Source organism: Pseudogracilibacillus sp. SO10305, assembly GCF_037072005.1.
Classification (GTDB): domain Bacteria; phylum Bacillota; class Bacilli; order Bacillales; family Amphibacillaceae; genus Pseudogracilibacillus; species Pseudogracilibacillus intestinigallinarum.
On record NZ_JAXHDE010000017.1, the window covers coordinates 1 to 57,671 of the forward strand.

The 57,671-nt window shown below is 36.4% G+C and carries 56 protein-coding genes and 2 riboswitches (1 of these 58 running past the window's edge); of the genes, 48 read left to right on the plus strand and 8 right to left on the minus strand.

Annotated elements, in window-relative coordinates; translation table 11 throughout:
- Positions 1 to 93: 93 nt before the first annotated feature.
- Positions 94 to 975, minus strand: coding sequence for an AraC family transcriptional regulator (locus SPD45_RS12215; RefSeq protein ID WP_336268052.1), 882 nt, complete (start codon positions 973 to 975; stop codon positions 94 to 96).
- A 103-nt stretch (positions 976 to 1,078) separates the two neighbouring features.
- On the opposite strand from SPD45_RS12215, the gene SPD45_RS12220 reads away from it, so the two are divergent.
- A complete protein-coding gene (locus tag SPD45_RS12220) occupies positions 1,079 to 1,981 on the plus strand; it encodes a DMT family transporter (RefSeq protein ID WP_336268053.1) in 903 nt (300 codons plus the stop codon).
- Positions 1,982 to 2,375: 394 nt separating this feature from the next.
- Here SPD45_RS12220 and isdG read toward each other — a convergent pair whose 3' ends face one another.
- A complete protein-coding gene (gene isdG / locus SPD45_RS12225; protein WP_336268054.1) occupies positions 2,376 to 2,696 on the minus strand; it encodes a heme oxygenase in 321 nt (106 codons plus the stop codon).
- A gap of 206 nt (positions 2,697 to 2,902) precedes the next feature.
- Between isdG and SPD45_RS12230 the strand changes: the two genes are divergently transcribed.
- Positions 2,903 to 3,295: a globin domain-containing protein gene (locus tag SPD45_RS12230; RefSeq protein ID WP_336268055.1), complete on the plus strand. Its 393-nt coding sequence runs from the start codon at positions 2,903 to 2,905 to the stop codon at positions 3,293 to 3,295.
- Positions 3,296 to 3,352: 57 nt separating this feature from the next.
- On the opposite strand, the gene SPD45_RS12235 is transcribed toward SPD45_RS12230, so the two are convergent.
- Both SPD45_RS12235 and dapF read right to left on the minus strand, forming a co-directional pair.
- Positions 3,353 to 4,582 carry a dicarboxylate/amino acid:cation symporter gene (locus SPD45_RS12235; protein ID WP_336268056.1) on the minus strand — a complete coding sequence of 410 codons (1,230 nt, stop codon included), beginning with the start codon at positions 4,580 to 4,582 and terminating at the stop codon, positions 3,353 to 3,355.
- A 13-nt stretch (positions 4,583 to 4,595) separates the two neighbouring features.
- Positions 4,596 to 5,402 (minus strand): diaminopimelate epimerase, encoded by an 807-nt coding sequence (dapF, locus tag SPD45_RS12240; protein WP_336268057.1) that lies wholly within the window; start codon positions 5,400 to 5,402, stop codon positions 4,596 to 4,598.
- A gap of 149 nt (positions 5,403 to 5,551) precedes the next feature.
- Between dapF and SPD45_RS12245 the strand changes: the two genes are divergently transcribed.
- The 6 genes from SPD45_RS12245 (at position 5,552) to SPD45_RS12270 (ending at position 11,038) form a co-directional block, all read left to right on the plus strand.
- Positions 5,552 to 6,478, plus strand: coding sequence for a bile acid:sodium symporter family protein (locus tag SPD45_RS12245; RefSeq protein WP_336268058.1), 927 nt, complete (start codon positions 5,552 to 5,554; stop codon positions 6,476 to 6,478).
- 108 nt (positions 6,479 to 6,586) lie between these two features.
- Complete coding sequence (locus SPD45_RS12250) at positions 6,587 to 7,141, plus strand: DUF4256 domain-containing protein (RefSeq protein WP_336268059.1); 555 nt, start codon at positions 6,587 to 6,589, stop codon at positions 7,139 to 7,141.
- Positions 7,142 to 7,263: 122 nt separating this feature from the next.
- Positions 7,264 to 7,731, plus strand: a complete 468-nt coding sequence (yiaA, locus tag SPD45_RS12255) for an inner membrane protein YiaA (protein WP_336268060.1) — start codon at positions 7,264 to 7,266, stop codon at positions 7,729 to 7,731.
- Between the two features lie 35 nt (positions 7,732 to 7,766).
- Positions 7,767 to 7,982 (plus strand): hypothetical protein, encoded by a 216-nt coding sequence (locus tag SPD45_RS12260; RefSeq protein WP_336268061.1) that lies wholly within the window; start codon positions 7,767 to 7,769, stop codon positions 7,980 to 7,982.
- Between the two features lie 453 nt (positions 7,983 to 8,435).
- Positions 8,436 to 9,410 carry an LLM class flavin-dependent oxidoreductase gene (locus SPD45_RS12265; protein WP_336268062.1) on the plus strand — a complete coding sequence of 325 codons (975 nt, stop codon included), beginning with the start codon at positions 8,436 to 8,438 and terminating at the stop codon, positions 9,408 to 9,410.
- Positions 9,411 to 9,457: 47 nt separating this feature from the next.
- Positions 9,458 to 9,558: riboswitch (purine riboswitch) on the plus strand.
- A 148-nt stretch (positions 9,559 to 9,706) separates the two neighbouring features.
- On the plus strand, positions 9,707 to 11,038 hold the full coding sequence (locus SPD45_RS12270) for an NCS2 family permease (protein WP_336268063.1): 1,332 nt from the start codon (positions 9,707 to 9,709) through the stop codon (positions 11,036 to 11,038).
- Positions 11,039 to 11,211: 173 nt separating this feature from the next.
- On the opposite strand, the gene SPD45_RS12275 is transcribed toward SPD45_RS12270, so the two are convergent.
- Positions 11,212 to 12,366 (minus strand): MFS transporter, encoded by a 1,155-nt coding sequence (locus SPD45_RS12275; protein ID WP_336268064.1) that lies wholly within the window; start codon positions 12,364 to 12,366, stop codon positions 11,212 to 11,214.
- Between the two features lie 91 nt (positions 12,367 to 12,457).
- Here SPD45_RS12275 and SPD45_RS12280 point away from each other — a divergent pair, with 91 nt between their 5' ends.
- From SPD45_RS12280 to SPD45_RS12345, 14 genes are all read left to right on the plus strand, one after another.
- Positions 12,458 to 13,168 (plus strand): MOSC domain-containing protein, encoded by a 711-nt coding sequence (locus SPD45_RS12280; protein WP_336268065.1) that lies wholly within the window; start codon positions 12,458 to 12,460, stop codon positions 13,166 to 13,168.
- A gap of 25 nt (positions 13,169 to 13,193) precedes the next feature.
- The gene (locus SPD45_RS12285) at positions 13,194 to 13,808 is read left to right on the plus strand and encodes a DUF2179 domain-containing protein (RefSeq protein WP_336268066.1); all 615 of its coding nucleotides are present in this window, start codon (positions 13,194 to 13,196) and stop codon (positions 13,806 to 13,808) included.
- Between the two features lie 124 nt (positions 13,809 to 13,932).
- A riboswitch (purine riboswitch) is annotated at positions 13,933 to 14,033 on the plus strand.
- A gap of 135 nt (positions 14,034 to 14,168) precedes the next feature.
- Positions 14,169 to 14,660, plus strand: a complete 492-nt coding sequence (gene purE, locus SPD45_RS12290; RefSeq protein ID WP_336268067.1) for a 5-(carboxyamino)imidazole ribonucleotide mutase — start codon at positions 14,169 to 14,171, stop codon at positions 14,658 to 14,660.
- Positions 14,647 to 15,777 (plus strand): 5-(carboxyamino)imidazole ribonucleotide synthase, encoded by a 1,131-nt coding sequence (gene purK, locus SPD45_RS12295; protein WP_336268068.1) that lies wholly within the window; start codon positions 14,647 to 14,649, stop codon positions 15,775 to 15,777. Before purE ends, purK begins: the two co-directional genes overlap by 14 nt.
- Positions 15,774 to 17,069, plus strand: coding sequence for an adenylosuccinate lyase (purB, locus tag SPD45_RS12300; protein WP_336268069.1), 1,296 nt, complete (start codon positions 15,774 to 15,776; stop codon positions 17,067 to 17,069). Before purK ends, purB begins: the two co-directional genes overlap by 4 nt.
- A gap of 48 nt (positions 17,070 to 17,117) precedes the next feature.
- Positions 17,118 to 19,319, plus strand: coding sequence for a phosphoribosylformylglycinamidine synthase subunit PurL (gene purL, locus SPD45_RS12305; RefSeq protein WP_336268070.1), 2,202 nt, complete (start codon positions 17,118 to 17,120; stop codon positions 19,317 to 19,319).
- A gap of 9 nt (positions 19,320 to 19,328) precedes the next feature.
- Entirely contained in the window at positions 19,329 to 20,723 is a 1,395-nt protein-coding gene (purF, locus tag SPD45_RS12310) for an amidophosphoribosyltransferase (RefSeq protein ID WP_442962030.1), read from the plus strand.
- Between the two features lie 32 nt (positions 20,724 to 20,755).
- On the plus strand, positions 20,756 to 21,772 hold the full coding sequence (gene purM, locus SPD45_RS12315) for a phosphoribosylformylglycinamidine cyclo-ligase (RefSeq protein WP_336268072.1): 1,017 nt from the start codon (positions 20,756 to 20,758) through the stop codon (positions 21,770 to 21,772).
- Positions 21,769 to 22,347 (plus strand): phosphoribosylglycinamide formyltransferase, encoded by a 579-nt coding sequence (gene purN / locus SPD45_RS12320; protein ID WP_336268073.1) that lies wholly within the window; start codon positions 21,769 to 21,771, stop codon positions 22,345 to 22,347. The genes purM and purN overlap by 4 nt, the downstream gene beginning before the upstream one ends.
- A gap of 30 nt (positions 22,348 to 22,377) precedes the next feature.
- Complete coding sequence (purH, locus tag SPD45_RS12325) at positions 22,378 to 23,910, plus strand: bifunctional phosphoribosylaminoimidazolecarboxamide formyltransferase/IMP cyclohydrolase (RefSeq protein WP_336268074.1); 1,533 nt, start codon at positions 22,378 to 22,380, stop codon at positions 23,908 to 23,910.
- A gap of 30 nt (positions 23,911 to 23,940) precedes the next feature.
- Positions 23,941 to 25,191, plus strand: coding sequence for a phosphoribosylamine--glycine ligase (gene purD, locus SPD45_RS12330; RefSeq protein WP_336268075.1), 1,251 nt, complete (start codon positions 23,941 to 23,943; stop codon positions 25,189 to 25,191).
- Positions 25,192 to 25,401: 210 nt separating this feature from the next.
- Positions 25,402 to 27,144, plus strand: coding sequence for an adenine deaminase C-terminal domain-containing protein (locus SPD45_RS12335; protein WP_336268076.1), 1,743 nt, complete (start codon positions 25,402 to 25,404; stop codon positions 27,142 to 27,144).
- Positions 27,145 to 27,168: 24 nt separating this feature from the next.
- On the plus strand, positions 27,169 to 28,185 hold the full coding sequence (locus SPD45_RS12340) for a DUF3048 domain-containing protein (protein ID WP_336268077.1): 1,017 nt from the start codon (positions 27,169 to 27,171) through the stop codon (positions 28,183 to 28,185).
- 11 nt (positions 28,186 to 28,196) lie between these two features.
- Positions 28,197 to 28,484, plus strand: a complete 288-nt coding sequence (locus SPD45_RS12345) for a YerC/YecD family TrpR-related protein (RefSeq protein ID WP_336268078.1) — start codon at positions 28,197 to 28,199, stop codon at positions 28,482 to 28,484.
- A gap of 218 nt (positions 28,485 to 28,702) precedes the next feature.
- Here SPD45_RS12345 and SPD45_RS12350 read toward each other — a convergent pair whose 3' ends face one another.
- From SPD45_RS12350 to SPD45_RS12360, 3 genes are read right to left on the minus strand one after another with little or no spacing between them, the layout of a single operon-like run.
- Positions 28,703 to 29,143 (minus strand): hypothetical protein, encoded by a 441-nt coding sequence (locus tag SPD45_RS12350; RefSeq protein WP_336268079.1) that lies wholly within the window; start codon positions 29,141 to 29,143, stop codon positions 28,703 to 28,705.
- A gap of 21 nt (positions 29,144 to 29,164) precedes the next feature.
- A complete protein-coding gene (locus SPD45_RS12355; protein WP_336268080.1) occupies positions 29,165 to 29,500 on the minus strand; it encodes a hypothetical protein in 336 nt (111 codons plus the stop codon).
- 21 nt (positions 29,501 to 29,521) lie between these two features.
- Positions 29,522 to 29,680: a hypothetical protein gene (locus SPD45_RS12360; protein ID WP_336268081.1), complete on the minus strand. Its 159-nt coding sequence runs from the start codon at positions 29,678 to 29,680 to the stop codon at positions 29,522 to 29,524.
- A 264-nt stretch (positions 29,681 to 29,944) separates the two neighbouring features.
- On the opposite strand from SPD45_RS12360, the gene SPD45_RS12365 reads away from it, so the two are divergent.
- The 26 genes from SPD45_RS12365 to SPD45_RS12490 form a co-directional block, all read left to right on the plus strand.
- On the plus strand, positions 29,945 to 30,634 hold the full coding sequence (locus SPD45_RS12365) for a heptaprenylglyceryl phosphate synthase (RefSeq protein ID WP_336268082.1): 690 nt from the start codon (positions 29,945 to 29,947) through the stop codon (positions 30,632 to 30,634).
- A gap of 9 nt (positions 30,635 to 30,643) precedes the next feature.
- Positions 30,644 to 32,854 carry a DNA helicase PcrA gene (gene pcrA, locus SPD45_RS12370; RefSeq protein WP_336268118.1) on the plus strand — a complete coding sequence of 737 codons (2,211 nt, stop codon included), beginning with the start codon at positions 30,644 to 30,646 and terminating at the stop codon, positions 32,852 to 32,854.
- A 13-nt stretch (positions 32,855 to 32,867) separates the two neighbouring features.
- Positions 32,868 to 34,877 carry an NAD-dependent DNA ligase LigA gene (gene ligA / locus SPD45_RS12375; protein ID WP_336268083.1) on the plus strand — a complete coding sequence of 670 codons (2,010 nt, stop codon included), beginning with the start codon at positions 32,868 to 32,870 and terminating at the stop codon, positions 34,875 to 34,877.
- Positions 34,878 to 34,880: 3 nt separating this feature from the next.
- Positions 34,881 to 36,008 (plus strand): CamS family sex pheromone protein, encoded by a 1,128-nt coding sequence (locus SPD45_RS12380; RefSeq protein WP_336268084.1) that lies wholly within the window; start codon positions 34,881 to 34,883, stop codon positions 36,006 to 36,008.
- 156 nt (positions 36,009 to 36,164) lie between these two features.
- Entirely contained in the window at positions 36,165 to 37,718 is a 1,554-nt protein-coding gene (gene pruA, locus SPD45_RS12385) for an L-glutamate gamma-semialdehyde dehydrogenase (protein WP_336268085.1), read from the plus strand.
- 721 nt (positions 37,719 to 38,439) lie between these two features.
- A complete protein-coding gene (gene putP, locus SPD45_RS12390) occupies positions 38,440 to 39,930 on the plus strand; it encodes a sodium/proline symporter PutP (RefSeq protein ID WP_336268086.1) in 1,491 nt (496 codons plus the stop codon).
- Between the two features lie 212 nt (positions 39,931 to 40,142).
- The gene (gene gatC / locus SPD45_RS12395) at positions 40,143 to 40,433 is read left to right on the plus strand and encodes an Asp-tRNA(Asn)/Glu-tRNA(Gln) amidotransferase subunit GatC (RefSeq protein WP_336268087.1); all 291 of its coding nucleotides are present in this window, start codon (positions 40,143 to 40,145) and stop codon (positions 40,431 to 40,433) included.
- Positions 40,434 to 40,446: 13 nt separating this feature from the next.
- A complete protein-coding gene (gene gatA / locus SPD45_RS12400) occupies positions 40,447 to 41,919 on the plus strand; it encodes an Asp-tRNA(Asn)/Glu-tRNA(Gln) amidotransferase subunit GatA (protein WP_336268088.1) in 1,473 nt (490 codons plus the stop codon).
- Positions 41,916 to 43,343: an Asp-tRNA(Asn)/Glu-tRNA(Gln) amidotransferase subunit GatB gene (gene gatB, locus SPD45_RS12405; protein WP_336268089.1), complete on the plus strand. Its 1,428-nt coding sequence runs from the start codon at positions 41,916 to 41,918 to the stop codon at positions 43,341 to 43,343. The genes gatA and gatB overlap by 4 nt, the downstream gene beginning before the upstream one ends.
- Before the next feature lie 125 nt (positions 43,344 to 43,468).
- A complete protein-coding gene (locus tag SPD45_RS12410) occupies positions 43,469 to 44,407 on the plus strand; it encodes a diacylglycerol kinase (RefSeq protein ID WP_336268090.1) in 939 nt (312 codons plus the stop codon).
- Between the two features lie 91 nt (positions 44,408 to 44,498).
- Positions 44,499 to 45,959, plus strand: a complete 1,461-nt coding sequence (locus SPD45_RS12415; protein ID WP_336268091.1) for a histidine kinase N-terminal domain-containing protein — start codon at positions 44,499 to 44,501, stop codon at positions 45,957 to 45,959.
- On the plus strand, positions 45,928 to 46,509 hold the full coding sequence (locus tag SPD45_RS12420) for an ANTAR domain-containing response regulator (protein ID WP_336268092.1): 582 nt from the start codon (positions 45,928 to 45,930) through the stop codon (positions 46,507 to 46,509). Before SPD45_RS12415 ends, SPD45_RS12420 begins: the two co-directional genes overlap by 32 nt.
- A 250-nt stretch (positions 46,510 to 46,759) precedes the next feature.
- A complete protein-coding gene (locus SPD45_RS12425) occupies positions 46,760 to 47,239 on the plus strand; it encodes a universal stress protein (protein ID WP_336268093.1) in 480 nt (159 codons plus the stop codon).
- A gap of 64 nt (positions 47,240 to 47,303) precedes the next feature.
- Entirely contained in the window at positions 47,304 to 48,545 is a 1,242-nt protein-coding gene (eutH, locus tag SPD45_RS12430; RefSeq protein ID WP_336268094.1) for an ethanolamine utilization protein EutH, read from the plus strand.
- 52 nt (positions 48,546 to 48,597) lie between these two features.
- Positions 48,598 to 48,798: a hypothetical protein gene (locus SPD45_RS12435; RefSeq protein ID WP_336268095.1), complete on the plus strand. Its 201-nt coding sequence runs from the start codon at positions 48,598 to 48,600 to the stop codon at positions 48,796 to 48,798.
- Between the two features lie 35 nt (positions 48,799 to 48,833).
- Positions 48,834 to 49,187, plus strand: a complete 354-nt coding sequence (locus tag SPD45_RS12440) for a BMC domain-containing protein (RefSeq protein ID WP_336268096.1) — start codon at positions 48,834 to 48,836, stop codon at positions 49,185 to 49,187.
- 10 nt (positions 49,188 to 49,197) lie between these two features.
- A complete protein-coding gene (locus SPD45_RS12445) occupies positions 49,198 to 49,698 on the plus strand; it encodes a EutP/PduV family microcompartment system protein (protein ID WP_336268097.1) in 501 nt (166 codons plus the stop codon).
- Positions 49,699 to 49,837: 139 nt separating this feature from the next.
- Entirely contained in the window at positions 49,838 to 51,280 is a 1,443-nt protein-coding gene (locus SPD45_RS12450) for an ethanolamine ammonia-lyase reactivating factor EutA (protein WP_336268098.1), read from the plus strand.
- A gap of 17 nt (positions 51,281 to 51,297) precedes the next feature.
- Complete coding sequence (locus SPD45_RS12455; RefSeq protein WP_336268099.1) at positions 51,298 to 52,659, plus strand: ethanolamine ammonia-lyase subunit EutB; 1,362 nt, start codon at positions 51,298 to 51,300, stop codon at positions 52,657 to 52,659.
- Between the two features lie 16 nt (positions 52,660 to 52,675).
- Complete coding sequence (gene eutC / locus SPD45_RS12460) at positions 52,676 to 53,716, plus strand: ethanolamine ammonia-lyase subunit EutC (protein ID WP_336268100.1); 1,041 nt, start codon at positions 52,676 to 52,678, stop codon at positions 53,714 to 53,716.
- A gap of 5 nt (positions 53,717 to 53,721) precedes the next feature.
- On the plus strand, positions 53,722 to 54,378 hold the full coding sequence (gene eutL, locus SPD45_RS12465; protein ID WP_442962031.1) for an ethanolamine utilization microcompartment protein EutL: 657 nt from the start codon (positions 53,722 to 53,724) through the stop codon (positions 54,376 to 54,378).
- 15 nt (positions 54,379 to 54,393) lie between these two features.
- A complete protein-coding gene (locus SPD45_RS12470) occupies positions 54,394 to 55,902 on the plus strand; it encodes an aldehyde dehydrogenase family protein (RefSeq protein WP_336268101.1) in 1,509 nt (502 codons plus the stop codon).
- Positions 55,903 to 55,924: 22 nt separating this feature from the next.
- Positions 55,925 to 56,212, plus strand: coding sequence for a BMC domain-containing protein (locus SPD45_RS12475; RefSeq protein ID WP_336268102.1), 288 nt, complete (start codon positions 55,925 to 55,927; stop codon positions 56,210 to 56,212).
- An 18-nt stretch (positions 56,213 to 56,230) separates the two neighbouring features.
- Positions 56,231 to 57,100 carry a phosphate propanoyltransferase gene (gene pduL / locus SPD45_RS12480; protein ID WP_336268103.1) on the plus strand — a complete coding sequence of 290 codons (870 nt, stop codon included), beginning with the start codon at positions 56,231 to 56,233 and terminating at the stop codon, positions 57,098 to 57,100.
- A gap of 17 nt (positions 57,101 to 57,117) precedes the next feature.
- Positions 57,118 to 57,402, plus strand: coding sequence for a EutN/CcmL family microcompartment protein (locus tag SPD45_RS12485; protein ID WP_336268104.1), 285 nt, complete (start codon positions 57,118 to 57,120; stop codon positions 57,400 to 57,402).
- Positions 57,395 to 57,671, plus strand: the 5' portion of a protein-coding gene (locus SPD45_RS12490; protein WP_336268105.1) for a BMC domain-containing protein. 68 nt of this gene lie beyond the right edge of the window; only the first 277 of its 345 coding nucleotides appear in the window; its start codon is at positions 57,395 to 57,397; its stop codon lies off the right edge, out of view. The genes SPD45_RS12485 and SPD45_RS12490 overlap by 8 nt, the downstream gene beginning before the upstream one ends.

The following is a 57,671-nucleotide window of genomic DNA, read 5'->3' on the forward strand; positions in this document are numbered from 1 at the left end:
TATCAATCATTTATTGTACACAGCTATATATCCTCTATATTGCACAATCATTTTCAAATACTTGAGATAATTTGCTATACACTTTATCTCACTTTATAAATTTTCCGCTTTTTTCTCTCTATATTTTCGAGGTGTCATATGGAATCCTTCTTTAAATTTCTCGATAAAATAACTCACACTAGTAAATCCGCTATCAAGTGCAACTTCTGTTATCGTACTACTAGTTCCAATTAATAAATCTATGCTACGCTCCAGTCGATAGTCAAGAATGTATTTGAATGGGGTTCGGCCTACATGTCGTTTAAAAATCCGAATCGTTTCAGCTCGGCTTAAGTGAGTTAGTTCAGCTAATGTTTCTAATTTTATCTGTTCTTGAAAATGGGTATGAATGTATTCTAAAATAATTTTCACACGGTGATCGTAAATCGGATGGCTATGATTAGAGTGAAGTGTTACCTCTGGAAGAAGTTCGTGTAAACAAAATAAATATTGCATCGTCATAATGAGCTCATAACCATTTTCATGTTTATTATATGTATCATAGCTTGAGTCTATCGCTTGAATGATACGGAGATGTCTCTCGTTAGAACGATTTAGTATTACAAATGGCGTGTTCGTTTCTTGGATGAAGGGAAGGATATATTTATGATGGATATGTTTATCAAATAATGAAATCCCTATATTCCAGCAAATATATGTAGCGTTTTCTGTTTTTGCATGCATTTCATGGACAATTCCAGAATTGATAAAGAAGCCAGAGCCTTCCGGAATGATTATTTTTTCCCCGAGAATCCGGAGTTCTATTGTGCCACGTTTTACAATCGTAAATTGTAATTCCTCATGCCAATGTAATGGAATATATCCTAAAATTGTCTTTGATATATTCATATATTCTATTATTTGTAACCATGCTGGTTCCCGATAAGGAATAATTTCTTCGTTTAAGGAGTTTAAAGTAATATCTCTCGTTTGCAATTATATCACCTCAATATTTATATATTTTTGCATCATTTTTCGATATAATTATGGCTTTTTTTAGATTATAGTATTCATATCTTAATATTATAGGTGATATAGAATGAAGAATACAAACAAACGTATGACAGGAATTGTTTTTGTGCTTTTAGGGGCAAGTTTCTGGGGAATAGGTGGTACCGCTTCGGATTATTTATTTGCGAACGCAGGTATTAATGTGAATTGGTTTGTGTCCGCCAGACTTGTCATTAGTGGCTTGTTATTACTAGGAATTCAAATGGTCCTTGCAGGCAAACGTGCAGTTTTTACCATTTGGAAAGATTCAACTAGTAGGTTGCCGCTTATTATCTTTAGTTTGTTCGGAATGTTGCTCGTACAATATTCATTTATGGCTTCGATTGATGCCGGGAACGCTGCAATCGCTACATTACTACAATATTTAGCTCCCATTTATATTTTATTATGGTTAATTTTTAAAGGGTATCAAAAATTACAGCTCTCGGATGTAACAGTAATTTTCATTACAATGATAGGTACTTTACTTTTATTAACAAACGGTTCATTTAAGGGATTTTCGGTATCAAGTGTTGCACTTATTTGGGGGATTATATCTGGAATATCGTTAGCATTTTACACATTATATGCTCCTAAATTACTGGATCATTATTCTTCCGTTACTGTTGTTGGGTGGGCGATGCTAATTTCAGGTTTATGTATGAATATGATACATCCAGTTTGGAAAGTTGAGGTTCAAGATTGGTCGCTTATAACGATGTTAGTCTTAGTTTTTACGATTCTTTTTGGTACGACAATTGCTTTTTGGATGTTTATTAAGAGTTTGGAATACTTAGAAGCGAAGGAGACAACCTTATTAGGAACAGTTGAACCGTTAACTGCTGTAGTAAGTAGTGTAATTTGGCTGAATTTACCATTTGGTTTGTTGCAAGTCGTTGGGATGATACTAATTTTATTAATGGTCGTTTATTTGTCATTAGCGAGGAAATAATGATTGTTTCGTTAAAATGAAGATATATTATGAAAAAGGAATATGCCGAATCTAATAAGCAATAAAGTTCTATTTTCCTGGGAAGCTAGTAATTCTGATGTATTGTCGGCCTTATATTGTATTAATTTTTTGAGAAATATTGCATCTAACTTAAAAAGAGGGGACTGGGATAATAAAACATGTAAGGTTCGAACACGAATACTGACTTGACGAGCTAAAATTTGTATTCGTGTTTTACTGTTTCTTATTCCCAACCCCTATTATAATTCGTTAAATATGTAGTTGACATTCCATCGGTATGGCATTAATAAACTGTCCAATCCTAATCCTTACGATACCAAGTGAAAAGATGAATAATCTATCAAAAGGAACCCTATAAAGCGATCCACATATTTTACCCGACTTGCACTGGTTTACGTGTAATTTTCACTTCGTAATAGGAAATTTTATTTTCTAAAATATAGTCAGGCTTGCCACCTTTATGTTGGTGTGCTTCTTTAAAAGCATCGCTAGCTGTCCAATTTTTAAATGCTTCATCTGATTCCCAGCGAGTGCTAATTGTTACTTCGTCATAATCGTCTAATTTTTCCGTATTAAGTACTTCTAAGCCTAAAAATCCTTCCATCGACTCGATTTTTCCTTCTTTATCGAAACGATTAATTAATTTATATCCTTCTCCTTTTTTAATTTTTGCTGTATTTGTAACAATGATCATGTTTTACTCCCCCTATATCATTATAATTGAAAATGATTATCAATTAACTACATCATGATGCGAATGAGAATCATTGTCAACTGTAATTGTAATAATTTTGCCACAATTATCGAAAGAACTTAAACATGCATTTTAAATACTTCATTTAATTTTTAAAAACAGGTATAATAGAAATAGTGAAATGGATACGTAAGGAGGAATAGATAATGTCGAACCCACAGTTACGTTTAATATATGATGAAATTGGCGCAGAAAAAATTAAGGAAATAGTCAATGCATTTTATCCAAAAGTATATGCAGATCCAGATCTGATTCCAATATTTGATGAAGTAGAAATGCCCGAAATAATGCGAAAACAGCAATTGTTTTTAACACAATTTACAGGGGGGCCAGCACTATTTAGTATGGAATTTGGTGCTCCACGTATGCGTTTCCGTCATTTGCCACATGAAATTACACCGACGAGGGCAAGGGCGTGGCTTCGTTGTATGAAAGAGGCGTTTATAGAAGTTGGTATTTGGGATGAACCTGTAGGACAAGAATTTTATCAGCGATTAATGCAAGTTGCCGCTGTCATGGTAAATACGGAAGAAGCTTAAATAAAAACGATTTTCCGAGGTAGGATGATTCAACCTTAGAAAATCGTTTTAATTTATTTATTCGTCCACTGGCATATCCATCCAGTCTTTTCCATCGATTGTCCTAGTGACGAGCATGCTTGCGACTGTATCTCCTGTAGCATTTACCATCGTTGCAGGTGGATCGACGACAACACCGATTGCCGAAATAATTGGCATTGCTTGGATTGGTAGACCATATAATGTAATAATCATTAATTCACCTAAAAAACCGCCACCAGGAATTCCGCTCATGACAATTCCAGATAATAAACAAATTCCGATAGCAATTAAAAATGTACTAATCCCTGAAAAGTCCATATTAAAAACACTAAAAACGAATGCAATCTTTAACATTGCGGATAAACAAGAACCGTCCATATGAATAGTTGCGCCTAAAGGAATAACGGTTTCACGCACATCTTTAGGGACACCGATTTTTTTCGCTGCTTGTAAGTTAACGGGAATTGCTGCAACACTACTTCCAGTTCCGAGTGATGTCACGGCAGGACTAAGAATGTTTTTCCAAAAGGCTGCTACACCTCTTTTTCCACCGGCTAAAAATGCATATAACGTAAATCCGATGAAGAAATAAAGTATGGCAACAGGATAATAAATTATAATAGCTTTTGCATAATCTCCTAATAAAGTCGTTCCAAATTCACCGACTAATGCGGCAAAATAGGCACCTAATCCAATTGGAGCATAATACATAATAATTTGTACGAGTTTCATAAATACTTCTGAACCACTTGTTAAAAATGTTGCAAAAGGTTTCCCTTGTTGTCCAGCAAGACCAGTTGCCAAACCAACTAATACAGCAAAAATAATTAATACTAACATATTGGATCTGGAAAATAAATCTACAAAGTCTGGTACAGTAAATGTTTGTACGAGTTGGTCAGCTAACGATATTTCTTCGATTTCCTCAGGTGTTTCGGTTGGGAAATTCGAACTCGAAATAGGCGAGAAGATAACAGTGAAAAATAACATGAAAATGGATGCAATAATACCAGTAATAAAGAAAATCGTTATCATACTTCCCATAATTTTTCCGAGTCTTCGCATGCTGTCCATTCCGGCAATAGAAGAAGAAATGGAGAAAAAGACTAGTGGTACAACGACCATAAATAATAAGTTAATGAATATGTCTCCTAAAGGCTTAATGACATTTGCTTTTTCGCCAAAAACTAGTCCGATGATAGAGCCGATAATAATAGAAATAAGTAAAATGATTGGAAAACGATATGCTTTTAATTTGCTTATCATTTCATATCCCTCCTCATATAGTGGTTGTTCCTTGAAATGCAGTGAAAACTTTTCCAGTTAATGTAATGTTAGAGATCATCGTATCTTTCACTTGGAAATGTATATGTACGATTCCACCTTTCATTTCTACTGTTGTCGGTCCTTTTTTATGTTGGAAAAGTTGAGCGATAATTGCACTAGCCGTTGCGCCCGTGCCACAAGCAAGTGTTTCTTCTTCCACGCCGCGTTCATATGTACGGATGTACATATGATTGTCCGTTAGTTTTACGACATTGACATTTGTTCCATTTGGAAAATAGTTTGTCATGTAGCGGATTTTTTCACCGAATAAGTGGAAATCTTCCTCTGTTGCATCATACATTGCATCATCGAATAGTACAACATGTGGTACACCAACAGTGATACTATACAACGTTCGATTCATTAAGTTGTAGGGAGAAACAGTTTGTAAGGAAACGTTCGGAAATGCAATACTAATTTCGTCATTCGATTCAATCGTACCTTCATATATTTCACCCATTGTTTCAAAGATAGCTTTTTCTTTACAGGCGCCAATATGATAAGCGAATTTCATCGTACATCTTGCGCCATTGCCACACATTTCAACTTCGGATCCATCACGATTAAAGTATCGCATCGAAAAATGTGCTTGATCACTTTTTTCTAATAAAATTAATCCATTTGCACCGATATGTAATTTGCGTGTACAAAGTGTACGCACGATAGCAGGAAGTTTATCTTCTTGTAGAAAAGGCTGACGATGATCAATCATAATAAAGTCATTTCCAGCGCCATGCATTTTTGTAAATGGAATGTTCATCTTTTGGTAGCTCCTTTCATTATTAATTGTACAGCGTTTAAAAAAATCAGACAATACGATAATAGTCCGACTTTCATAGTTTTTACTTTATTAATTTCTGAAAATTCGTTACTATTATTCATGTTTCATATTTTAAAGGGGGAAAGAAAATGAAAGTTTTAGAAAGAATAAGTACAGTAGCAGGAAATACGTTTGCTATTTGGATTATTATATTTGCGACACTTGCATTTTTTATGCCAAATGGATTTAGTTGGATCGCACCACATATTTCCTTATTACTCGGAATCATTATGTTCGGAATGGGTTTAACATTAACGACAGATGATTTTAAACGTGTAGTGAAAGCGCCGAAAAGTGTTCTAATTGGAGTGGTAGCACAATATACGATTATGCCTGCAATCGCTTTTGGTCTGGCAACCGTGTTTAAATTACCACCTGAGATCGCAGTCGGTGTTATTTTAGTCGGTTGTTGTCCAGGTGGAACTGCTTCGAATGTTATGACATATTTAGCAAAGGGAAATACGGCATTATCTATTACGATTACTGCTATATCCACACTTTTAGCGCCAATTTTAACACCGTCTTTAACATTATTACTTGCAAGTAAATGGTTACCGGTTTCTATGAGTGCTATGTTTATGTCCATTGTTCAAGTGATCTTAATTCCGATTGCTTTAGGATTTATTCTTCGATTACTGTTCGCTAAACAAGTGGATAAAGTGACATCTGTTTTACCACTCGTATCTGTTATAGGTATTGTAGCAGTAGCGGCTGCGGTTGTTTCCGTAAATACAGAAAATATTGCAACGACAGGGTTACTCATTTTTACCATTGTTATTTTACATAATGTATTAGGGCTACTTATCGGATTTACGATTGCGAAAGTATTAAAATTAACGTATGAAGATCAAAAGGCAATTTCAATTGAAGTTGGAATGCAAAACTCTGGTCTCGGTTCTACTTTAGCCATTGCACATTTTGAGCCGATTGCTGCAGTGCCGAGTGCTATTTTTAGTGTATGGCATAATATATCAGGACCACTTCTAGCAACTTGGTGGGGCAAAGGAAAAAAGTAATTTCGTCATATGTTTTTATAAAAATTTATGACAAGACATATGGAAACATATATAATAAAGAAAACTTGGTTTATTTATATGAGCCCAATCGTAAGGAGTGGATGTAACATGATTGATGAAACAAAACAGTCATTAACGATAGAGGAAAGAACAAATTTAGTGCAAGTGTTAGAGGAACGTTTTGAGAATCATTCATATAGACATGAAACGGTCACGTGGGAGGATGTCGAACAAAAACTGACAGATGACATATTGCTTTCTTTATATTGGATGGAGGAAACTGGTGGGGAACCAGATGTTATTTTATTCGAAGAAGGGCTCGGCTATGTCGATTGTGTGAAAGAAACACCAGAAGGACGACGTAGTGTTTGTTATGATGATGAAGCATTACAAAAAAGAAAGAAGTATAAACCTGATAATAGTGCACAAAATATGGCATCTCAAATGGGAATTGGGCTTGTGACAGAAACGGAATATGAACAATTACAACGTGTAGAAAAGGTAGATTTAAAAACATCTAGCTGGATACAAACAGATGAAAAAACGCGTTCTTTAGGTGGAGCGATTTTTGGGGATCGACGTTATGATCGTGTCTTTATTTATCATAATGGTGCAGATAGTTATTATAAGGTCCGTGGATTTAGAGGGGTCATTTATTTATAGTTATTTATACTCTTTTTGACGATTTGTTTTTCAGACTTTTCTCTCATTTTTTGGAAAAGAGAAGAAAGTGTTAATTCTTTCTGTATAATGTATGTAATCTATATTGAAAGGAATGAATGCAAATGGAAGAGAAAAAGTTAGAAGATAAAGGATTCAGCCTTAGTAGTAGTCCGAAAAGGGATCGAAGGCCTGGTGAGCCGACATCAGCATATAAAGGGGCAACATGGGCTGCATTATTATTAGGGACGATTTCATATTTAGTCGGTTTGTATAATGCGACAATGGAATTGAATGAAAAAGGATATTATTTAATTATACTTATTTTTGGATTATATGCAGCAGTTTCATTGCAAAAAGCAGTCCGTGATAAAGAGGAAGGCATTCCCGTTACGGCAATTTACTTTGGTTTAAGTTGGTTCGCACTTATTGCGGCAGTATCTTTAATGGCTATCGGTTTATACAATGCAGGGAGTATAATTTTAAGTGAAAAAGGATTTTACGCAATGGCATTTGCTTTAAGTTTATTTTCAGCAGTAACTCTTCAAAAGAATATTCGCGACGCACAGGAATCAGAAGATCAACATAAATAAAAAAACGTTGAAGTTTTGAAAAGGTGGCGAGCATGTTGGACATTGTTTCATGGATGGAACAAAAAGCAGTCATTCTATTTATCGTTGCGACAGTCATTTTTACTAGTATGCTACAAATCTTTTTCTTATGGAAAATACGCGCAACATTACCAAAGTTGTTCATCATGATCATGTCAATGATTTGTACGATTATATTAATCGCTTCGATTTACGCATTTATTTATATTTTATTATTTGGTTATAATTCTTAATATGGAGGCTGAGACAAGACTCAGTGAAATGAAAAAGGTAATTTCAGTAAATTAATTTTTATTGGAATAACCTTTTCACTTTATTTGTTCGACTGCGTCACTCCATAAATTTACTTCGCTTTCCGCGGGTCGACCTCAACCAACAGAAAAAGAAGTTCACTTTCTTTGTCGTTTTCGGACACGGCTTATCCCGCAGGAGTCTTCGTAGATTTATTCCTCTTTTGTTATTTTACCCTTACAAAAAGAGCACACTCCGGTAAAATTAAAATAACAACGCACTAACCTATGATATGTTCCTATCATTCCAACGAACTTAACATGAAAATTAATTATATTTGTCTTTTGGAGATAAGCATGACCATTTTTTATAATTATAAACCAGTTCTATTCCAGCCTTTTTTTAAATGGAAAAAATGAACGGCAGTGTATAATAAAAGACGGAGGTGTATGTAGATGAAATTAAGTATACTAGATCAAATACCGATTTCGACAGGACAAACGGAAAAAGAAGCATTAGAGGCATCCATACAATTAGCAAAACTTGGAGATGAATTAGGATATGAACGGTTTTGGGTGGCGGAACATCATGATTTATTTGGTCTTGCTTGTCCGAATCCGGCTATTATGTTAGGAGTGATCGGAGCTCAAACAGAAAAAATTCGCCTCGGTGCTGGAGCTGTTTTATTACCTTATTATAAGCCGTTTCATGTTGCAGAAACATATCAATTATTAGAAACATTGTATCCAGGGCGCATCGATATAGGTTTAGGTCGAGCACCTGGTGGACCTGCGGAAGTGTCGATGGCTTTATCAGATAATTATTTAGCAGGCGTACGAAAATTTAGTGAACATATTGATGAGTTGCATATGTTTTTACATGATACATTTCCGACAGATCATCCGTATCATAAAGTGACTCCAACACCTGTTCCAAAAAATGCACCAAAAACATGGTTGTTAGGAACGAGTGAAAAAAGTGCACAATTAGCCGCGGAAAAACAGATGAATTATGTGTTTGGTCATTTTATGACAGATTCGGATGGACCGTCTATTGTGCAGCAATATAATGAAAATAGAGGGGAGAAGGGATATGTCATTGTAGCAGTTCATGTCATTTGTGCAGCGTCTACAGAAGCAGCAGAATTATTAGCAAAAAGTGTTTTATTATGGAAGGAACGCCAACATCATCCACATGCACCACAAACTATTCCGTCGATCAAAGAGGTGGAGCAGTATCCTTTTACAAAAACACAGTGGGAAAAAGCTCATACTTCTATCGTGATTGGAAATCCAAGGGAAGTAGCCGAGAAATTAAACGAAATTCAAACAGTATATAATGCAGATGAATTAATGATTGTAACGATTACACATGATCCAGTTGCAAAACAACAGTCTTACCAGTTGCTCGCACAAGAGATAATTCGCTAAAAGTATTGACGTATCCATGTGCAAGCAGTATGATTAAATACGTATTCAAACTGAATATAAGAACGTTTCGTATAATCTAAGGAATTGGCTTTAGAGTCTCTACCAGACTACCGTAAATAGTCTAACTACGATACAAGTAATCACCATACCACCCCAGGCATATTGAAATGTTTGGGCAGTTTTTGTTGTTACTTGTACGGATTTGTCATGGTAGCACTCTAGAGAATAGGGTGCTTTTTCCTATTTGTTTTTTTCGATTTATTGTACGGAATGATACAATTTAAGGAGGAAAGAAAGTGAAAAAATACTTTCGCTTTGAGGAACTAGAAACAAATTATCGTACAGAGTTTATGGCGGGGATGACGACGTTTTTAGCGATGGCATATATTTTATTCGTAAATCCATCTACCTTATCGTTAGAAGGAATTGACTTGCCTGCAGGTATTGAAGGAATGGATAAAGGGGCAGTATTTACTGCTACAGCAATTGCCGCTGCGGTTGGATCTCTCATTATGGGTGTACTTGCTCGTTATCCAATTGGACTTGCACCAGGGATGGGATTGAATGCATTTTTTGCGTATACCGTTGTGTTAGGGTATGGTATCCCATGGCAAACAGCTTTATCAGGTGTATTAGCATCAGGAATTATTTTTATTATTTTAACTTTATCAGGATTACGAGAAAAAATTATCAATTTAATTCCAGCCAACTTAAAATTAGCGGTAGGAGCGGGAATTGGCTTTTTTATCGCTTTTATTGGATTTCAAAATGCAGGAATTATCGTTGGAAACGATGCGACATTAGTTGCAATCGGAGATTTAACAAATCCAAACGTTTTATTAGCGGTGTTTGGGATTGTTATTTCAGTTATTTTACTTAGTTTAAAAGTTCGTGGTGGTATTTTTTATGGAATGATCATTACGGCGGTTGCCGGTATTATTGTGGGATTAATTGCACCGCCAACAGGTGTATCAGATATCGTTAGTACGCCACCAAGTGTTGCATCGACATTTGGACAAGCATTTTTTAATTTCGGTGATATTTTTACTTTACAAATGTTAGTCGTTATTTTAACTTTTTTATTCGTCGACTTTTTTGATACAGCAGGTACGTTAGTTGCGGTTGCAACACAAGCTGGATTAATGCGTAACAATAAATTACCACGTGCTGGCAAAGCATTGTTTGCCGATTCATCTGCGACCGTAGCAGGAGCAATTATTGGTACATCAACAACAACAGCATATGTAGAGTCCACTGCTGGTGTTGGGGCAGGTGGACGTACAGGATTTACGGCAGTCGTTACAGCTGGATTTTTCTTACTTGCTTTGTTCTTCTCCCCTTTATTATCGATTATAACGGTAGAGGTTACAGCGCCGGCGTTAATTATCGTTGGGGTAATGATGTCGAAGTCTTTACAACATATTGAGTGGGATAAGTTTGAAGTAGCGGTTCCGGCTTTCTTTACGATTGCGGCGATGCCTTTAACATATAGTATCGCGACAGGTATTGCGATTGGATTTGTATTTTATCCGATTACGTATATTATGAAAGGCCGTGCTAAAGAAATTCATCCGGTTATGTACGGTTTATCCGTCATTTTTATTTTATATTTTATCTTTTTAACATAAATGAAAAGAGTTTAGGACATCAGTTAGAAAACATTTTTAAAAATATGGATCGTTCATGTTCGTTTTCACTTCAAAATAGAGTGCGACGTATCGAAAGAAGATGCATATGTTCTGCTAACTAGTATGATTTGTCCTAAACTCTTTTTTTAATACATATATGTATATTGGCTCCATTAAATTTCTGCTCGCTTAATAGCGATGTAATAGATCGACATAACGACAAAACCGATAAGAGTGAAAAATGCCATTCCAATATATAATGTATGGACACTAAAGGCATCCATGATCATTCCACCGAATAACGAACCGATAATACCAGAAACACCGAAGAAGACAGAGTAAAAGATTAAATGTCCTGTTGATTGTAGTACATTTGGGACGACACGAGTGACATAGTCTAAAGCAGCCGTATAAAATACACCAAAAGATAATCCGTGCAAAATTTGTAACGGAATGACAGCTGTAACCGAATGGATACTCCCGTAAATGAACCAACGAATGATATAAATGAAACTAGCGATTAATATAAAAATAAATGTATGGTAGTTTCTAAACCAATAATGTGCAGTTGCAAAAATTATCGCTTCACTTACTAAGCCAACAAACCATGCAAGACCGACAAGGGATTCTGTTCCACCAAGTGCTTGAATATATATACCGATATAACTATCGTTTGCTCGATGGGCAATGGTGACGAACATCATGAATCCTAAAAAGAAAATAAAAGGTCGATTAGTAAATAACTTTTTCACATCGATCAATTGAATGGGATCTTCTTCAACGACTACATCCTTTAATGTAAATGCGATCACTAATAAAAAAGATCCTAAAATAACATACGGCCAAACGATATAACCAATTCCGACCTTCGTCAATAATTCCCCAATGAGTAGAGATGATAATCCGAAACCAATGGATCCCCACATTCGAATGGAGCCGAAAGAAATATGTAATTCATCTGCCCGTCTTTGTGCTAAGCTGTCACCAAATGCCCCTACTGGTGAAGAAAAGAAATAAAATAAAGCACCAAAAATTAAAATGGTTACTAAATGCCCCATACTGAAAAAGAGCATACTCATGATTAACATTCCGATGATGGAAATGATAAGTATTTTTTTTACAGTTTTATATTTATCACTGACATATCCCCAAAATGGTTGAGAAATAATGGTAGCAAATGGACCAATTGCAAGCACCCAACCGATTTCCGTACCGGTTAACCCTTTATGTTTTAAATAAAGTGGCAAAAAACTTAAAATGATGGTGTTTGTTGCATGAAAATTAAAAATAAATAATTTTAATGAAAATAAAGATTGTTGATTTTTCAAATACTTTCCCACCAATACGATGTAATTTTGTAGTAAAATAAAAGTATATAAGCCGGTAACTACTATAACATAAAGTGAAAGGAAGACAATGATGATTGCACCATTTGTAGCTGAACTTAGGACAGGAAAGGTAAAACGTCTTGGGAGCGAAGGCGCCGAAAATCCGATGGAACGTACATGGGAGACGGGAATGTTTAAAGAAATAAGAGAAGGGAAAGTATGGTTATCGAAAACAGGTTTAGAAGCAGATGAAGTAGCTGATACGAAAAATCATGGTGGAGAAGAAAAGGCGATATTCGCGTACCCGATGCATCACTATGATTATTGGCGTGAGAAAATTCCACATGCGGACATTTCTGTAGGTGGTATGGGAGAAAACTTAGTAATTGCGGATGTAGATGAATTTACTGTTTGCATTGGAGATATATTTCAATTTGGAGAGGCGATTGTTCAAGTTTCACAACCACGTCAACCGTGTTGGAAACCAGCACGCCGTTATGAAGTATTAGATTTGGCATTACAAATTCAACATAGTGGTAAAACTGGTTGGTATTTCCGTGTTCTAGAAGAAGGATATGTTCAAACGGGAGAAACATTACAATTAATGGAACGTCCTCATGAAGGTTGGTCGATTGCAACGTGTAATGAAGTAATGCATGAGAAAAAATATGACTTAATAGCGACGAGAAAATTAATGCTAATAGAAGCATTAGCACCGAACTGGAAGCGTACATTGCAAAAGCGTTTACGTGGGGCAGAATCCTCCATCCGTAAAAGGGTGTATGGTGAAAATATAGAGTAGGTTAGGTAGATTGTGAGGGATTGATTTGTTAAATAATGCATATGCCGTTGTCGCGATTATTCTCGTTATTAATATAATTTATGTAACATTTTTAACGATACGAATGATTTTAACATTAAAAGGGAGAAAGTATTTAGCTGCAATCGTCAGTGTGTTTGAAGTAGTCGTTTATATTATGGGTTTAAGTATCGTATTAGATAATTTAGATGGTATTCAAAACATTATTGCGTATGCACTAGGTTTTGCGCTTGGAATCATTACGGGATCATTCATTGAAGAAAAATTGGCACTAGGCTATATTACGGTCAATGTTGTTTCTGGAGATCCTTCTTTAAACTTCTCAGAGCGTTTACGAAAGGAAGGATACGGTGTTACGAGTTGGCGTTCATCTGGAAGAGATGGTGATCGTTTGTCGATGCAAATACTCACACCGAGGAAGTATGAGCTGAATTTATATAAAATCATTTCGGATATCGATCCGAAAGCATTTATTATGTCCTATGAACCGACACAAATTCATGGTGGATTTTGGGTAAAACAAATTCGTAAAGGGAAATTAACGAATGTTCCACCAGAAAACCCGATTATTCAGTCAGAAATCGATAAGGAATTTACAAAACAGGAAGAGAACGAGCAGTAATTTATTGGTTTTATGTTTTAGTTCCATCAAAACACGAACATTAAACTAAAAACGTAACAAAATGTTCGATATTTTGTTGACGAATAAATTAAGAGTTTGTTATAATTAATTTGTTGTTCACAGATGAAACGAAAAAAATATTCCCCATATAATTTTAAGAATATGGCTTGAAAGTTTCTACGTTGCACCGTAAATGCTACGACTATGGGGGAGGATGATGTTATAATGAGAAAAATTAACATAAGCAATTTATACAAAGATAAGTCTATCCATCTTCTCCTATATGTATAGGGAGAGGAATAGACTTTTTTTACTTTTTTACGGGTAAATATCATTATATATTGGTAGGAGTGAATGAGATTGGCACAAGTTGGTATTATTATGGGAAGCATTTCAGATTGGGAAACGATGGAACATGCATGTACAGTTTTAGATGAGATGGGTATTGCTTATGAAAAGGAAGTTGTTTCTGCACACCGTACACCAGATGATATGTTTGAGTATGCAAAATCAGCACGAAAGCGTGGATTAAAAGTAATTATCGCTGGAGCTGGTGGAGCAGCACATTTACCTGGAATGGTAGCATCACAAACAACATTACCGGTAATTGGAGTACCCGTACAAACGAGAGCATTAAATGGAATGGACTCTTTATTATCTATCGTGCAAATGCCTGGTGGTGTCCCGACAGCGACAATGGCCATCGGTAAAGCTGGTGCGACAAATGCAGGATTATTCGCGGCACAAATTTTAGGAATTAATGATGAGAATATGAAAATTAAATTAGATAATTATCGTAAAAGAATGCAAGCAAATGTTGCAGAAATGAGGGAAGATCTTGCAAACAAATAAAAAAATATTGCCTTCACAAACGATTGGGATTATTGGTGGTGGCCAATTAGGACGTATGATGGCAATCGCGGCTAAGTATATGGGATATGATATTGTCGTATTAGATCCAACACCAAATTGTCCGACAGCACATGTAGCAGATGAACAAATTATCGCTGCATATGACGATATGGAAGCAATTAAACAACTGACGGAAAAAAGCGATGTCGTTACATATGAATTTGAAAATGTCGATTTAGAAGCTGCAACTTATATTGAGAAAGCGGGAAAGCTACCACAAGGTGCTTATGCATTAGAGGTAACACAACATCGTGAACGAGAGAAAACGATGATGCAAGCTGCGGGACTTCCAATTCCGGCATTTTCGATTGTTAAAGATAGTGTGGAATGTGAAGCGGCATTACAAGACTTTCCACTTCCAGCCGTCATTAAAACTTGTACGGGTGGTTATGATGGAAAAGGCCAATTCAAAATTGAAACGGCAAAGGATATAGATGCGGCGGTACAGTTTGCTCAAGAAGGTGGTCCATTTATTATGGAGCAATGGATTACATTTGATAAAGAAATATCAACCGTATTTACGAGGGCACAAAATGGAGAAATACATTTTTTTCCTTTAGCAGAAAATGATCATAAAGACCATATATTATATGAAACGGTCGCTCCTGCTCGTGTAAGTGCGGAAGTGAAAAGTAAGGCAATTAAAGCAGCTAAAACATTGGCCGAAAAAATGAATGTTGTCGGTACATTTGCTATTGAAATGTTTGTAAAAGGGGAAGACATTTATATTAATGAAATGGCACCTCGTCCACATAATTCAGGGCATTATACGATTGAAGCTTGTAATGCTTCCCAGTTTTCTCAACATATTCGTGCAATTTGTAATGTGCCACTTCAGGAAGTGAAGCAATTACAAACAGCATTAATGATTAACGTATTGGGAGAAGATATGGAACGAGCGTTACATGCAGTAGGAAATATACCAGAAGCAAATGTTCATTTATACGGAAAAAAAGAAGCGAAAGAGAAGCGTAAAATGGGGCATGTCACATTTGTCGCTGATACGATGTTTGAAGTGATGAACCAGAAGAAGAAATATGAGGAGGAACTTGCGTGATAGATCGATATACACGTCCTGAACTAGGGGCGATTTGGACAGAAGAAAATAAATATAAAGCTTGGTTAGAGGTGGAAGTTTTAGCTTGTGAAGCATGGGCTGAATTAGGTCATATTCCAAAAGAAGATGTACAAGCAATCCGTGAAAAAGCGAGTTTCGATATAGAGCGAATCTATGAAATAGAACAAGAAACACGTCATGATGTTGTTGCCTTTACACGCACAGTTTCTGAATCATTAGGTGAAGAAAGAAAATGGGTACATTACGGACTAACATCAACAGATGTGGTGGACACAGCATTATCTTATTTATTAAAACAAGCGAATGACGTCATTCGAAAAGATATTGAAAATTTTATTGACGTATTGAAAGAAAAAGCAACTGAACATAAACATACGGTTATGATGGGACGTACACATGGTGTTCACGCGGAACCGACGACATTTGGATTGAAATTAGGTTTATGGTATGAAGAAATGAAACGTAATTTACAACGTTTCAATGATGCAGCGTACGGTGTGGAGTTCGGAAAATTATCAGGTGCAGTTGGAACTTATGCAAACATCGATCCGTTTGTAGAAAAGTATGTGTGTGAACATTTAGGATTAACTCCTGCACCACTTTCGACACAAACATTACAACGTGACCGACACGCGGCATATGTGTCCGCATTAGCGTTAATTGCCACATCGATTGAAAGGTTTGCAACGGAAATTCGTGGGTTACAAAAGACAGAAACTCGTGAAGTAGAGGAGTTTTTCCGTAAAGGACAAACAGGATCTTCTGCGATGCCACATAAACGTAACCCGATAGCATCGGAGAATATGAGTGGGATGGCACGTGTCTTACGTGGACATATGGTTACAGCATATGAAAATGTTTCATTATGGCATGAAAGAGATATTTCACACTCTTCTGCTGAACGGATTATTTTACCAGATGCTACTATTGCATTGAATTATATGTTAAATCGTTTCAGCAATGTCGTGAAAAACTTAACTGTTTTCCCGGAAAATATGCGCCGAAATATCGATAAAACATTTGGTGTCATTTTTTCACAACGAGTACTACTAGCTTTAATTGAAAAAGGATTAAGCCGTGAAGATGCATACGGTATTGTCCAACCATTAGCGATGGAAGCATGGGAGACGGAAGTTCATTTTAGAGATTTATTACAAGCGAATGATATCGTCAAAGAGAAATTAACAGAAGCGGAATTAGAGGATTGCTTCGATCATACGTATCATTTGAAAAATGTGGATATTATTTTTGAACGATTAGGTTTAAATTAAGATAAATGTCATTTCATAAAACTCATAAATTAAAAGGAGTCGGTAAACATGGTGATGGATCCAGAACAAATTGAACGTGAAAAAGAATATGAAAGAATGGGACTTTCTACAGAAGAGTACAATAAAGCTAAAGAAATTTTAGGACGTTATCCGAATTACACAGAAACAGGTATTTTCTCTGTGATGTGGTCAGAACATTGTAGTTATAAAACATCTAGACCTTTATTAAAGAAATTCCCGACAGAAGGCCCTCATGTATTAGTAGGACCTGGAGAAGGTGCTGGAGTTGTTGATATTGGAGACAATCAAGCAGTCGTATTCAAGATGGAAAGCCATAATAGTCCATCGAGAATTAATCCTTTCGAAGGTGCTGCAACAGGAATTGGTGGAATTTTACGTGATGTCTTTTCTATGGGAGCACGTCCAATTGCAGCAATGAACTCTTTACGTTTTGGACCATTAAACAACGACCGTACAAAATGGATTTTCGAAGAAGCAGTAAAAGGAATGGCTTTTTACGGTAATAATGTAGGTGTACCTACAGTTGGTGGAGAAATTCAGTTTGATGAATGTTATGCAGATAGTCCGCTAGTGAATGCAATGGTTGTTGGGTTGTTAGATCATGATGACATTCAAAAAGGAATTGCAGCTGGAGTAGGGAATACAGTTATTTATGCTGGGGCTCCTACTGGTCGTGATGGTATTTTAGGTGCGGCACACTCTTCAGATGATGAGGAAAATGAAGAGGCATCACCAGCAGCAGGTAATCCACATTTAGAAAAGAAATTAATTGAAGCTTGTTTAGAAGTGATTCACCATGAAGCATTAGTAGGCATGCAAGATATGGGCGCAGCAGGCTTAACTTCGTCAGGAAGTGAAATGGCTTCTAAAGCAGGAACGGGAATGGTATTAGATTTAGATTTAGTACCACAGGCAGAAGAAAATATGTCTGCATATGAAATGATGTTATCAGAAACACAAGAAAGAATGTTACTCGTCGTTACAAAAGGACGTGAACAAGAGATTATCGATCTTTTCAACAAACATGGGGTAGATGCATGTGCTGTTGGAGAAGTAATAGAAGAGAAAGTATTTAAAGTAGATCACCAAGGGAAAGAATGGGCAAACATCCCAGTAGATGCATTAGACAAAGATGCACCTGTTTACTATATGCCTTCAAGAGAAGCGAGTTATTATAAAGGATTCCAAGAAATGGAACAACCGACGTTTACAGTAGAAAATTACGGCGATACATTAAAGCAACTATTACAGCAACCGACGATTGCGAGTAAAGAATATGTGTATGAGCAATTTGATTCGGAGATGAATGGAAATACAGTTGCAGGTCCAGGTGCTGGAGCATCAGTCGTAAAAATGGAAGGCTATGATAAAGCAATTGCCATTTCAACGGATTGTAATAGTCGATATATTTATTTAGATCCTGAAGTAGGTGGACAAATTGCCGTGGCGGAAGCTTGTCGTAATATTGTTGCTGCAGGTGCAAAACCATTAGCAATTACAGACGGATTAAACTATGGAAATCCAACGAATGAAGAAGTGTTCTGGCAAATGGAAAAAAGTATTGATGGGATAAGTGAAGGATGTCGTACATTAGAAGTTCCAGTAATTAGTGGAAACGTATCGATGTACAACCAATCATATGGTGAGCCGATTTTCCCAACGCCGATTATCGGGGTCGTCGGATTATTTGAATCATTAGACCATATTACACCGAATAATTTCCAGGCAGCTGGAGATCACGTATATGTCATTGGAGAAACAGACGCAACATTTGGCGGAAGTGAGTTACAACAAGTTTTAACAGGTAAGTATGAAGGAAAAGCACCGGCGATTGATTTACAAGTAGAAAAAGCGCGTCAAGACGGACTATTACAAGCAATAAAAGCAGGAGTCATCGAATCTGCAGAAGATGTTGCTGAAGGTGGACTAGGTGTAACGCTTGCAGAAAAAGTCATTCGTGCAAATGGATTAGGAATAAATGTAACATTAGAAGGCGATATGACAGCAGCTTTATTTAGTGAAACACAATCACGTTTCGTCGTTTCAGTTAAAGAAGAGAATGTAGAAAAGTTTGAACAGTTAGGATTAGACGCTATTAAAGTAGGCGTTGTGACAGAGGATGAACAGTTTGTTGTGAAAAGCGCAACAGAAGAAGTAATGACAGAAGAAGTACAAACGCTCAGAAAACTGTGGAAAGAAAGTATTGCACAGTCTCTGAAATCCAATTAAGAATGAGGAATGAATGGCATGTTTGGTATTTGGGGTCATCCGAAAGCAGCTGAGATTACGTATTATGGATTACACGCTATGCAGCATCGCGGACAAGACGGTGCTGGCATGGTCGTGTCAAATGGAGAACGTTTAAAATTGCATAAAGATGTCGGTTTAGTAAACGATGTGTTTAAGCGAGTGAATTTTCCCGATTTTGAAGGGCATGCGGCGATTGGACATATTCGTAATGCGACACAAGATGATGGGGTATTTGAAAATGTGCAACCACTCGTTTTTCGTTCTTTAAAAGGAAGCACAGCAATAGCGCATAACGGGAAAATTATGAATGCCGAAAAAATTCGTAGTTCTTTAGAGTCGGGTGGAAGTATTTTTCAAACGACATCAGATACAGAAGTATTAGCACATTTAATGAAAAAAAATAATGGGGATACGACGACAGAAGAAGCAATTATTGCAGCGCTAGGTGAGTTAGTTGGAGCGTATGCGTTCATTATTTTAACAGAAGATAAAATGTTTGTAGCACTTGATCCACATGGGATTCGTCCATTATCACTTGGACGATTAGGAGATGCCTATGTCGTCGCATCTGAAACATGTGCATTTAATATTGTCGGAGCGACTTTTGAAAGAGAAATTTTACCAGGTGAAATGCTTACGATTAGTGATGAAGGGGTAAAATCTACTCGCTTTTCCTTGCGTGAACCTAGAAAATTATGTGCGATGGAATATGTGTATTTTTCACGACCGGATAGTGATTTAAACTTAGTAAACGTACATTCCGCACGTAAACGAATGGGAATTGAACTTGCAAAGGAACATCCAGTACCTAATGCGGATGTTGTCACAGGTGTACCAGATTCAAGTATTTCGGCGGCTATTGGGTATGCGGAGCAGTGTGGTTTACCGTATGAAATGGGTGTATTAAAAAATCGGTATATTAACCGTACGTTTATACAGCCGTCCCAAGAATTACGAGAACAAGGGGTAAAGATGAAACTATCTCCAGTAAAAGGTGTTGTGGAAGGGAAATCTGTCGTCATGATTGATGACTCCATTGTTCGCGGGACGACAGTACGCCGAATTGTTCGCTTATTAAAAGAAGCGGGAGCAAAAGAGGTTCATGTTCGCATTTCATCACCAAGAATTGAAAATCCTTGTTATTACGGAATTGATATGTCGACGAGAAAAGAACTGATTGCAGCGAATTATTCGAATGATGAAATAAAAAATATTATTGAAGCAGATTCGGTAGAGTTTTTATCGATTGAAGGTACAGAACGTGCCATTGTGAAGGATAAGACGATTAATCAAGGTGTTTGTGCAGCTTGTTTTACAGGAAATTATCCAATTATCGAAAATGATCATCGCAAAGAATTTTACCGAAAATATCGAGTGGATTAATCGGTGCAAAACTTTAACTAGGAGCGAATAAAATGTCAAATATGTATAAAAAAGCTGGTGTGGATGTAGAAAAGGGCTATGAAGCGGTAGAGCGTATGAAAAAGCATATCGCCAAAACGACACGTCCAGAAGTAATTGGCGGAATCGGTGCGTTTGCCGGATTATTTGAATTAACGAAATTTAACTATGAAGAGCCTGTATTAGTTTCAGGGACAGATGGTGTTGGAACGAAATTAATGCTAGCATTTGAAATGGACAAACATGACACAATCGGTATTGACCTAGTGGCAATGTGCGTGAATGATATCGTTGCACAAGGAGCACAGCCATTATTTTTCTTAGACTATATCGGTTGCGGTCAAAACGAACCAGCAGTCATCGAACAAATTGTCGCTGGAGTAAGTGAAGGTTGTGTACAATCTGGGGCAGCTTTAATTGGTGGCGAAACAGCAGAAATGCCTGGCATGTATAAAGTCGACGAGTATGATTTAGCTGGATTTGCAGTAGGAATTGCAGAGAAATCAAAATTAATTACAGGTGAATCTATTAAAAATGGAGATGTCATAGTAAGTATTGGTTCTAGCGGGATCCATTCAAACGGTTACTCCTTAGTTCGTCAACTTATTAAAGATTTAGATGTATCGAAACAGTATGATGGATTATCAGAAACATTAGGGGAAGCTGTTTTACGTCCGACAAAAATATATGCAAAACAGATTGCTACATTAATAGAGAAAGTAGACATTAAAGGAATCGCACATATTACGGGTGGAGGTTTTTATGAGAACTTCCCACGTATTTTACCAGAAGGACTAGGGGTATCTTTAGAAAAAGGCTCTTGGGAAATTCCGGAAATATTCCCGTTTCTTCAAGAAAAAGGAAATGTTTCGGATGAAGATATGTATGGTGTATTCAATATGGGGATCGGAATGGCTTTAGTAGTAGATGAAGTTAATGCCGAAACCGTTGTGGCAACATTAAAAGATTTAGGAGAAAATGCTGCGATTATTGGAAAAGTAGTCGATAAGGAAGGGGTACATTTTACATGAGTTTTTCAAGACGTCAACGATTAGCTGTCTTTGCATCTGGGACAGGGTCAAATTTTGAAGCGATGATGCATAGTAATGATCGAGATTTTGATGTTGTCATGTTAATTTGTGACAAACCGAAAGCACATGTCATTGGAAAAGCTGCTAGTTTTGGAATTGAGACGGTTGTATTAGATCCAGCTACATTCCCATCCAAAGAAGCATATGAACAAGAAATTATTGAGAAATTAACACGTGCAAAAGTCGACTGGATTGCCTTAGCAGGATATATGCGTTTAATCGGTTCGACGTTACTAGAAGCATTTGAACATAAAATTATTAACATACACCCGTCTTTATTACCTTCATTCCCAGGCTTGAATGCGGTAGGACAGGCATTAGAAGCTGGAGTGAAAGTATCGGGTGTGACGATTCATTATGTCGATGAGGGAATGGATACAGGTCCTATTATTGCACAAGAACCTGTAACAGTTTTTCCACATGACACAGAAGAATCTCTGTTACAACGCATTCAACAAGTAGAACATGTTTTATATACACGTGTTCTATCAGAAATTACAAAACAATCAAACTAAAATTATGAGAACGTGAGGAGTAATTTTCAAATGAAAAAAAGAGCATTACTAAGTGTATCGGATAAAGAAAATTTAGTGCCTTTTGCACAAGGATTAGAACGTTTAGGATATGAAATTATTTCTACAGGTGGAACATTACGTTTATTACAAGAAGCAGGTATTAGTGCCATTGCAGTAGATAATGTGACAGGTTTTCCAGAGATTTTAGATGGTCGTGTTAAAACGCTGCATCCGAAAGTGCATGGGGGACTTTTAGCGAAGCGTAGTAATGAGGCACATGTGAAAGCTTTAGAGGAAAACGAAATTACACCGATCGATATTGTCGTAGTTAATTTATATCCGTTTAAAGAAACATTAGCAAAAGACGGTGTTTCTCATGACGAAATTATTGAGAATATTGATATTGGTGGACCTGCAATGTTACGTGCATCTGCTAAAAATTATGAAGATGTAACAGTTATTGTTGATCCTACTGACTATGATAAAGTATTAGAATACTTAGCAGAAGACGGCTTATCAGTGGAAGTACGTCGAACGTTAGCAGCAAAGGTATTCCGACATACTGCACATTATGACAGTATGATTGCGCAATATTTTACGTCAGAAACGAATGACTTGTTTACAGATACATATTCAAGAACGTTCGAACGTGTTCAAAGCTTACGATACGGAGAAAACCCTCACCAAGAAGCGACGTTTTATGAAATACCGAATTATAAAGGAATTAGTTTAGCAACTGCAAAACAATTACATGGAAAAGAGTTATCTTACAATAATATTCAAGATGCAAATGCAGCATTAGAAATTGTACTAGAATATGAGGAACCGACAGCAGTAGCGGTGAAACATATGAACCCATGTGGGATCGGGTTAGATGATCATTTAGCAGGCGCATTCCAACGTGCATTTGATGCAGATCCTATTTCTATTTTTGGTGGCATTATTGCAGTAAATCGTGAAGTAGATGAAGCGACAGCAGAAAAAATGTCCGAAATCTTCTTAGAAATTGTGATGGCACCATCCTTTACGAAAGAGGCTTTAGACATTTTAACGAAGAAACAAAACATTCGTTTATTAGAAATTCCGATGGATGAAGATGTTGCAGTGTATGAAAAGTTAGTATCTGTAAAAGGTGGTTTACTCGTACAAACGAATGATACAGGAAAAGTGACTGAATCGGATTTAGAAGTTGTGACAGAGCGAGCACCATCTGAAACAGAAATAGAAGATTTATTATTTAGTTGGAAAGCAGTGAAACACGTAAAATCGAATGCTATTTTATTAGGAAAAGAAAAACAAACAGTCGGTGTAGGTGCAGGTCAAATGAACCGTGTCGGTGCAGCTAAAATTGCTTTAGAGCAAGCTGGTGAAAAAGCAAAAGGAGCCGTTTTAGCATCTGATGCATTTTTCCCGATGCCAGATACGGTAGAAGCGGCGGCACAGGCTGGAATTACGGCAATTATTCAACCTGGTGGATCCAAACGTGACCAAGATTCCATCGATGTTTGTAATAAATATGGGATTGCAATGGTCTTCACAAAGATGCGTCATTTTAAACATTAATACGAAGAAAATAAAAGGATGGATACATTCATGAAAATTTTAGTTGTCGGTCGTGGTGGCCGTGAGCATAGTGTCATTATGCATTTAGAAAAAAGTGAGCTCGTAACAGAAATATATGCAGCGCCTGGAAATGCTGGTATTGAACAACATGCAACATGTGTACCTATCGATGAAATGGATATTGATCGTCTTGTAGATTTTGCAAAAGAAAACGATATTGATTTAACAGTCGTTGGTCCGGAAAACCCGTTAAATTATGGAATTGCAAATGCGTTTAAAGAAGCGGGATTGCGTATTTTTGCTCCGATAAAAGAAGCGGCAGTTTTAGAAGGAAGTAAAGATTTTGCTAAACAATTTATGATGAATTATGGAATTCCTACAGCAGCATATGAAACTTTTACTGATGCGGAAAGTGCACGTAAATATGTCGAAGAAAAAGGTGCACCAATCGTAATTAAAGCGGACGGTCTTGCAGAAGGTAAAGGTGTCATTGTTGCAACAACTGATAAAATGGCTTTAGATGCGATTGATAAATTAATGATCGATGATGCATTCAGTGGAGCAGGAAAAAAAGTTGTAATTGAGGAGTTTTTAGAAGGCCGTGAATTTTCATTAATTGCCTTCGTCCATGAAAATAATGTATTTCCAATGATTGCAGCCCGTGACCATAAACGTGCATATGATAATGATGAAGGGCCAAACACAGGTGGAATGGGTGTGTTTGCACCAGTTCCGGATGTAACAGAGGAAATCGTACAATATACGACAGAAAACGTATTACAAAAAGCAGCAGATGGTTTAATGAAAGAGGGTAGACCATTTACTGGAATTTTATATGCTGGATTAATGCAGACGGCAGAAGGAACGAAAGTCATTGAGTTTAACACTCGTTTCGGCGATCCAGAAACACAAGTTGTATTACCTCTATTAGAAAATGATTTAGTACAAGTTATCATCGATGTGATGGACGGAAAAGACCCTCAATTAACATGGAAAGATGAAGCATGTGTCGGGGTAGTCGTAGCATCGAAAGGGTATCCGAATGCATACGATAAAGGGATGAAATTACCTACATTTCCTGATGTGGATGATACGTTTATCGTTCAAGCTGGGACGAAGCGTACAGAAGAAGGACTTGTTTCAAATGGTGGACGTGTCCTATTAGTCGGTGGAGTTGGAATGGACTTAGAAGATGCGAGAAAACATGCTTATGAAAGTTTAAAAGTATTCGATGGGTCAGACAACTTCTTTTTCCGTACAGATATCGGTGTACAAAAGTAATAAAAAGCGAATGTAAGGTGGACAGCAAGTGCCGATCATGGTGCTTGCTGTTTTTCTATGGATAACGTGTCAAGAATGAATAAATTTTGTGCGGTTTATTTTATATAGTACTTATTTTTATAAAATTGCAAAATACATATTCATTTAATAAAGATGGTGGATGTATGCTAAAATAGAAGTATCTTATTTTGTTAAATAGGAGCGTTGCGTATGTTAGAACAAGGACAGTTTTGGAGAAATAAAGATTTACGAAAGCATGTAGCAATTATTGACGGAAAAGTTGCCCCGACAATCGTGTTGAAAAATGGCACATATTTAAATGTGTTTACTGATGAATGGGTAACAGCAAATATATGGATTTATCATGAACGAATCGTTTATGTCGGAGATGAGATGCCGAAATTATTAGACGATACGGAAATTGTCAATTGTACAGGACAATATTTGGTGCCAGGCTATATTGAACCACATGCGCATCCATATCAGCTTTTTAATCCTGAAAGCCTCGTACAACATGTAGGGGAATTTGGAACGACGACATTGATCAACGACAACTTACGTCTATTGACTTTATACGATAAAAAGAAAGCGTTTTCGATAATAGAAAATTTTCAAAAAATTCCTGTATCGATGCTTTGGTGGGCTCGCTTTGATTCACAATCTATGTTGCGTAATGAAGAAGCGATATTTAATACGAATGATATATTGTCTTGGTTATCACACCCAGCGATTGTTCAAGGTGGAGAATTAACGTCATGGCCAAGATTAATCGATGGAGATGACCGTTTATTATACTGGATTCAAGAGGCAAAAAGAATACATAAACGGGTGGAAGGACATTTTCCAGGTGCTTCCGAAAAAACATTAACAAAGTTACAATTACTTGGTGTTAACGGTGACCATGAGTCCATGAATGGGGAAGATGTACTGAAACGACTTCAACTTGGATATCATGCAGCATTACGTCACTCTTCTATCCGACCTGATTTAGAAAATATTTTGCAACAGTTATTGGAAAAAGGATTGAAAAACTTCGATGCATTGTTTTTTACGACAGATGGTTCAACACCAAGTTATACGGAATATGGTATGATGAACATATGTATTGATATTGCATTAAAGCAAGGTATACCAATTATAGATGCATACAAAATGGCATCTTTCAATATTGCAAAATATTATCGAATGGACGAAACGTTTGGCAGTATTACACCTGGGCGATTAGCACATATAAATATTTTATACGAAGAAACAGATCCGACTCCATTATCTGTTTTGGCAAAAGGTACATGGCTTGTAAAAGATGGAAAAGAAGTCGAACAAGCGACACAAATTCCATGGGAGCAATATGAAACAGATAAGCCTTTTTTAAAAATGGAACTAACGGAAGAAGATTTACAATTTTCTATTCCAGTTGGATTAAAATTAATAAATAATGTGATTACGAATCCATATGCGGTTGGTATTGATATTACAGGTGCTCAGTTACCGACAAATACGGCAGATGCATTTTTAGTGTTATTAGATCGTCATGGAAAATGGCGCGTAAATTCTGTCATACATGGATTTACTGAAAAGCTAGGTGGTTTATGTAGTTCATACTCTACGACAAATGATATTTTGTTAATTGGAAAGAAAAAAATTGACATGAAATTAGCGTTTGATCGGATGCAAGAAATCGGTGGTGGAATTGTACTGGCACATGATGGAGAAATTATTTTTGAATTGCCGTTAACAATAGAAGGAGTAATGTCTGTAGAAAAGATGGAAAAAGTTATTCAAGCAGATAAAACACTTACTAAATTGTTGCAAGAAGCGGGTTTTCCATATGATGATCCAGTATTTACATTATTCTTTTTATCATCGACACATTTGCCATATATTAGAATTACACCAGAAGGGATAATCGATGTCATAAAACGTGATATAATAGTTCCAGCTAATATGCGTTAAGTACCGTTTGTTTTAGGAGGAAATATGAGAAAAGTCAAAATTAGTATAGTGCTATGCATCGTTATGCTTGTCATGATAGCATGTTCAAAAAACAATGAAGAAGTGATTAACGAAACAGAAGAAGTTCATGTGTATCCATTTACTGGATTAGAAACGAATGAAGATGTAAACCACCGTGCCGTTGCGGTAATGGTAAGTAATCAGGTACAAGCACGGCCACAATCTGGTTTAACGAAAGCAGATATCGTGTATGAGATGTTAACAGAAGGAAATATTACACGATTCATGGCGATTTACCATAGTGACAAACCAGAGGTCGTCGGTCCAATTCGAAGTGCAAGAGAATATTTTGTTGATCTTGCAAACGATATGGATGCTGTTTATATTTATTCTGGAGCTGCAAATTTTGTAAATGACTTAATAGATGAAAAAGGGATAGAACATATTGAGGCAGATCAATATGCAGCAGATGGGGCACCTTTTTTAAGAGAGACATTTAGAAAGTCACCTCATAATTTGTATATGAAATTTTCGGAACTTCCAGCTTTTCTGAAAAAAGAAGAAGTGGACATGGATGTCACACATAAGCCTTTATCATTTTTGGATGATGATACAGAAATCGAAGGAGAAGAAGCAAATTATGTGAAAATTTCTTACTATAAGTCTGACCCGATTGTAGAATACACGTATGATGAAAAGACAGAGAAATATTCACGTTATAATGATGGGGAAATTACAGATGAATTAGAATCGGAAATCCCGATTGAAATTGATAACTTGCTCGTCGTTGAAGCAGAGCATGAAGTGATTGATAAAGAATTACGTCGTTCCATTAATCTTCATTCAGGTGGGAAAGGCTATTTATTCCAACGTGGAAAAGTTCAAGAAGTAGAATGGAAAAATCAAGATGGCAATATCGTGCCGATGATCGATGGGGAAGTTGTTCCTTTTGTGACAGGGAAAACTTGGGTAAATGTCGTACAAACAGAACCTGAAAAAGGTGTAAAGGAACAAGTCCATTATAGTAATGATGGAAAATAGGAGGCGACTATATGCAAATTGATAAATTAAGAGGAAAACAGTTAGATCAATTGTTTGAAGCTATATTAACATTGGAATCAAAGGAAGATTGTTATCGCTTCTTTGATGATGTTGCAACAATTAATGAAATCCAATCATTAGCACAACGATTACAAGTCGCAAAAATGCTTCACGATGGTAGTACGTATAACGCAATTGAGCAAGAAACAAAGGCTTCGACTGCAACCATTTCTCGTGTAAGAAGATGTCTAGAATATGGCAGTGGTGGATATGAACAAGTGTTATCTAAAATGAAATAATATGTTAAAGGTTGGGACAAGTAAACGATAGTTATGAGGCGTTTTATTTCTGTTCCAATCTTTTTGTTTATAACTATTGTTTTGTTGTAAATAATAGAAATTAAAAAGCAACTTCGTAATTTTATTATGAAAGAGTGCTTTTTTTTATGTTAAGAAGTATATGTATGCCGAAGATTAATTGTGTTGGAGCTAAACGACCAAATGCTAAACAGATGCAATCATTCACTGAATAGATACAACTCTGCGTTAATCAGAAGCGATCCTGCACCGAACAGATGCAATCTTGCGTTAAACAGATTCGATCCTGCACCGAACAGATGCAACCCTGCGCGAAACAGATGCGATCCTGCACCGAACAGATGCAACCCTGCGCGAAACAGATGCGATCCAGCACCGAACAGATGCAACTCTACGCGAAACAGATTCGATCCAGCACCGAACAGATGCAACCCTGCGCGAAACAGATGCGATCCAGCACGAAACGGATGCAACCCTACGCGAAACAGAAGCGATCCAGCACGAAACAGATGCAACTCTGCGTTAAACAGATTCGATCCAGCACGAAACAGATGCAACCCTACGCGAAACAGAAGCGATCCTGCACCGAACAGATGCAACCCTGCGCGAAACAGAAGCGATCCAGCACCGAACAGATGCAACCCTGCGCGAAACAGATGCGATCATGCACCGAACAGATGCAACCCTGCGCGAAACAGATTCGATCCAGCACGAAACGGATGCAACCCTGCGTTAAACAGATGCGATCCTGCACGAAACAGATGCAACTCTACGCGAAACAGATTCGATCCAGCACGAAACGGATGCAACTCTGCGTTAAACAGATTCGATCCAGCACGAAACAGATGCAACCCTGCGCGAAACAGATTCGATCCTGCACCGAACAGATGCGATCCAGCACCGAACAGATGCAACCCTGCGCGAAACAGATGCAACCCTGCGCGAAACAGATGCAACCCTGCGCGAAACAGAAGCGATCCAGCACCGAACAGATGCAACCCTGCGCGAAACAGATGCGATCATGCACCGAACAGATGCAACCCTGCGCGAAACAGATTCGATCCAGCACGAAACGGATGCAACCCTGCGTTAAACAGATGCAACTCTACGCGAAACAGAAGCGATCCAGCACGAAACAGATGCAACCTTGTACTAAACGAAGCATTTACTCGAACCAATGAGCACGCATAAGTATTTGTCTAGTTATTTTTTAAAAGAATAAATCGCATAACTGTAAGGTTGAGTTTGAAAATGATACATGCGAAATTTCAATAGAGATATACGAAAGGGATATTTGTTAAAATCTTTACACATTAGGAGAATTTGACGACAAAATGATGGTAGTAGTTCAATTTTATAAAAAAACATCCATTTTACTAAATTCATCGTTCTTTATTTGTTATAATAAATCAATGGATAAATGACGGTTGGAGGAAAAAACATTGAATTATGAAATTGAAAAATGGGAACATGTTTTTAAACTAGATCCAGCAAAAGAAATTACAGATGAACAATTAGAACAATTATGTGAATCAGGCACAGATGCAATCATTATCGGAGGAACAGATAATATTACATTAGATAATGTGTTAGATTTACTTTATAGGGTACGTCAATACGCATTGCCGTGCATATTAGAAGTGTCAGAAATGGACGCCATTACACCGGGATTTGACTTTTACTTTATTCCAATGGTATTAAATAGTACGGAGAAAAAATGGGTAGTAGATATGCATCATGAAGCAGTGAAAGATTATCGTGAATTGATGAATTGGGATGAAGTTCGAATGGAAGGGTATTGCATTATGAACGAAGAAGCGAAAGCATACAAAAAAACGAACTGTTCTATGCCAACGGAAGAGGACGTTATTAGTTATGCATATATGGCCGAACATATGTATCATCTACCAATCTTCTATGTAGAATATAGTGGAACGTATGGAAATCCATCACTTATTGAAAAAGTAAGTAGAGAATTGAATGAGACGACATTATTTTATGGTGGTGGGATTACGACGAAAGAACAAGCGAAGGAAATGAAGGAACATGCAGATGTGATCGTTGTAGGCAATAGTATTTATACACATTTCAAAGATGCATTAAAAACTGTAGCAGCGGTGAAAAATAGATAAAAGAGGTGAATATGTGTGTCAGTTTTACAATTATTGAACGGATTAAATAAAGAACAACAAGAAGCGGTAAAACATACAGAAGGTCCATTGCTCGTTATGGCAGGGGCTGGAAGTGGGAAAACGCGTGTGTTAACACATCGAATTGCTTATTTAATAGAAGAAAAAGATGTGGCACCACATAATATATTAGCAATTACATTTACGAATAAAGCGGCACGAGAGATGAAAGAACGTGTAGAACAATTAGTCGGGAAAGAAGGAGAGTCGATGTGGGTATCGACATTCCACTCGATGTGTGTGCGAATTTTACGTAGAGATATTGAACGAATTGGTTATGATCGTAATTTTATCATTATTGATAGTAGTGACCAGCTTACAGTAATGAAACAAATTTTGAAAAACTTAAATATCGATCCAAAGCAGTATGATCCAAGAGCGATGATTCATCACATTAGTAATGCAAAAAATGAACTTATTACACCAGAAATGTATGAAAAAGAAGCATTTTCCTATTATGATCAACAAGTGGCGAAAATTTATATTGCTTATCAAAAAATGCTTCGTAAAAACCAAGCACTCGATTTTGATGATTTAATTATGCAAACTATCCATCTGTTTCAACGGGTTCCAGAAGTGCTCGCTTATTACCAAAGACGTTTTCAATATATTCATGTGGACGAGTATCAAGATACGAACCATGCACAATATAAGTTAGTAAAGCAGTTGGCGAGCAGATTTCAAAACTTATGTGTTGTTGGGGACTCTGACCAATCGATTTATCGTTGGCGTGGGGCAGATATTACGAATATTTTATCGTTTGAAAAAGATTATCCAAATGCAAAAGTTATTCTTTTGGAACAAAATTATCGTTCGACAAAATCGATTTTGGATGCTGCAAATAAAGTCATTGAACGCAATAAAAGTCGCAAACCGAAAAATTTATGGACGAATAATGCGGAAGGAAAGAAAATTACGTATTATCAAGGACATACAGAACGTCATGAAGCGATGTATATAACGGAAAAAATTCAAGATTTGTTTTATGATGAAAAGTATCGACCGGCAGATATTGCTATTTTATATCGAACGAATGCTCAATCGCGTGCGATGGAGGATACGTTAATGAAGGCGAATATTGCGTATCAAATGATTGGTGGATTACGTTTCTATGATCGTAAAGAAATTAAAGATATTATTGCTTATTTACGACTCATTACAAATCCAGAAGATGATATTAGTTTTGAACGTGTCATTAATACGCCGAAGCGTGGGATTGGTGCAACGTCTGTAGAGCGTCTCCGTGCTTATGCATTGGAACATGACATTTCACTTTTTCAAGCAGTAAAAGAAATTGAACAGACGAATGTACCAAAACGTGCAGCACAAGCGATGTATAAATTTATGCAAGACATCGAAAACTTAGTGCAACAACAAGCGTTTTTAGGTGCGACAGACATGGTTGATCAAGTTTTAGAAGTAACTTCGTATGAGGAAATGTTACGTGCAGAGAATACAATCGAAGCGAAAAGCCGTATAGAAAACATTGAAGAATTCAAAACGGTAACACAAGATTTTGAAAAGGTAAATGAAGATGCCTCTTTAGTAAACTTTTTAACAGACTTGGCACTTATTTCAGATATTGACAATATGGATGAAGTAGAAGAAATGGAGAAAATTACGCTAATGACATTACATTCAGCGAAAGGACTTGAATTCCCTGTCGTCTTTTTAATCGGAATGGAAGAGAATTTATTTCCACATAGTAGATCTTTAGACGATGATGAGGAGATGGAAGAAGAACGCCGCTTGGCATATGTTGGAATTACACGAGCAGAGGAACAGTTGTTTTTAACGAATGCAAAAATGCGTACTCTATATGGGCGCACACAATACAACCCTGTGAGCCGATTCATCCAAGAAATTCCGACAGATTTATTGGAAGGATATGAACGTGTTGAACAGTCGATGTTTGGTAGTATATCCTCTACTAAAACAACTGCAGTTAAACCACCTCGTCAAAAGGCAAAGAAATTAGCGACAACAGGTGCAGAAAGTGTCGGATGGAAAGCTGGAGATAAAGTAGAACATGCGAAATGGGGAGTTGGCACGGTCGTAAAAGTAACTAATAGCGGGGATGATACGGAATTGGATATCGCATTCCAAGCACCTGCTGGAATTAAACGACTTTTAGCAAAATTTGCGCCGATTAAGAAACAATAAAGGTGTTGAAATAATGGGAAAACAACAAATAAAAGAAAAGATGAATAAAATCATCGAAAAATTAAATAAATATGCGCATGAATATTATGTGCTTGATGAACCATCTGTTCCGGATGCGGAGTATGATCGTCTTTTCCATGAGCTTTTGCAATTGGAAACAGACTATCCTGATTTAGTGGATAAACATTCACCAACAAAACGTGTTGGTGCAGAGCCACTTGATAATTTCGAAAAAGTGGAACATGAAGTACCAATGTTAAGTTTAGGTAACTCGTTTGATGCAGTAGAATTACGTGATTTCCATCGACGAGTTTCGACTGGCTTAGGAAAAGAACAAGTCACATATGTGTGTGAATTAAAGATTGATGGATTAGCGATTAGCCTAATGTATGAAGATGGTAAATTTGTTCGCGGTGCTACTCGCGGTGACGGAACGGTTGGAGAAAATATTACGAGTAATTTGCGGACGATTCGCAGTGTTCCTTTATCCATTGATGAAAAACGAACAATTGAAGTGCGTGGAGAAGCATTTATGCCGAAACGTTCTTTTATGGCTTTAAATGAAACACGTGAAAAAGAGGGAGAGGCATTGTTTGCGAACCCTCGAAATGCTGCAGCTGGTTCATTACGACAATTAGATCCGAAAATTGCTGCTTCACGAAATTTAGATTTATTTCTTTTCGGATATGGTGCCTGGGAAGTAACTGAAATTACGAAACATAGTGAACGATTAGCTTATTTACAGTCGGAAGGATTTAAAATAAATAAAGAGTTTAAAGTATGTCATTCGATTGAAGAAGTGATTGAGTATGTGGAGTATTGGACAGAACATCGAAATGAATTACCTTATGAAATTGATGGGATTGTTATTAAGGTAGATGATTTAGAAGATCAAGAACGTTTAGGGTATACAGCTAGAACGCCTCGTTGGGCAACGGCGTATAAGTTTCCAGCGACAGAAGCGGTTACAAAAATGATCGATGTGGAGTTAAGTGTTGGTCGTACAGGTGTTGTAACACCAACAGCAGTATTGGAGCCTGTTTTTATTGATGGTTCTACGGTTAGCCGTGCAACTCTTCACAATAAAGATCAAATTGACGCATTAGACATTCGAATCGGTGACACTGTTATATTGAAGAAGGCAGGGGATATTATTCCCAAAGTCGTGCGTGTTATTGCAGAGGAACGAACGGGGGATGAGGAGCCGTATGAAATGCCTGAAACATGCCCAGCATGTGATTCAGAGCTTGTTCACCTAGATGAAGAGGTAGCACTTCGTTGTATGAATCCTAGTTGTCCAGCACAATTACGTGAAGGACTGATTCATTTTGCTTCAAGAGATGCGATGAACATTGATGGATTGGGAGAAAAAGTAATCGAGCAACTTTTTAATGAACAATTAGTGACATCGATTGATGATTTATATCGCTTAACAAAAGAAGATTTATTACCATTGGAAAGAATGGGTGAAAAATCGGCAACTAATTTAATCGATGCTATTGAAGCGTCGAAAGAGAACGGGTTAGATAAATTATTATTCGGTTTAGGTATTCGTCATATTGGTGCAAAAGCTGCGAGAATTTTGGCTGAAACATTCCATACGATGGATCGGATTCAACATGCAACATATGAGGAGTTAATAGAAGTGGACGAAATTGGGGAAAAAATGGCAGATGCGATCGTGCAATATTTTTCCCAGGAGGAAGTACAACAACTAATTTCGACATTAAAGGAATTAGGGCTAAACATGACATTTGCACATGTAGCAGAAGCAACATTAGATGAAGCAGTTTTCATGAATAAAACCGTCGTTTTAACTGGGAAATTAGAACGTTTCACCCGACGTGACGCAAAAGATTTCATTGAAGCAAATGGTGGTAAAGTAACGAGTAGCGTGAGTAAAAATACAGATTTAGTCATTGCTGGAGAAGCTGCAGGATCTAAATATGATAAAGCAGTTGAACTAGGGATTGAAGTATGGGATGAAGATCGCCTAGATGATGAAATGAAAAAAGGAGTGTAAACAATGAAACGATTAGCGATTATATTAAGTTGTGTACTCCTATTTTTAGCTAGTTGTAGTAGTAAAAAAGAAGAAGATATTGTGCAACCAGATAATGAGGGAGAACAAGAAATTTCTGTCATTCCAAATTATTCATTATCTGAAAATCAATATAAAATAATGTTGCCATACAGACCGAGTGCAGCACGTGGGGCGATCACAAACCAAATTTCTAACCGTGTCGACATAAATGAGTTGGAAGAGGGATTACGTCGCCATTCAACAGACATGTTTGATCCGAAGAAATATGTGTTTGAAGAAGGGCAATATTTAAGCACGGAAGCTGTATATGATTTAATCGATTCTCTAAATCCAAAGGTAAAAGAAAAAAAGAAAAAAGAAGATAAAATTAAAGAACATCGAAAAAATCCACGTGTCTTTTCACATGTATTAGAGCAAAACTTTTTAGAGAGAAAAGATAATCGTGTTGAATTAGTCGGTGTATCGATTGGAATTTCGTTAAAATCGGTATATAAGTTCCAAACAGAAGTTGGTGGACCAGACTATTATGAAGATATTTCGAAAGATGAAATGTTAAAAGAAGGTAAAAAAATTGCCGAAAAAGTTTTAGCCGAAGTTCGTGAACAAGTGTATGATCAGGAAGGTATTGAAGATATCCCAGTCATGATTGCCTTATTTAGGGAAGAGGAGCAATCTTCTCCAGTACCAGGTAGTTTTGTAGCAAAAACAGAGGTAAAACAGGGTGATAAAAAGATTGGAAAATGGGAAACCTTGGACGAAGAGCATGTCATGTTCCCATCAAATAAAGCGAAAGATAAATACTATGAAGACTATCAAAAGTTCAAAGAGTTTAGTGATAAGTTAGAAGAATATTTCCCGAATTATGTAGGAATTGTTGGGAATGGGTTTTATGTGAAGAAAAACTTAAATCGTATGTCAGTTGATGTTCCGATTGAGTTTTATGGACAAGGAGAGGTTGTCGGTTTTACACAGTATGCTTATGGATTAGTGAAGGAAATTTTTCCAAATCATTATGATTTTGAGCTTGAAGTAACGTCAGCAGATGGAGTAGAAAGTGTGATTTTCCGTCAAGCTGGTGACGAAGAGCCGACAGTACACATTTTTAATTAATAGGATGATTCCATGCAGTGAATTACATTGCATGGAATTTTTTATATAAACGACCGTTGAAAGCGCTTTACATTATGTTTATACTAATAGTATAGAAAAATTATGTGGGGAATAGTTTTCACGTAATGTTACTCACAAATAAAGGAGGAATTCTTTATGGTAGTATCTTACAAACATGAACCTTTCACAGATTTTACAGTAGAAGAGAATAGACGTGCAATGGAAGAGGCCATTGAATATGTAACAACACAATTAGGTGAAACGTATCCATTAATTATTGATGGAGAACGTATTATGACGGAAGAAAAAATCATTTCTGTTAACCCTGCAAATCGGGAGGAAATTGTTGGATTTGTCGCAAAATCAAATAAGCAATTAGCAGAACGTGCAATGCAAGTGGCAGATAAAACATTTGAAACGTGGCGTTCTTCTGATCCGAAATTTCGTGCGGATATTTTATTTAAAGCAGCGGCAATTATTCGGAAAAGAAAACATGAATTTAGTGCGTTATTAATAAAAGAAGGTGGAAAGCCTTGGAATGAAGCTGATGCGGATACAGCGGAGGCAATTGATTTTTTAGAGTATTACGGAAGACAAATGTTGGCGTTAAAAGATGGAATATCTGTAGAAAGTAGACCGATTGAATATAATCAATTTCATTATATTCCTCTAGGAGTCGGTGTTGTTATTTCACCTTGGAATTTTTTATTTGCGATCATGGCTGGAACAACTGCGGCTGCAATGGTTACTGGGAATACAGTTTTATTAAAGCCTGCAAGTGCAACGCCAGTTATTGCATACAAATTTATGGAAGTATTGGAAGAGGCTGGGTTGCCAAAAGGTGTGATTAATTATATTCCTGGACCCGGTGGAGAAGTAGGAGATTATTTAGTAGACCACCCGCGTACACGTTTTATTAGTTTTACAGGTTCGCGTGAGGTTGGGACGAGGATTTTCCAACGTGCAGGCATAGTGCATGAGGATAAAGGGCAAAAATGGCTAAAGCGAACGATTATTGAAATGGGTGGAAAAGATACAATTGTTGTGGATAAAGATGCAGACTTACAATTGGCAGCTGATTCCATCGTGAAATCTGCCTTCGGTTTTTCAGGGCAAAAATGTTCTGCCTGTTCGCGTGCGGTGATTCATCAAGATGTGTATGAAGAAGTGAAGAAACGTGTCGTTACCTTAGCGAAAGAAACGCGTGCAGGTGACCCGGCTACAAATGAATATTTTACAGGTCCTGTGATTGATGAAGCAGCATATAAAAAAATAATGAGTTATATTGATTTAGGAAAGAGTGAAGGATCACTTGCAGCTGGAGGTAGCGGAAATTCAGAGGTAGGTTGGTTTATTGAGCCGACGGTGTTTGTTGATGTCGATCCCGAAGCGAGAATTATGCAAGAAGAAATTTTCGGACCAGTCGTTGCCTTAACAAGTGCAAAAGATTTTACAGAAGCAATTGAGATTGCGAATAATACGGATTACGGATTAACTGGTGCGGTTATTACAAATAATCGTGCTCATATAGAACAAGCTCGTCGTGACTTCCATGTTGGAAATTTATATTTTAATCGTGGTTGTACTGGCGCAATTGTTGGGTATCAACCTTTTGGTGGCTTCAATATGTCTGGAACAGATTCCAAAGCTGGAGGGCCAGATTATTTAATTCACCATATGCAAGGTAAAACGACGTCTGAAATGTTTTAATTTGCACTATTGTATAGGACAAGGGAATTTAGCACAGTTTGTCGCTAAATTCCCTTTTGTTTTGATTGTTTGGGTTGGTGGTTGCATGTGAATTTCGTTTATTGCATCTGATTTTGCATTTGTTGCATCCGAATTTCGTTTATTGCATCTGATTTTGTGTTTGTTGCATCCGAATTTCGTTTATTGCATCTGATTTTGCGTTTGTTGCATCCGAATTTCGTTTATTGCATCTGATTTTGCATTTGTTGCATCCGAATTTCGTTTATTGCATCTGATTTTGCGTTTGTTGCATCCGAATTTCGTTTATCGCATCTGTTTTCGCGTTTGTTGCATCCGAATTTTGTATATTGCATCTGTTTTCGTGTTTGTTGCATCCGAATTTCGTTTATTGCATCTGTTTTCGCGTTTGTTGCATCCGAATTTCGCTTATTGCATCTGTTATCGTGTTTGTTGCATCCGAATTTCGTTTATTGCATCTGTTTTCGTGTTTGTTGCATCCGAATTTTGTATATTGCATCTGTTTTCGCGTTCATTGCATCCAAATTCCGTTTATTGCATCTGTTTAGTGTGTTGTCACATCCACCCATCCTTAAGTCAATAAAAAAGCAAATTATTTCAAATGAATTTATTTTTCCGTATAATGCTATCATGTGTACAATAAATTTTTTCATAAAAATGTGCATACATATACTATAATTAAAAATTTAAAAGGAGGAATGAAATGGCTTCGGAACATATATTTCAATTAATTGCGATTGTCCTTTATATGATTGCGATGTTAGTAATAGGTTGGTATGCATTCAGAAGAACGAGTAATTTAACGGATTATATGCTAGGTGGTAGATCACTCGGTCCAGCAGTAACGGCTTTAAGTGCTGGGGCAGCAGATATGTCTGGTTGGTTACTAATGGGGCTTCCAGGTGCTATTTATGCCACTGGTTTAGTGGAAGCGTGGCTTGCGATTGGACTCACAATCGGTGCATATTTAAACTGGATTTTCGTTGCGCCGAGATTAAGAATGTATACACAAGTGTCAAATAACTCCATTACAATCCCTAGTTATTTAGAAAATAGGTTAAAAGATTCAACGCGTATTCTTCGTGTTGCTTCAGGAATTATCATCTTAATATTCTTCACATTTTACGTATCTTCAGGAATGGTTGCAGGGGGCGTCTTTTTTGAAAGTTCATTTGGATTATCCTACCATACAGGATTGATTATCGTCTCCATTGTTGTAGTTTCCTATACGTTATTTGGAGGGTTTTTAGCAGTAAGTTATACGGACTTCGTGCAAGGGTTAATTATGTTTTTAGCGTTGATCCTCGTGCCGGTATTTGGGATTTTCCTTACGGGAGGATTTACGGAAACGGTTCAATCTATTGAGGCGGTTGATCCGAATCGATTAAGTTTATGGAAAGGTGCTACAATATTAGGGGTTATTTCATCATTAGCTTGGGGGCTCGGTTATTTTGGGCAACCACATATTATTGTGCGCTTTATGGCGATAAAAACGGTAAAAGAAACGAAAGAAGCGCGTCGAATTGGTATTGGTTGGATGGCGCTTAGTTTAATCGGTGCCATGTGTACAGCTTTAATAGGGATTGCATATTTCCAGCAAAATCCTCAATTAAAGCTGACAGATCCTGAAGCAATTTTTATTGAATTGGGGCAAATTATTTTCCATCCGTTTATCGCAGGTATTATGTTGGCGGCAATTTTAGCAGCAGTAATGAGTACGATTTCCTCGCAATTAATTGTGACTTCATCAGCACTTATTGAGGACTTATATAAAGCGATTATTAAAAGTGATGCCAAAGATAAAACATATGTACTCCTTGGGCGTATCTCCGTCCTATTTGTATCTCTCATTGCATTAGGTTTTGCTTGGGGGAAAACAGATACGATTTTAAAGCTCGTCTCCTTCGCATGGGCGGGATTTGGAGCCTCATTTGGACCAATCATTTTGCTTACACTTTATTGGAGGAAAATTACGAACATCGGTGCACTTAGTGGGATGATTGTTGGTGCGATTACAGTATTAATTTGGGGCATGACTCCAGTACTTACAGATACATTGTATGAAATTGTACCAGGATTTTTATTAAATTTATTCATAACAATCATCGTTAGTAAAGCGACATATAAAGAAAACACTACGATCGAAGCTGAATTTGATGAAACGATTACATTGCTAAAAAAAGAACGTTCATAAAAGAGAAAGTCCATTCGATTTTTTGTAAAGAGATCGAATGGCTTTTTTTCGTGGAAAATACGTCAAAAACAGTGCGAATAGTTGCGAAAACAGTTGTGTTTCTGCTATTATCAAGAGTGTTGTACTCTTTATTTTATAAATGAAAACGAAGCCGAATATGGAGCAAAATCGTGACACATATAAAGAGTTTATATATTTGGAGGTGAACCAAAATGGCAAATATTACAAAAGAAGATATTTTAAGAACTGCTGACTTAGTACGTTTAGAATTAACGGATGAAGAAGCGGCAATGTACAGTGAACAAATTACAGAAATTATTACCTTTACGGAAAAAATTAATGAAATAAATACAGACGGTGTAAAACCGACGACAAACGGAAATGCGACGACGAATGTTCTACGTAAAGACGAACCAGTCGTATGGGAAAATCGAGAAAAAGCATTGGAAAATGCACCAGAATTGGAAGAACGTCAAATCAAAGTTCCATCAATCATGGACTAAAGGAGGGCAAAACGTGAGTTTACATAATTATACGATTAAGCAAGTAGAACAAATGTTACAAAACGAGGAAATTAGTGCAACAGAGTTAGCGCAACTTTCTCTTGATCAAATTAAAGCTGTAGACGGTGATGTACAAGCATTTTTACAAGTATCAGAAGAAATAGCTTTAGAAAAAGCGGCAAAGATCGATGAAACGAAAGCTTATGATAAAAAATTAAGTGCAATTCCAGCAGGGATTAAAGATAATATTGCAATGAACGGTTTAAACTTAACATGTGCAAGTAAAATGCTAGAAAACTTCGACCCATTATATGATGCAACAGTCATACAAAAATTGTCTACAGAAGATGCATTATTTATGGGGAAATTAAACATGGACGAATTTGCGATGGGTTCATCCACAGAGTCATCTGCATTTAAGAAAACTCGTAATCCATGGAATTTAAATCATGTACCAGGTGGTTCAAGTGGTGGTTCGGCAGCAGCAGTTGCAGCGGGAGAAGTCATGTTTTCTTTAGGAACTGACACTGGTGGATCAATCCGTCAACCGGCGGCATTTTGTGGTATCGTTGGTATGAAGCCTACATACGGATTAGTATCTCGCTTTGGAGCAGTTGCAATGGCACCATCATTAGATCAAATTGGTCCAATGACACGTACAGTTGAAGATAACGCACGAGTATTAGAAGTAATTGCCGGTCATGATAAAAATGATATGACAAGCAGTAAAGAACAAGTTCCAGCATATGCTGAAAATTTAACAAGTGAATTAAAAGGTTTAAAAATTGCAGTACCGAAGCAATTTTTAGGTGAAGGTGTATCAGAAGAAGTAAAAGAATCTGTTGAAAATGCATTAAAAATGTATGAACTATTAGGTGCAACAGTAGAAGAAGTAAACTTACCACATTTAGCGTATGCGGATGCAGTTTACTACATTATTGCAAATGCAGAGGTATCTTCAAGTTTAGCGCGCTTTGACGGTGTTCGTTTTGGTCATCGTTCAGAGAAAGCGACAGATATGATCGATATGTTTAAGAAATCACGTACAGAAGGTTTCGGGGAAGAGGCGAAACGTCGAATCTTAACAGGTTCAACTATATTAAGTGGTCGGGATAACTTTAACGAAGCATACTTCCGTAAAGCACAAAAAGTACGTACGTTAATTGCAAACGACTTTAAAGCGGCTTTTGAACATTATGATGTTATTGTCGGCCCAACGGCTCCGACAGCTGCATTTGAGTTTGACTCAGTTGTAAAGGATCCATTAACAATGTATATGAGTGATATGTTAACAGTACCTGTAAACTTAGCTGGATTACCAGCAATTTCTGTTCCAAGTGGTTACACGGAAGAAGGTTTACCTTTAGGATTACAAATTATCGGAAAGCATTTTGATGAACAAACGATTTATCGTGTTGCATATGCATATGAACAGGCGACAAATCATCATAAAAAGCGTCCAAGCTTAGGGGGTGCGGAGGCATGAAATTCGAAACAGTAGTTGGATTAGAAGTACACGTAGAATTAAAAACAAACACAAAAATTTTCTCCTCAAGCCCGAACGCATTTGGAGAAGCACCAAACACAAATATTAACCCGAAGGACTTAGGGTATCCTGGGACATTGCCAGTTTTAAACGAAGAAGCTGTTAACTTCGGAATGAAAGCTTCGATGGCATTAAATTGTGATATCGCATCGGAAACAGTATTTGACCGTAAACACTATTTCTATCCAGATAACCCGGCAGCATACCAAATCTCACAAGACGCTCAACCAATTGGGGAAAATGGTTGGATTGAGATTGAAGTGAATGGGGAAAAGAAAAAAATCGGTATCGAACGTATTCATTTAGAAGAAGATGCTGGTAAATTAACACACGGACTAGATGGTTCTTTAGTCGATTACAACCGCCAAGGAACACCATTAATTGAAATTGTATCAGAACCAGATATCCGTTCACCTGAAGAAGCATATGCTTATTTAGAAAAATTAAAATCGATTATTCAATATACAGGAGTATCGGATGTACGGATGGAAGAAGGTTCATTACGTTGTGATGCGAACATTTCATTACGACCAGTTGGACAAAAAGAATTTGGTACAAAAACAGAGTTAAAGAACTTAAACTCATTCGCATTCGTTCGTGCTGGATTAGAATATGAAGAAAAACGTCAAGCAAAAGTTTTATCAGAAGGTGGCGTCATTCAACAAGAAACACGTCGTTACGATGAAAAAACGAAAAAGACGATTTTAATGCGTGTAAAAGATAGTGCTGATGACTATCGTTTCCTACCAGATCCTGACATTGTCCCACTATTTATTAGTGATGAATGGAAGGAAGAGATTCGTAAACAAATTCCTGAACTACCAGACGCTCGTAAAAAACGCTATGTAGAGGAGTTAGGTTTACCAGCATATGATGCCGGCGTATTAACGGCAACGATTCAAATGGCTGATTTCTTTGAGAAAACAGTTGAATTAGGTGCAGATGCAAAACAAGCTTCTAACTGGATGATGGGGGATCTTTCCGCTTATATGAATAAGCATTTAAAAGAATTACAAGATCTTGCTATTACACCAGAAGGATTGGCTAAAATGATTCAATTAATTAAAGATGGAACTATTTCATCAAAAATTGGAAAGGACATTTTCCTAGAATTAATTGAAAATGGTGGAGATCCTGAAGTGATCGTAAAAGAAAAAGGGTTAGCACAAATTTCTGATGAGGGTCAACTTCGTGACATTATTTTAGAAGTATTAGCGAATAATGAACAATCGGTTGCTGACTATAAAGACGGTAAAGGAAAAGCGCTTGGATTCTTGGTCGGTCAAACGATGAAAGCAACAAAAGGACAAGCAAACCCACCATTAGTTAACAAAATTTTAAAAGAAGAATTAGATAAACAGTAATTACATTACTATCGATATTTAGGAAAACACGGACATTATGTTACGAAGTTGTTGTGAAACGTCATCGTCGAATCTTGTTCGTGTTTCCTTTTTATTGTTTTGCTCTAATTTGAGGAGGTCATCAAATGAAACGGGCACGTATTATATACAACCCTAGTGCAGGACGTGAAGTATTTAAAAAAGAATTGCCAGCAGTGTTAGAGCGTTTTGAAAAAGCAGGTTATGAAACATCTGCACACGCAACAACAGGTGAAGGAGACGCAACAGAAGCAGCGAAAATTGCTGTAGAGAGAAAATATGACATGATCGTCGTTGCTGGCGGAGATGGAACAATTAATGAAGTTGTTCATGGAATTGCGGAGCAAGATTATCGTCCAAAATTAGGTATTATTCCAGCGGGGACGACGAATGATTTTGCTAGAGCATTAATGATTCCGCGTGAAATACATAAAGCAGTTGATATTATTTTAGAAGAACATATTCAAGCACTCGATATTGGAAAAGTGAATGAGCATTATTTTATTAATATTGCTGGTGGTGGTGATTTAACGGAATTAACATATGATGTACCGATTAAATTAAAAGCTGCTATCGGTCAACTAGCTTACTATGTAAAAGGAATTGAAATGTTGCCATCTTTACGTCCAGCTTCTGTAAAAATTGAGTATGATGATAAAGTGTTCGAAGGCGATATTATGCTATTTCTCGTTGCAAACACAAACTCTGTTGGCGGTTTTGAAAAACTCGCCCCTGATGCATTAATTGATGACGGCTATTTTGATTTACTTATTTTAAAGAAAACGAACTTAGCAGAATTCCTTCGAGTTGCAACGACTGGATTAAGAGGGAATCATATCGATGATGATTTAGTCATTTACACACAAGCGAAAAAGATTAAAGTGACACCAAAAAAACGAATGCAATTAAATTTAGATGGGGAATATGGTGGATTATTGCCCGGGGAATTTACAAATTTAATGCAACATATTGAATTTTTTGTTAGCCGAGAGTTTAAACAGAAAGAAAATGAAATAAGAGCAAAACTAGAAAAGCGAAACGAGTAATGTTTCGCTTTTTTCTATGGTAAGATAGTACATAGCAATAGGTGCTCCAATAAAAAGTGCAAGAAAAAACAAACGTTAAAAAGGTGAAGCTATGATTGTAAAAACGAAAGAAATTTGTGAGAAAAAAACTAATTTGACGGCATCTGATATAGAGGAAATACTGAAAATTGCAGCTACAATGGATAAATTTGCAGAGTTATCCCAATCGTATATGTTCATCGATTGTTTAAGCAAAAATCACGAACATGCAATTGTAGTAGCAGAAGCATATCCACAAGATGATATCCCATTATATACTAAATCTGTTCTAGGTAAAGATGTATTTGAGATTTTCGAACCTGGTGTTTTTTATAGTTTTAGAAAAGGGGAGAAATCAATTATAAAAAATGCCATTAATCAAGAAGGTAGAAATGTGCATCAAACAGTAATTCCGATAAAGAACAAAGAAAATAAAATAATTGCTGTATTAATTGAGGAAAAAGAAGTAGAGTTTACAAAGAACATTCACTTAGAGGAAAGTAATTTATCTATTCCAACACAAGTGCTTGATATCATTTTATCGTATGACAACTCTTCTATTCCAATTGTTTCTGATTTATTAATGGAGATGTTTATATTAACGAATCATGAACATGCGTTAATTTATGCGAATCCTGTTGGAGTAAAATTTTTAGTTGAAATGAGTGGGACGAATAAAATTTATCAAGAAAATATTACGGAATTATTACCCTTTCTAAAGGAAATTTATGACGAAAATGATGAAGACGTCTATGTATTTGAACGAACGATAGAAAGGAAAAGTCTCGTAATTAAAAAAATAAAATTAAAACATACGAAAAATAACATGAATACATTATTAATTATTCAAGATTTAACAGAATTAAAGATGAAAGAAAAAGAATTATCGATGAAGTCAATTATGATAGAAGAAATTCATCATCGTGTAAAAAATAATTTACAAACGATTGCAAGTTTGCTAAGATTACAAATGCACCAAAGCAATTTACATGATAATCAAGAACATTTTGAAGTAGCATTGAATCGAATATTTAGTATTTCCGCAGTGTATGAATTAATTTTGTCTAATGATGATTCAAGTTCTGAATTAGTAAATATTGTTGAATTAACTCGAAAAGTATGTTCTAAGTTAGTAATCAATTCTGTTTATAAAAATATCGACTTGATTATTCAAACAAATGACCATATAATATTTACTAGTCAAAAGAAAGCGGTTTCAATTTCACTTATTATAAATGAATTAGTACAAAATATTTTAAAACATGCTTTTCAACCAGAGGAAGAAGGAGATATTCGCATTGAATTTCATGTGAATGAAGATGTAATTGAAATTCATGTCATCGATAATGGTATCGGCATGAAAGATGTACAACCTTCTCTCGGATTGAATATTGTTCGTAATTTGGTAGAGAGCGACTTAGAGGGTGAATTTGCTTTTCTATCCACAGCTTTGGGTACACATGCACTTATTTCGTTTAAGAAAAGCCCGGAGGTGAGAGTTAGTGGGGAAGAAGATATTATTAGTGGAAGATGAATCTATTATAAGAATGGATTTGAAGGTGATATTGGAAACAGAAGGTTATGAAGTAATTGAAGAAGCGAACAATGGAGAAAAAGCTGTTGAACTTGCATTGACCTTGAAACCAGATATTATACTGATGGATATAAAAATGCCTAAAATAGATGGATTGAAAGCTAGCAGAATTATTGGGAAACAATTAGATGTTCCGATCGTTATTATTACTGCATATAGCCAAAAAGAATTTATAGAAAAAGCACAACAAGATAATATTGTTGGGTATATCGTGAAACCAATATCAAAAGAAAATCTTATCCCAGCAATTGAAATCGCCTTACATCAAGCTGAAAAGAAAAAGGCGTTACAAGATGATATTATCCTTGCAAAGGAAGAAGTAAAACATCGAAAACTTATTGAAAAAGCAAAAGGGATTGTAATGGATCGGAAGCAATATTCTGAGCAAGAAGCTTTTACGTTTATGCGCGAAAATAGTATGAAACATAGAATGTCCATGTATGAATTATCGGAAAAAATTATAAAGCAAAATGAAAAAACAAAAAATTAACTTGATTATTTTTTTGAATAGCCATATAATACTATTTATAAATGAGAAAGCGATTTCAATCGAATCGTGCGAAACGTTGTGTCACTAAACGTTTCTCGTATTCGTAAGAGTGTACAAGTGAATAGAACAAAGCAAAGACGCTTAAAAAAGTATTTTTTTAAGCGTCTTTTTTTATTGTTTATTTTTAGGGAGGTGTATATGCCAAACATAGTATTGAAAGCGATTTATATTTTGAAGGGAGGAAATTAATATGCGAAATATATTGATAGCGTACGATGGATCCGAAACGAGTAAGGCAGCTATAGACGAAGTAGAAACATTATTTAGTCACAATGGCAATACGAAAATTTGTGTCATCTCTATATCTAATATTTCTAATCCACATACGAATGCAATGATGCAAAGGAAAATCATGGATGAAGATGTGAAAAAAATTCAAAAAGAACATGATGAAAAAGCAAAAAAGGAACATGTGGAAAAAATTAAGCTTCAGTTAGACGAAATTAAAAATCGACTAGAAAATAACGGAACAACGGTAGATACAAATGTTCTGATGATGGAAGGTAACAACAATCCAGGTGAAAAAATATGTAAATATGCGACATCGTATAACTATGATTTGATTGTTGTTGGCAGTCGGGGATTAGGAAACATTAAGAAAGTAATCCTCGGTAGTGTTAGTAATTATGTTGTTAATAACAGTGATAAACCTGTATTAGTCATTAAATAAACAATTTTAAATAGGGGGATTTTACATACCCTTACAAAGAAAACGTGTAAAGGAGTGTAACATTTTGGGTATAATTGCAGATATTATTGTATATATTATGATGGCTTGTGCTCTTTCTGGAGCTATTGCTTCAATCATTAATAGTGAATCAGAATTGGGAAAACAATTTGAGGAAGGGATAAATGTTATTGCGCCGATCTTTGCTAACTCGGCTGGTATTATGGCGTCCATCCCATTTATTTCTACATTTATTGAAAAAATATTAGGGCCATTTTTCCGTTCTATCGGTGCAGACATGGCAACATCTGCAACGACAATTTTAGCAACAGATATGGGTGGATATCAGTTAGCAGATGTATTGAAAGATTCTTATGAAGGTTGGATTATGGCGATGATTGTCGGTTTTATGGCAGGGGCTACGATAGTATTTTCCATTCCTTTAGGTTTACCGATATTAGATAAACGTGACCATAAGTATATGGCTTTAGGGATTATGTCCGGTTTATTAACGATTCCAATAGGGGCGTTTATTGCCTCGGCAATTATTGCTTTTACAAAAATGGATATTCGTACTGCAATAAGTACGACTGCGGAAGCGGATCATACATTTAATTTATCTTACATGCAAATATTTATAAATTTATTGCCATTATTAATTTTTGTCGTTATTTTAGCAGCATTACTACGCTTCCTGCCAAACGTGATGATTAAGGCGTTTTTAATTTTTGGAAAAGTATTAAGTGCAGCGATTCGATTAGTGCTCGTATTTTCCATCATTGAAATTTTTACGGGAATTTTTTCAAACACAATTGGTTGGTGGGGATTCGATCCAATCATGGCAGATAGTGAAGACCAATTTAGAGCATTAGAAAATGCGGGGAATATTGGTATTATGTTAGCGGGAGCATTCCCAATGGTTTATTTAATTAGAAAGTATTTTTCAACTCATTTAAACAAAGTGGGACAAAAATTAGGATTAACTCCAACGGGTAGTGTAGGAATGGTCGCAACAACTGCAAATATACTTGCGATGTTTGCCATTGTAAAAGATATGCCACCTAAAGATAAAGTACTTAATATTTCATTTGGTGTTACATGTGCGTTCTTATTAGGGGACCATTTATCTTATACAGCTAATTTCCAACCAGACCTCATACCAGCAGTTCTCATAGGAAAGATTTCGGCAGGACTTCTAGGAATTGCATTTGCTTATTGGTTAGCGGTTCCGAAAGCATTAGAACTGGAGCAGCTCGATCGGGAAGCTGGAATCATCGGTCCTGATGAATATAGGACAAAGGAAAAATAATATTTTATACAGGTAATTGTGTGAATAAGGGTAGAAGGGAGGAGGCGAGGACATGAAAAATAAAATATTCGGGAAAATAATGGTCGCATCCATTATTCTTGCATGTGTACTTCAATTCCTTCAGGATCTATTTATAGGAGATTCGGTTGTTTTAAGTAGTACAAAGATGTTTCTTCTATTACTTTCTCTTATATCTGCTTTAATTGTCGTTTCAATTTTCTCATGGAAGCCAAGCAATCATAAAGTAGATTGAAGCAGTCGTTGACATAGAGATAGGAGGAAATAAAAGTGTTTGACCATGAAAAAGAAGAAAAGAAAAGATTTATACAAGAATTTGTTCCGGGAAAACAATTAACCTTAAGCCATCTTATTGCGAATCCAAATGAAGAATTATTTCAAATGCTCGGTATAGAAAAAGCTGGAGCATTAGGAATAATGACATGTACACCAAGTGAAACAGTAATTATAGCTGGGGATATTGCAACGAAATCTGCCAATGTTCAGTTAGGATTTTTAGATAGATTCACAGGTAGTTTAGTAGTTGTAGGAGATGTTTCAGAGGTAGAAATGGCGTTAATCGAAATAAATAGATTTTTAATGGAAAACTTAGGATATACGCCATCAAAAATTACAAAATCATAGGATGAGACAGATGAACAATAAGGCAATGATAATAGGAGCCATTGATGCTGGGAAAACGACGTTAATTAACGAGTTAGTTGGCAATGATGCAAAAGCAGCAAAAACGCAAACATTGCAATACCATCAATGGATTGTAGATACTCCTGGGGAATATACAGAAAATCCGTTATTTTATAAAAATATAATGGCAACATCATTTCAAATGACACACGTTATATATGTACAAGATGCTACGACCATTAAAAATATTTTTCCACCAGGATTTGCAAGTGGTATTCCGAAATTATCGATTGGGGTTGTAACGAAGGCAGATGCAGAAGATGCTAATATTGAACGATCGATTGAACAGTTGAAAAAGGTGATGATACGTGGTCCCATTGTTGTAACGAGTGCGGTTCATAAAAGAGGCATCGATTATATTAAACCTTTAGTAAATTGTCGAACATACGAAGAAATGAAACAATTTGTGGAACAGACAGATGATGCATATTTAATTTACTTAGATAAGTAAGCCTTTACACAAAAAATGAAATTTGATATACTTTATACAGAAAAGTAAATTAACGTAGGCAAAGAAGCCATTAGGACTCTTATGAAAAAGGAGTCTTAATGGCTTCTTTTCTTTTTTGGGGTGAGGTGAGTAATTAAAATTGTCTAAAAAAGGTGAAACAATTATTAGTGCTGGCATAGATGTTGGTACGAGTACAACAAAATTAATTATAAGTCGCTTATCACTATTAAACGTAGCAGGTATATCACATGTACCACGAATTGAAATTGTTGATAAAGAAGTATTATATAAAAGTCCAGTATATCGCACACCATTATTAGATGACATCACAATAGATACAAAAAAAGTGGAAGAAATAATTAAACACGAGTATGAGATGGCAAAAATATTACCAAATATGATTGAAACTGGCGCTGTTATTATAACAGGAGAAGCCGCTACCAAAAATAATGCGAGTGAAATGGTGCATCATTTATCTAAGGAAGCAGGAGAATTTTTAGTTGCTACTGCTGGCCCGGATTTAGAAGGTATTATTGCAGCAAAAGGATCTGGTGTATTCCAACAATCAAAAGGTAATAAACAAGTGCGAGCCAATGTTGATATTGGAGGAGGTACTGCCAATATAGCGGTTTATCAACAAGAAACATTAGTAGGTACTTGTACATTACATGTTGGAGGAAGATTAATTGAATTCTCCGGAAATAAAATAATTTCGATTTCGCCACCAATTCAACGTTTATTACAGCAGAGGAATATCCTACTACAGGTCGGTGATTCTCGTGACAAACGAGAAGTGGATGAAGTAATTAATATATTGGTCGACACATTATATCGTATGTTAAAAAATGAACTAACAGATAGTGACAAACCTTTATTATTAGGTGAACGCCCAAATTGGGATATGCCGATAGATGTAGTTACATTTTCTGGTGGGGTTTCAGAGTGTATGTACCATTTAGAAACTGTAAAAAGTAATGCACAATACAATGATATAGGACTAATGTTAGCAGAAAAAATGCAACGTAGTGCCATTTTTGAAGACTTTATTGTTGAACCACCACTGGAAACAGTTCGGGCAACCGTTTTAGGAGCAGGAATGCAAACGACTGAAATAAGTGGTGCGACGATTCAAATTGATTCATCAAAATTGCCATTGAAAAATGTACCGATTATAAATCATGATTTTCAACAACAAATGGAAAAAGGACTACAGTTATTACCGAAAACATTTGAACAAGCAAAAAGAATTTTTGACACGGTTCAAACAGAAAGCAATTTTGCATTATCTTTAACGAATATTCCTTATGTAAAATTTCGAGAAATACAACTATTAGCTGAATTAATAAAAAAACTGATGGATGAACGAAATCATCCTACATTGCCAATTATATTAGTTGTAGAGTCAGATATTGCAAAAGTATTAGGGCAATCATTAATTGCGATGGATGTTCAACAACCTGTTATATGTATTGATCAAATTCATGTTGAAACAGGTGATTATATCGACATTGGGAAAGCATTAAAATCAGATGTCGTCCCGGTCGTTGTAAAAACATTAACATTCCATTCATCCAATCAATAATGAAAGGAGGATACTAGATGAAATTACAAATAAATCTTGGCGGGGAACATTACACATTTAAAAATTTAAAAGAATTATTAGCAAAAGCGAATGAAGAAAAATCAGGTGATCGCTTAGCTAAAATCGCAGCTGAAACCGTACAAGAAAGAGTAGCTGCAAAATATCTAGTAGCAGATTTATTATTACATGAAATAAGAAATGAACCATTAATAGATCCAGACGAAGATGAAGTATCTCGAATTATTGAGAATGATATTAATGAAAAAATCTATGGCGAAATTAAAAATTGGTCTGTTTCAGAGTTGAGAGAATATATTTTGCGCAATGATGTGGGAAATAGGGAGTTAATGCGTATAAGTCGCGGGTTAACTTCTGAAATGATCGCAGCAGTATCGAAATTAATGTCCAATTTAGACTTAGTTCATGCTGCAAACAAAATAGAGGTTATTACAACATCTAACATATCGATTGGCCATAAAGGAACACTTAACTCACGGTTACAACCGAACCACCCAACAGATAATATCGATGGTATTATTACTTCGTTAAAAGAAGGATTATCTTACGGGATTGGAGATGCTGTTTTAGGTATTAACCCGGTAGATGATTCGGTTGAAAGTGTGAAACGAGTTTTCCATGCGACAAAGGATTTCATGGAAAAATGGGAAATCCCAGGACAAAACAGCGTTTTAGCACATGTTACGACACAAATGAGAGCGATTGAACAAGGGGCACCAGCAGATATGATTTTCCAAAGTATTGCTGGAACAGAAAAGGCGAATAGATCTTTCGGAATTTCGGCTGAGCTTATCGGAGAAGCAAATCAATTAGCGAAAGAACAAGGTACAGGAACAGGGCCAAACATGATGTATTTTGAAACAGGTCAAGGATCTGAATTATCTGCTGAAGCCCATTTTGATATTGATCAAGTCACATTAGAATCGAGAAACTATGGATTTGCTAGACATTATAACCCTTTTATCGTTAACACAGTCGTCGGTTTTATCGGCCCTGAATATTTATATGATAGCAAACAAGTAATTCGTGCAGGATTAGAAGATCACTTTATGGGGAAAATGCACGGACTTCCAATGGGAGTAGATATTTGTTATACCAACCATATAAAAGCAGATCAAAATGATAATGAAAACCTAGGAGTACTACTAACGGCAGCAGGTGTTAACTTCATTATCGCTGCACCAATGGGTGATGACGTTATGTTGAATTATCAATCTATGAGTTATCATGATGTAGCAACTTTATTAAAAACATTCCAAAAAAGTCCTGCACCAGAATATTTAGCATGGCTTGAAAAAATGGGGATTTATGAAAACGGTCAATTAAGTGATCGTGCTGGAGATTTAACTATTTTTGATTAAATAGGGGGTGAAATTTTTGCAACCAGATAAAGTGCAAGAAATTGTCAAACTTGTCATGGAGGAGATAGGTAAACATTCGAATGAACATGACCAACAGGACAAACAAGTAGATCAATGTAAACTTCAACCAAAACATGAACAACGTGAATCAATACCGAATGATGAACCAGTGATAAGTTTATACGGTGGAACTGATAAGCAACAAATTGATAGTGAAATTAATCCTAATAACTACAGTACGATCATTCCATTATATAAAAATAAAAAAGAAGATGTAAAAGAAAATCGAGTAATTGAGGATGAAAAATACTTCTTTAATCATAGCGGGGAAAGTTTATTGGAAGATCGATTAATCGATGTACCTGGTGAGTATATTCAATATACCCCTGCACGAGTTGCAGTTGGTAGAGCAGGATCACGTCCGAAAACATCGACATTATTAAGATTTCGATTTGACCATGCTGCAGCAGTAGATGCGGTATATGGCGAAGTAGATCAAGAGATTTTAGACCGCTTGGATTTGTTTACGGTATATACAAAGGTAGAAGAAAAAGAAGTATATATACGAAGACCTGATTTAGGAAGAAGACTGTCGGAAGAATCAAAACAATTAATTCGTGAAAAATGTATGCACAGCCCGACAGTGCAAATTATTACCTCGAATGGTTTAAGCGCAAGTGCCATAAATGAAAATTTAGAAGATGTGTACTTATCTTTACAACAATCGTTAAAAAACTTGAATATTCAAGTTGGTACATCCTTTTATGCACATGAAGGAAGAGTAGGTTTAATGGATGATGTAGGTGAAGTATTACAGCCGGAAGTTGTGATTAATTTAATTGGAGAAAGACCTGGATTAGTATCGGCAGAATCGATGAGTGCCTATATTTGCTATAAACCACACCATGGCACAATTGAATCGGACCGAATGGTGATTTCGAATATTCATAAAGGTGGAATCCCACCAATTGAAGCTGGTGCTTACCTTGGCACAGTGGTAGAAAGAATTTTAAAACATAAAGCAAGTGGTGTGAACTTGATCCAAAAAGAAGGGTAGTGGATATGTTGTTTGATGAAAAAGTATATGCAAATATTTGTTCGATGCAACTTATTCCAAATGTAAGTAAATCATTAAAAGAAAAATTACAATTAAAAGATAACCAACTGAGTGTAGGGATAGTTACATTAACATTGGATGATGTTGGTTATGTCGCTCTAGACGAGGCAACAAAAGCATCTGATGTATCCGTAGTTTATGCAAATAGCTTTTATGGAGGTTCAGATTATGCCTCCGGTCCATTATCTGGAGAGTTTATCGGGATTATTGCTGGTGACTCACCGGAAGAAGTGAAAAGCGGATTAGATTCTATCAGACAGAATGTAGAGTCAACATTATATTTTGAAGCAATTCAAGGAAATTCAGCACATGTAATGTTTGCAAAAACAATCTCTAGTTGTGGCACATATTTAGCAGAAGAAAATGGCGTACAAGTAGGGCAGGCATTAGCATATGTCATTGCTCCACCTGTAGAAGCGATGGTAGCTGTAGATGAAGCATTAAAAGCGGCAGATGTTGAAATATGTCAGCTATTTACACCGCCGACAGAAACAAACTTTGCTGGGGCAATATTGAAAGGAAGTCAATCTTCATGTGAAGCGGCTGTTCAAGCATTCCGACAGAAGGTATGTCAGGTCGCTACAAACCCATTAGCGTATTAAGAAAGGAGTGTATATATGTCACAAGCAACCATTTACGATAAAGATTTATTAGCTTTACAAGAAATGAGAACTGCAGTACAAAAAGCAAAAGAAGCACAAGCGATTTATCAAACATTTACTCAAGAACAAGTAGATGCAATTGTCAAACATGTCGCAGAAAAGGCATATGAGGCGTCTGAAACATTAGCTGAATTAGCAGTAAAAGAAACGAAAATGGGAGTCGTAGAGCATAAAAAAATTAAAAATGAAGTTGGCTCCAGAGATGTATATGAAAGTATTAAAGATTTAAAAACGGCCGGTATTGTTCGAGAAGATAGAACAAATAAAGTTTTAGAAATTGCCGATCCATTTGGAGTCGTTCTTGCGATTATTCCGACGACAAATCCAACGTCAACTGCATTTTTTAAAACATTAATCGCTTTAAAGACGAGAAATGCTATCGTCGTAAGCCCGCATCCCTATGCAGTGAAGTGTACAAAGGCTGCATTAGATGTTTGTAGAGAAGCGGCAGAAGAGGCAGGAGCTCCTGAAGGTTTAATGCATATTTTAACTTATTCTTCGATGGAAGCGACGTCGCAAGCGATGAAACATCCAGATATAGATTTAATTTTAGCCACTGGTGGTGGCGCGCTTGTGAAAGCGGCATATAGTTCAGGTAAACCAGCATATGGGGTTGGACCAGGAAATGTTCCAGTATACGTAGAAAAAAGTGCAAAATTGGATGTAGCAAGTAAACAAATTATTGATAGTAAATCATTTGATAATGGAACCATATGTGCAACAGAGCAAGCAATTGTTGTAGATGAGGCAATTAAGGAAGCCTTTATCAAAAAAATAGAGCAACAAGGGGCATACATTTTATCGCCAGCGGAAAAGGAGAAGATGGAAAAATTAATTTCTCCCCAACCAGGTCGAGTGAATCCAGCAATTGTAGGTAAAAGTGCAAAGTACATTGCTAAACAAGCTGGAATCCAAGTGCCGGACAATACTCGGGTAATTATTGGATTAGAAACGAAAGTTGGGAAAGATATTCCATTTTCATTAGAAAAGTTATCTCCTGTATTTGCTCTTTATATTGCTAAAAATGTCGAGGAAGCAAAAAATATTTGTATGGATTTATTAGATTTAGGAGGCCGGGGACATTCATTATCCCTTCATACAGAGGATGATCATATTGCCCGAACATTTGCGATTGATATGCCAGTATCTAGAATGCTAGTAAATACGATGAGCTCTATCGGTGCTGTAGGTGGTACAACAGGATTAAAACCGTCGATGACATTAGGCTGTGGTTCCTTCGGAGGGAATATTACATCAGATAATATTTCGGCTGAACATTTAATTAATATAAAACGAATGGCTTATGGAACAAAAACAGTGGAATTACCAAAAGAAACAACGACGAATGAAGATCTTTTTGACGAAGATGAAATTAAAGCAACATTAAATGCACATATTTCCAATCAATTGGATCAAGCTTTAATTGAAAATATTGTAGAAAAAGTAATTAAAAAATTATCATAAAAACAATTAGGAGGAATTTATTATGAATAACGCAGGTACAGCTTTAGGAATGGTAGAAACAAAAGGATTAGTTGGATCAATCGAGGCAGCAGATGCAATGGTGAAAGCAGCTTCAGTAAATTTAGTTGGAAAAGTACATGTTGGTGGCGGAATTGTTACTGTATTAGTTAGAGGCGATGTAGGTGCAGTGAAGGCTGCAACGGATGCAGGTTCTGCAGCAGCAGAGCGTGTTGGAGAATTATTATCTGTACATGTAATCCCTAGACCACATAACGAATTAGAAAACATTTTACCGACAACAGAAAAATAAGAAAAAGGATGTATGTAGATGAATGAAAAAACGATTGAGCAAATAGTACAACAAGTAGTTGCCAAATTAAACAATAATTCATCTGAATTAACACCTGAAGGGCCAATTCCTATTGGAGTCTCAGCTCGTCATATTCATCTTCAGAAAGAACATGTAGACATCCTGTTTGGTAAGGGATATGAACTAACTAAGAAACAAAATTTATCACAACCTGGTCAATTTGCAGCGAACGAAACATTAATGATTGCTGGACCTAAAGGAAGCATCAATCGAGTGCGAATTTTAGGTCCTGTTCGACCAGCATCACAAGTTGAAGTTAGTTTAACAGACGCATTTGCACTTGGTGTCAAACCACCATTAAGAGAATCAGGTGACATAAAAGGGTCAAGTCAGATTACATTAATAGGTCCAAAAGGGACGGTCCATTTACAAGAAGGTTTAATCATTGCACAGGCTCATATTCATATGAATCCAGAAGAAGCAAAAACACTTCAAGTAAGTGATGGGATGTATGTCAGTGTGTCTGTACAAACGGAACGTCCTATGACATTTCCTCAAGTGAAAATAAGAGTGTCTGATCGATATAAACTTGAGATGCATATTGATACAGATGAAGCAAATGCAGCATTTATTTCAACAGGAACTACTGGTAAAATTGTTCATTCTGAAGAACCGTTAAGACAAGTTTTCGTAAATGAAACAAAAGTTGAGGAAAAGAAGGAAGAAGTAGATAGTCGTTCTGTTATGTATTATGAAAAAAAATTATTATCGAAAGAAGCTCTAGAGAAAATCGATGCACAAACAATTCATGTCAATAAGCAAACAATAATCACCGCACTTGCTTACGATTATGCTCGAGAAAACGATAAAAAAATAAAAATGGTGTGAGAAAGCAGTGATGAAAGATGCAATTAGGACAAGTGATTGGGAATGTATGGGCAACTAGAAAAGAAGAAGGGTTGGAAGGTTTAAAGCTATTAATTGTTCAACCGCTTAATGCACATAATGAGCCAATTCGTAATCATATGGTTGCAGCAGATCGAATTGGTGCAGGGATAGGAGACAAAGTGCTTGTGACTAGTGGTGGTTCTTCTCGATATATATTAAAAGAGCGTACGATTCCAATTGATGCTGTCGTTGTAGGTATTGTTGATTCGACAGAGATAGAAAGAGGTGGAACATTTGAATAAGGCAATAGGTATGATTGAAACGAAAGGATTAATTTATTCATATGAAGCAGCTGATGCAATGATTAAAGCATCGAATGTGACATTAGTTAGCCAAAACTTAGTAGATGCAGGCATTGTTACGATTACTGTTGAAGGTGATGTTGGTGCCGTCCAAGCTGCTGTTGATGCTGGAAAAGAAAGAGTATTAAGTATGAATGGTCATTTACTTAGTGCCCATGTCATTCCACGTGCAGATGAAGCGGTATATCAAATGGTGAATCCTGCTGAAA

Bases quoted from the DNA above. Each gene is read 5' to 3' on its own strand.
- purD (WP_336268075.1), top strand. From the start codon at position 23,941: ATGAAAATTTTAGTTGTCGGTCGTGGTGGCCGTGAGCATAGTGTCATT.
- eutL (WP_442962031.1), top strand. From the start codon at position 53,722: ATGTTGTTTGATGAAAAAGTATATGCAAATATTTGTTCGATGCAACTT.
- purF (WP_442962030.1), top strand. From the start codon at position 19,329: ATGAATGGCATGTTTGGTATTTGGGGTCATCCGAAAGCAGCTGAGATT.
- SPD45_RS12445 (WP_336268097.1), top strand. From the start codon at position 49,198: ATGAACAATAAGGCAATGATAATAGGAGCCATTGATGCTGGGAAAACG.
- pduL (WP_336268103.1), top strand. From the start codon at position 56,231: ATGAATGAAAAAACGATTGAGCAAATAGTACAACAAGTAGTTGCCAAA.
- purM (WP_336268072.1), top strand. From the start codon at position 20,756: ATGTCAAATATGTATAAAAAAGCTGGTGTGGATGTAGAAAAGGGCTAT.
- SPD45_RS12415 (WP_336268091.1), top strand. From the start codon at position 44,499: ATGATTGTAAAAACGAAAGAAATTTGTGAGAAAAAAACTAATTTGACG.
- SPD45_RS12235 (WP_336268056.1), bottom strand. From the start codon at position 4,582: ATGATAAGCAAATTAAAAGCATATCGTTTTCCAATCATTTTACTTATT.
- purL (WP_336268070.1), top strand. From the start codon at position 17,118: ATGGTGATGGATCCAGAACAAATTGAACGTGAAAAAGAATATGAAAGA.
- SPD45_RS12250 (WP_336268059.1), top strand. From the start codon at position 6,587: ATGATTGATGAAACAAAACAGTCATTAACGATAGAGGAAAGAACAAAT.
- SPD45_RS12380 (WP_336268084.1), top strand. From the start codon at position 34,881: ATGAAACGATTAGCGATTATATTAAGTTGTGTACTCCTATTTTTAGCT.
- SPD45_RS12230 (WP_336268055.1), top strand. From the start codon at position 2,903: ATGTCGAACCCACAGTTACGTTTAATATATGATGAAATTGGCGCAGAA.
- SPD45_RS12455 (WP_336268099.1), top strand. From the start codon at position 51,298: ATGAAATTACAAATAAATCTTGGCGGGGAACATTACACATTTAAAAAT.
- SPD45_RS12245 (WP_336268058.1), top strand. From the start codon at position 5,552: ATGAAAGTTTTAGAAAGAATAAGTACAGTAGCAGGAAATACGTTTGCT.
- ligA (WP_336268083.1), top strand. From the start codon at position 32,868: ATGGGAAAACAACAAATAAAAGAAAAGATGAATAAAATCATCGAAAAA.
- gatC (WP_336268087.1), top strand. From the start codon at position 40,143: ATGGCAAATATTACAAAAGAAGATATTTTAAGAACTGCTGACTTAGTA.
- SPD45_RS12435 (WP_336268095.1), top strand. From the start codon at position 48,598: ATGAAAAATAAAATATTCGGGAAAATAATGGTCGCATCCATTATTCTT.
- yiaA (WP_336268060.1), top strand. From the start codon at position 7,264: ATGGAAGAGAAAAAGTTAGAAGATAAAGGATTCAGCCTTAGTAGTAGT.
- putP (WP_336268086.1), top strand. From the start codon at position 38,440: ATGGCTTCGGAACATATATTTCAATTAATTGCGATTGTCCTTTATATG.
- pruA (WP_336268085.1), top strand. From the start codon at position 36,165: ATGGTAGTATCTTACAAACATGAACCTTTCACAGATTTTACAGTAGAA.
- SPD45_RS12220 (WP_336268053.1), top strand. From the start codon at position 1,079: ATGAAGAATACAAACAAACGTATGACAGGAATTGTTTTTGTGCTTTTA.
- SPD45_RS12280 (WP_336268065.1), top strand. From the start codon at position 12,458: ATGATTGCACCATTTGTAGCTGAACTTAGGACAGGAAAGGTAAAACGT.
- SPD45_RS12475 (WP_336268102.1), top strand. From the start codon at position 55,925: ATGAATAACGCAGGTACAGCTTTAGGAATGGTAGAAACAAAAGGATTA.
- SPD45_RS12485 (WP_336268104.1), top strand. From the start codon at position 57,118: ATGCAATTAGGACAAGTGATTGGGAATGTATGGGCAACTAGAAAAGAA.
- SPD45_RS12335 (WP_336268076.1), top strand. From the start codon at position 25,402: ATGTTAGAACAAGGACAGTTTTGGAGAAATAAAGATTTACGAAAGCAT.
- SPD45_RS12410 (WP_336268090.1), top strand. From the start codon at position 43,469: ATGAAACGGGCACGTATTATATACAACCCTAGTGCAGGACGTGAAGTA.
- SPD45_RS12425 (WP_336268093.1), top strand. From the start codon at position 46,760: ATGCGAAATATATTGATAGCGTACGATGGATCCGAAACGAGTAAGGCA.
- SPD45_RS12265 (WP_336268062.1), top strand. From the start codon at position 8,436: ATGAAATTAAGTATACTAGATCAAATACCGATTTCGACAGGACAAACG.
- gatB (WP_336268089.1), top strand. From the start codon at position 41,916: ATGAAATTCGAAACAGTAGTTGGATTAGAAGTACACGTAGAATTAAAA.
- dapF (WP_336268057.1), bottom strand. From the start codon at position 5,402: ATGAACATTCCATTTACAAAAATGCATGGCGCTGGAAATGACTTTATT.
- isdG (WP_336268054.1), bottom strand. From the start codon at position 2,696: ATGATCATTGTTACAAATACAGCAAAAATTAAAAAAGGAGAAGGATAT.
- SPD45_RS12345 (WP_336268078.1), top strand. From the start codon at position 28,197: ATGCAAATTGATAAATTAAGAGGAAAACAGTTAGATCAATTGTTTGAA.
- purH (WP_336268074.1), top strand. From the start codon at position 22,378: ATGAAAAAAAGAGCATTACTAAGTGTATCGGATAAAGAAAATTTAGTG.
- purN (WP_336268073.1), top strand. From the start codon at position 21,769: ATGAGTTTTTCAAGACGTCAACGATTAGCTGTCTTTGCATCTGGGACA.
- SPD45_RS12470 (WP_336268101.1), top strand. From the start codon at position 54,394: ATGTCACAAGCAACCATTTACGATAAAGATTTATTAGCTTTACAAGAA.
- SPD45_RS12340 (WP_336268077.1), top strand. From the start codon at position 27,169: ATGAGAAAAGTCAAAATTAGTATAGTGCTATGCATCGTTATGCTTGTC.